This window comes from Pseudomonas sp. ICMP22404 (genome assembly GCF_006227205.1).
Taxonomy (GTDB): Bacteria; Pseudomonadota; Gammaproteobacteria; order Pseudomonadales; family Pseudomonadaceae; genus Aquipseudomonas.
Genome location: NZ_VCNG01000014.1, coordinates 1 through 57,149 on the forward strand (window position 1 = coordinate 1; position 57,149 = coordinate 57,149).

Annotated in this window: 51 protein-coding genes (1 of these 51 running past the window's edge); 26 read left to right on the forward strand and 25 right to left on the reverse strand. The window is 62.2% G+C overall.

Annotated features, from left to right (window positions below; translation table 11 throughout):
* The coding region (locus tag FGE05_RS22160) for an OprD family outer membrane porin (RefSeq protein ID WP_139648472.1) at positions 1-282 on the reverse strand (282 nt) is incomplete at its 3' end.
* Between the two features lie 524 nt (positions 283-806).
* Between FGE05_RS22160 and FGE05_RS22165 the strand changes: the two genes are divergently transcribed.
* Entirely contained in the window at positions 807-1,427 is a 621-nt protein-coding gene (locus FGE05_RS22165) for a TetR/AcrR family transcriptional regulator (RefSeq protein WP_139648275.1), read from the forward strand.
* Positions 1,428-1,541: 114 nt separating this feature from the next.
* Here FGE05_RS22165 and preA read toward each other — a convergent pair whose 3' ends face one another.
* The 3 genes from preA to hydA form a co-directional block, all read right to left on the reverse strand.
* Positions 1,542-2,816, reverse strand: a complete 1,275-nt coding sequence (preA, locus tag FGE05_RS22170) for an NAD-dependent dihydropyrimidine dehydrogenase subunit PreA (RefSeq protein ID WP_139648277.1) — start codon at positions 2,814-2,816, stop codon at positions 1,542-1,544.
* Positions 2,817-4,184, reverse strand: a complete 1,368-nt coding sequence (locus FGE05_RS22175; protein WP_139648280.1) for an NAD(P)-dependent oxidoreductase — start codon at positions 4,182-4,184, stop codon at positions 2,817-2,819.
* A 153-nt stretch (positions 4,185-4,337) separates the two neighbouring features.
* A complete protein-coding gene (gene hydA / locus FGE05_RS22180; protein WP_139648282.1) occupies positions 4,338-5,777 on the reverse strand; it encodes a dihydropyrimidinase in 1,440 nt (479 codons plus the stop codon).
* Between the two features lie 623 nt (positions 5,778-6,400).
* Between hydA and FGE05_RS22185 the strand changes: the two genes are divergently transcribed.
* From FGE05_RS22185 to FGE05_RS22205, 4 genes are all read left to right on the forward strand, one after another.
* Entirely contained in the window at positions 6,401-7,879 is a 1,479-nt protein-coding gene (locus FGE05_RS22185; RefSeq protein ID WP_139648285.1) for an NCS1 family nucleobase:cation symporter-1, read from the forward strand.
* A 121-nt stretch (positions 7,880-8,000) separates the two neighbouring features.
* Entirely contained in the window at positions 8,001-9,284 is a 1,284-nt protein-coding gene (locus FGE05_RS22195) for a Zn-dependent hydrolase (RefSeq protein WP_139648289.1), read from the forward strand.
* A gap of 96 nt (positions 9,285-9,380) precedes the next feature.
* Positions 9,381-10,865, forward strand: a complete 1,485-nt coding sequence (locus FGE05_RS22200; RefSeq protein ID WP_139648291.1) for a helix-turn-helix transcriptional regulator — start codon at positions 9,381-9,383, stop codon at positions 10,863-10,865.
* Positions 10,866-11,107: 242 nt separating this feature from the next.
* A complete protein-coding gene (locus FGE05_RS22205; protein ID WP_139648293.1) occupies positions 11,108-11,356 on the forward strand; it encodes a DUF1652 domain-containing protein in 249 nt (82 codons plus the stop codon).
* Between the two features lie 172 nt (positions 11,357-11,528).
* On the opposite strand, the gene FGE05_RS22210 is transcribed toward FGE05_RS22205, so the two are convergent.
* Both FGE05_RS22210 and FGE05_RS22215 read right to left on the reverse strand, forming a co-directional pair.
* A complete protein-coding gene (locus FGE05_RS22210) occupies positions 11,529-12,914 on the reverse strand; it encodes a HAMP domain-containing sensor histidine kinase (RefSeq protein WP_139648295.1) in 1,386 nt (461 codons plus the stop codon).
* The gene (locus FGE05_RS22215; RefSeq protein ID WP_139648297.1) at positions 12,892-13,575 is read right to left on the reverse strand and encodes a response regulator transcription factor; all 684 of its coding nucleotides are present in this window, start codon (positions 13,573-13,575) and stop codon (positions 12,892-12,894) included. The genes FGE05_RS22210 and FGE05_RS22215 overlap by 23 nt, the downstream gene beginning before the upstream one ends.
* Positions 13,576-13,865: 290 nt before the next feature.
* On the opposite strand from FGE05_RS22215, the gene hcnA reads away from it, so the two are divergent.
* From hcnA to hcnC, 3 genes are read left to right on the forward strand one after another with little or no spacing between them, the layout of a single operon-like run.
* A complete protein-coding gene (hcnA, locus tag FGE05_RS22220; protein ID WP_041022151.1) occupies positions 13,866-14,189 on the forward strand; it encodes a cyanide-forming glycine dehydrogenase subunit HcnA in 324 nt (107 codons plus the stop codon).
* The gene (gene hcnB / locus FGE05_RS22225; RefSeq protein ID WP_139648299.1) at positions 14,186-15,595 is read left to right on the forward strand and encodes a cyanide-forming glycine dehydrogenase subunit HcnB; all 1,410 of its coding nucleotides are present in this window, start codon (positions 14,186-14,188) and stop codon (positions 15,593-15,595) included. The genes hcnA and hcnB overlap by 4 nt, the downstream gene beginning before the upstream one ends.
* Positions 15,588-16,865: a cyanide-forming glycine dehydrogenase subunit HcnC gene (gene hcnC / locus FGE05_RS22230; protein WP_139648301.1), complete on the forward strand. Its 1,278-nt coding sequence runs from the start codon at positions 15,588-15,590 to the stop codon at positions 16,863-16,865. The genes hcnB and hcnC overlap by 8 nt, the downstream gene beginning before the upstream one ends.
* A gap of 159 nt (positions 16,866-17,024) precedes the next feature.
* Here the strand turns inward: hcnC and FGE05_RS22240 are convergent, their stop codons facing one another.
* Complete coding sequence (locus FGE05_RS22240; protein WP_139648305.1) at positions 17,025-17,945, reverse strand: MurR/RpiR family transcriptional regulator; 921 nt, start codon at positions 17,943-17,945, stop codon at positions 17,025-17,027.
* Positions 17,946-18,256: 311 nt separating this feature from the next.
* Here FGE05_RS22240 and iolC point away from each other — a divergent pair, with 311 nt between their 5' ends.
* The 13 genes from iolC (at position 18,257) to FGE05_RS22300 (ending at position 33,852) form a co-directional block, all read left to right on the forward strand.
* The gene (iolC, locus tag FGE05_RS22245; protein WP_139648306.1) at positions 18,257-20,194 is read left to right on the forward strand and encodes a 5-dehydro-2-deoxygluconokinase; all 1,938 of its coding nucleotides are present in this window, start codon (positions 18,257-18,259) and stop codon (positions 20,192-20,194) included.
* 162 nt (positions 20,195-20,356) lie between these two features.
* Positions 20,357-21,250 carry a myo-inosose-2 dehydratase gene (iolE, locus tag FGE05_RS22250; protein ID WP_139648308.1) on the forward strand — a complete coding sequence of 298 codons (894 nt, stop codon included), beginning with the start codon at positions 20,357-20,359 and terminating at the stop codon, positions 21,248-21,250.
* Positions 21,247-22,056, forward strand: a complete 810-nt coding sequence (gene iolB, locus FGE05_RS22255; RefSeq protein WP_139648310.1) for a 5-deoxy-glucuronate isomerase — start codon at positions 21,247-21,249, stop codon at positions 22,054-22,056. The genes iolE and iolB overlap by 4 nt, the downstream gene beginning before the upstream one ends.
* Positions 22,057-22,115: 59 nt before the next feature.
* Entirely contained in the window at positions 22,116-22,937 is an 822-nt protein-coding gene (locus FGE05_RS22260; RefSeq protein ID WP_139648312.1) for a TIM barrel protein, read from the forward strand.
* A 145-nt stretch (positions 22,938-23,082) separates the two neighbouring features.
* Positions 23,083-25,014, forward strand: coding sequence for a 3D-(3,5/4)-trihydroxycyclohexane-1,2-dione acylhydrolase (decyclizing) (iolD, locus tag FGE05_RS22265; RefSeq protein ID WP_139648314.1), 1,932 nt, complete (start codon positions 23,083-23,085; stop codon positions 25,012-25,014).
* Positions 25,015-25,044: 30 nt separating this feature from the next.
* Positions 25,045-26,055 (forward strand): Gfo/Idh/MocA family protein, encoded by a 1,011-nt coding sequence (locus FGE05_RS22270; RefSeq protein ID WP_139648316.1) that lies wholly within the window; start codon positions 25,045-25,047, stop codon positions 26,053-26,055.
* Positions 26,056-26,191: 136 nt separating this feature from the next.
* Positions 26,192-27,244, forward strand: a complete 1,053-nt coding sequence (locus tag FGE05_RS22275; RefSeq protein ID WP_139648318.1) for a Gfo/Idh/MocA family oxidoreductase — start codon at positions 26,192-26,194, stop codon at positions 27,242-27,244.
* 141 nt (positions 27,245-27,385) lie between these two features.
* Positions 27,386-27,538: a hypothetical protein gene (locus FGE05_RS29920; protein WP_162843601.1), complete on the forward strand. Its 153-nt coding sequence runs from the start codon at positions 27,386-27,388 to the stop codon at positions 27,536-27,538.
* A gap of 53 nt (positions 27,539-27,591) precedes the next feature.
* Complete coding sequence (locus tag FGE05_RS22280; RefSeq protein WP_139648320.1) at positions 27,592-28,518, forward strand: sugar ABC transporter substrate-binding protein; 927 nt, start codon at positions 27,592-27,594, stop codon at positions 28,516-28,518.
* 80 nt (positions 28,519-28,598) lie between these two features.
* On the forward strand, positions 28,599-30,152 hold the full coding sequence (locus FGE05_RS22285; protein ID WP_139648322.1) for a sugar ABC transporter ATP-binding protein: 1,554 nt from the start codon (positions 28,599-28,601) through the stop codon (positions 30,150-30,152).
* Positions 30,153-30,290: 138 nt separating this feature from the next.
* Positions 30,291-31,313, forward strand: coding sequence for an ABC transporter permease (locus FGE05_RS22290; protein ID WP_139648324.1), 1,023 nt, complete (start codon positions 30,291-30,293; stop codon positions 31,311-31,313).
* Between the two features lie 326 nt (positions 31,314-31,639).
* Positions 31,640-32,044, forward strand: a complete 405-nt coding sequence (locus tag FGE05_RS22295; protein ID WP_024780047.1) for a TraR/DksA family transcriptional regulator — start codon at positions 31,640-31,642, stop codon at positions 32,042-32,044.
* 200 nt (positions 32,045-32,244) lie between these two features.
* Positions 32,245-33,852: a methyl-accepting chemotaxis protein gene (locus tag FGE05_RS22300; protein WP_139648326.1), complete on the forward strand. Its 1,608-nt coding sequence runs from the start codon at positions 32,245-32,247 to the stop codon at positions 33,850-33,852.
* 198 nt (positions 33,853-34,050) lie between these two features.
* Here the strand turns inward: FGE05_RS22300 and FGE05_RS22305 are convergent, their stop codons facing one another.
* Both FGE05_RS22305 and FGE05_RS22310 read right to left on the reverse strand, forming a co-directional pair.
* On the reverse strand, positions 34,051-34,287 hold the full coding sequence (locus FGE05_RS22305; protein ID WP_139648328.1) for a DUF2789 family protein: 237 nt from the start codon (positions 34,285-34,287) through the stop codon (positions 34,051-34,053).
* 81 nt (positions 34,288-34,368) lie between these two features.
* Positions 34,369-34,617 carry a hypothetical protein gene (locus FGE05_RS22310; RefSeq protein WP_139648330.1) on the reverse strand — a complete coding sequence of 83 codons (249 nt, stop codon included), beginning with the start codon at positions 34,615-34,617 and terminating at the stop codon, positions 34,369-34,371.
* A gap of 407 nt (positions 34,618-35,024) precedes the next feature.
* Between FGE05_RS22310 and FGE05_RS22315 the strand changes: the two genes are divergently transcribed.
* The 3 genes from FGE05_RS22315 (at position 35,025) to FGE05_RS22325 (ending at position 37,191) form a co-directional block, all read left to right on the forward strand.
* Positions 35,025-35,495, forward strand: a complete 471-nt coding sequence (locus FGE05_RS22315) for a hypothetical protein (protein ID WP_041022135.1) — start codon at positions 35,025-35,027, stop codon at positions 35,493-35,495.
* Positions 35,496-35,619: 124 nt separating this feature from the next.
* The gene (locus FGE05_RS22320) at positions 35,620-36,630 is read left to right on the forward strand and encodes an ABC transporter substrate-binding protein (RefSeq protein WP_139648332.1); all 1,011 of its coding nucleotides are present in this window, start codon (positions 35,620-35,622) and stop codon (positions 36,628-36,630) included.
* 123 nt (positions 36,631-36,753) lie between these two features.
* On the forward strand, positions 36,754-37,191 hold the full coding sequence (locus FGE05_RS22325; RefSeq protein WP_139648334.1) for a DUF3995 domain-containing protein: 438 nt from the start codon (positions 36,754-36,756) through the stop codon (positions 37,189-37,191).
* Positions 37,192-37,268: 77 nt separating this feature from the next.
* Here the strand turns inward: FGE05_RS22325 and FGE05_RS22330 are convergent, their stop codons facing one another.
* The 7 genes from FGE05_RS22330 to FGE05_RS22360 all read right to left on the reverse strand — a co-directional run bounded on the left by FGE05_RS22330 (position 37,269) and on the right by FGE05_RS22360 (position 44,479).
* Positions 37,269-37,619 (reverse strand): Na+/H+ antiporter subunit G, encoded by a 351-nt coding sequence (locus FGE05_RS22330; RefSeq protein ID WP_139648336.1) that lies wholly within the window; start codon positions 37,617-37,619, stop codon positions 37,269-37,271.
* Positions 37,616-37,894, reverse strand: coding sequence for a K+/H+ antiporter subunit F (locus tag FGE05_RS22335; protein WP_139648338.1), 279 nt, complete (start codon positions 37,892-37,894; stop codon positions 37,616-37,618). The genes FGE05_RS22330 and FGE05_RS22335 overlap by 4 nt, the downstream gene beginning before the upstream one ends.
* Positions 37,891-38,379 (reverse strand): Na+/H+ antiporter subunit E, encoded by a 489-nt coding sequence (locus tag FGE05_RS22340; RefSeq protein ID WP_139648340.1) that lies wholly within the window; start codon positions 38,377-38,379, stop codon positions 37,891-37,893. The genes FGE05_RS22335 and FGE05_RS22340 overlap by 4 nt, the downstream gene beginning before the upstream one ends.
* Positions 38,376-40,061 carry a monovalent cation/H+ antiporter subunit D gene (locus tag FGE05_RS22345; protein ID WP_139648342.1) on the reverse strand — a complete coding sequence of 562 codons (1,686 nt, stop codon included), beginning with the start codon at positions 40,059-40,061 and terminating at the stop codon, positions 38,376-38,378. Before FGE05_RS22345 ends, FGE05_RS22340 begins: the two co-directional genes overlap by 4 nt.
* Entirely contained in the window at positions 40,058-40,402 is a 345-nt protein-coding gene (locus FGE05_RS22350) for a Na+/H+ antiporter subunit C (RefSeq protein ID WP_003180540.1), read from the reverse strand. The genes FGE05_RS22345 and FGE05_RS22350 overlap by 4 nt, the downstream gene beginning before the upstream one ends.
* On the reverse strand, positions 40,402-43,326 hold the full coding sequence (locus tag FGE05_RS22355) for a monovalent cation/H+ antiporter subunit A (protein ID WP_139648344.1): 2,925 nt from the start codon (positions 43,324-43,326) through the stop codon (positions 40,402-40,404). Before FGE05_RS22355 ends, FGE05_RS22350 begins: the two co-directional genes overlap by 1 nt.
* Positions 43,327-43,456: 130 nt before the next feature.
* Positions 43,457-44,479 (reverse strand): DMT family transporter, encoded by a 1,023-nt coding sequence (locus FGE05_RS22360; protein WP_139648346.1) that lies wholly within the window; start codon positions 44,477-44,479, stop codon positions 43,457-43,459.
* Between FGE05_RS22360 and FGE05_RS22365 the strand changes: the two genes are divergently transcribed.
* Positions 44,474-45,037, forward strand: a complete 564-nt coding sequence (locus FGE05_RS22365) for a helix-turn-helix domain-containing protein (protein WP_139648348.1) — start codon at positions 44,474-44,476, stop codon at positions 45,035-45,037. The genes FGE05_RS22360 and FGE05_RS22365 overlap by 6 nt on opposite strands.
* Before the next feature lie 42 nt (positions 45,038-45,079).
* Here FGE05_RS22365 and FGE05_RS22370 read toward each other — a convergent pair whose 3' ends face one another.
* The 3 genes from FGE05_RS22370 to FGE05_RS22380 all read right to left on the reverse strand — a co-directional run bounded on the left by FGE05_RS22370 (position 45,080) and on the right by FGE05_RS22380 (position 48,264).
* Entirely contained in the window at positions 45,080-46,195 is a 1,116-nt protein-coding gene (locus FGE05_RS22370; protein ID WP_139648350.1) for a Gfo/Idh/MocA family protein, read from the reverse strand.
* A 210-nt stretch (positions 46,196-46,405) separates the two neighbouring features.
* On the reverse strand, positions 46,406-47,173 hold the full coding sequence (locus tag FGE05_RS22375) for an SDR family oxidoreductase (protein WP_139648352.1): 768 nt from the start codon (positions 47,171-47,173) through the stop codon (positions 46,406-46,408).
* A gap of 23 nt (positions 47,174-47,196) precedes the next feature.
* Positions 47,197-48,264: a phosphotransferase family protein gene (locus FGE05_RS22380; RefSeq protein ID WP_139648353.1), complete on the reverse strand. Its 1,068-nt coding sequence runs from the start codon at positions 48,262-48,264 to the stop codon at positions 47,197-47,199.
* Positions 48,265-48,581: 317 nt separating this feature from the next.
* Between FGE05_RS22380 and FGE05_RS22390 the strand changes: the two genes are divergently transcribed.
* Positions 48,582-48,977, forward strand: coding sequence for a DUF4280 domain-containing protein (locus FGE05_RS22390; protein ID WP_024780030.1), 396 nt, complete (start codon positions 48,582-48,584; stop codon positions 48,975-48,977).
* 638 nt (positions 48,978-49,615) lie between these two features.
* Here the strand turns inward: FGE05_RS22390 and FGE05_RS22395 are convergent.
* The 6 genes in view from FGE05_RS22395 to tssF are tightly spaced (at most 55 nt apart) and all read right to left on the reverse strand, a layout consistent with a single transcriptional unit that may run on beyond the window.
* The gene (locus FGE05_RS22395; protein WP_139648355.1) at positions 49,616-50,158 is read right to left on the reverse strand and encodes a toxin-antitoxin system YwqK family antitoxin; all 543 of its coding nucleotides are present in this window, start codon (positions 50,156-50,158) and stop codon (positions 49,616-49,618) included.
* 13 nt (positions 50,159-50,171) lie between these two features.
* Entirely contained in the window at positions 50,172-52,181 is a 2,010-nt protein-coding gene (gene tssI / locus FGE05_RS22400) for a type VI secretion system tip protein VgrG (protein WP_139648357.1), read from the reverse strand.
* A gap of 12 nt (positions 52,182-52,193) precedes the next feature.
* Entirely contained in the window at positions 52,194-52,688 is a 495-nt protein-coding gene (locus FGE05_RS22405) for a hypothetical protein (protein WP_024776588.1), read from the reverse strand.
* Positions 52,689-52,743: 55 nt separating this feature from the next.
* Positions 52,744-55,287, reverse strand: a complete 2,544-nt coding sequence (gene tssH, locus FGE05_RS22410) for a type VI secretion system ATPase TssH (RefSeq protein WP_139648359.1) — start codon at positions 55,285-55,287, stop codon at positions 52,744-52,746.
* 1 nt (position 55,288) lies between these two features.
* Positions 55,289-56,314, reverse strand: coding sequence for a type VI secretion system baseplate subunit TssG (gene tssG / locus FGE05_RS22415; protein WP_139648361.1), 1,026 nt, complete (start codon positions 56,312-56,314; stop codon positions 55,289-55,291).
* Positions 56,278-57,149 carry the 3' portion of a type VI secretion system baseplate subunit TssF gene (tssF, locus tag FGE05_RS22420; RefSeq protein WP_139648363.1) on the reverse strand. 919 nt of this gene lie beyond the right edge of the window, so 872 of the gene's 1,791 nt are visible here — the last part of the coding sequence; its start codon lies beyond the right edge, outside the window; its stop codon occupies positions 56,278-56,280. The genes tssG and tssF overlap by 37 nt, the downstream gene beginning before the upstream one ends.

The window sequence follows — 57,149 nt, forward strand, 5'->3', positions numbered from 1 at the left end:
GGTGCCGGCGGTGCCTTTGCCGCCATCGAGCTTGATCGAGTACAGGCCCAGCACGTCCATGCCGAACCCCACCGGGCCCTGGGTGAAACCGGACTTGGCGTCGAGGATGAAGTTCTGGGTCCATTCCTCGGCCTTGCCCTGGGCGTTGTTCGAGTTGATGAAGTTGCGGTTGAAGTAGGCATTGCGCAGGGTCAACGTGGCCTTGGCGTCGTCGACGAAACCTTCGGCGTGGACGGCGGTTGGCAGGAACGCGGCCAGACCACTGCAACCGAGCAGGAGCATCGCGGGGCTGGAATGGAGAAGGGTACGGCGGGTTGGACGGCTGTCGGGCGAAAAACGGACACGTGTGCTCACGATGATGGCTTCCTACTTTTGTTGTTTTTATTTTTGTCATACGTCGTCGTACAACATGGCGTCGATTATTTGTGGGCCGTTGCGCATTGTCAACTGGCCATGATCGGAATTATCCAATTGAGCGATGCTTGAAAGTCGCCTGGATCGACGGTTTCAGCAGAGGGGAGTGCAGAACGCGGCCTTGGCAGTGGTTTGATGCAGGTAGCCGCCTTGCCTGAAAGTTATGCGATGACTGGTCTAAGACATTGGTCGAATGGTACCAGCGCACGTTCGCCGAATAGGAACACGATCAAATGTGGGAGCGAGCCTGCTCGCGATAGCGGTACACCCGCCAACCTTCATCCTGGCTGACCCGCCGCTATCGCGAGCAGGCTCGCTCCCACAGGCAATCCCGGTATTTTCGACAGTGGGGGAATGCTAGTCTTGGGCATCGCTGTTGCCAGGGAGCCCTCATGGGCAATCACAAGATCGAGATTCGTCGCAGTAACGTCGAGAAAATCCTTCTGGCCGCCGAGAAGGTCTTTGCCGAGAAAGGCTTCGGCAGCACCGCCATGGCCGACATCGCGGCTGAAGTGCAGTTGCCCCGTTCCAACCTGCACTACTACTTCAGCACCAAGACCGAGCTCTACAGCGCCGTGCTGTTCGATCTGCTGGAAGTCTGGAAGCAGGACGCCTTGTGCTTCGAAATGTTCGACGATCCGCGGGTGGTGCTCAGCAGTTATATCCGCGCCAAGATGAACCATTCCCGCAGCCGGCCCTATGGTTCGAAGGTCTGGGCCAACGAAGTGATCCATGGCGCGCCCACGCTGGGGCAGGCGCTGGACGTCAGTCTTTATGAATGGGCCAAGATGAAGGAAGCGAAAATTCGCCAGTGGGTGGAGGACAAACGCATCCTGCCGGTGGAGCCGTCGAGCCTGCTTTACATGATCTGGGCTTCGACCCAGCACTACGCCGACTTCGACCACCAGATCAACATCCTCAACGATCACCAGCCGTTGTCGGACATGCAGTTCGAGCGGGCGGTGCAGACGGTGACCGGGGTGATTTTGCGAGGGATCGGGTTGGAGCCTTAGTGTTGTGTCGGGGCTGACGGCGCTATCGCGAGCAGGCTCGCTCCCACATTGGAAATGCGATCCTCTGTGGGAGCGAGCCCGCTCGCGATGGCGCCACTCCAGGCACCGCAGCTCTCAAACGGCTACATGATAGGGATTACGCGGATCATGGTCCCAGTCCAGAAACGGCTTGCCCGTTTCCACCGGGACCATCTCGATGCAATCCTGCACCGGGCAGGTAATCTGACACAGGTTGCAGCCTACGCACTCTTCATCGATCACTTCATATTTGCGCGTTCCATCAGTTTGCTTGTGGCTGGCGATGGCCTGGTGTGAGGTGTCTTCACAGGCGATGTGGCAGCGACCACAACCGATGCAGGCCTCCTGGTCGATTTTCGCGATGACCTGGTAGTTGATGTCCAGGTACTTCCAATCGGTGGTGTTGCCCACTGCGCGACCGGAGAACGCCTGAAGGTTGGCGTGCCCCTGGCTGTCCATCCAACGTGACAGGCCGTCCTTCATCTCCTCGACGATGCGAAAACCGTGCAGCATCGCCGCCGTGCACACTTGTACCGCGCCGCTGCCCAGGGCGATGAATTCCGCGGCGTCGCGCCAACTGCCGATGCCGCCGATGCCGCAGATGGGTAAGCCGTGGGTCTGCGGATCACGGGCGATTTCCGCCACCATGTTCAGTGCGATCGGCTTGACCGCCGAGCCGCAGTAACCGCCATGGGTGCTCTGGCTGCCGACGGTGGGCAGCGCGACCATCCGCTCCAGGTCGACGCTGGTGATGGAGTTGATGGTATTGATCAGCGACACCGCGTCCGCGCCACCGCGATGGGCCGCCCGGGCGGCGACGCGGATGTCGGTGATGTTTGGCGTGAGCTTGACGATCACCGGCAGGGAGCAATAGGTCTTGCACCAGCGGGTCACCTGCTCGACGTACTCCGGCACCTGGCCGACCGCCGCCCCCATGCCCCGTTCCGGCATGCCGTGGGGGCAACCGAAGTTCAGCTCGATACCGTCGGCGCCGGTGGCTTCCACCAGCGGCAGAATGTGTTTCCAGGACTCTTCGACACAGGGCACCATCAGCGACACGATCAAGGCCCGGTCTGGCCAGTCCTTCTTCACCTGGGTGATTTCCCGCAGGTTGATCTCCAGGGAGCGGTCGGTGATCAGCTCGATGTTATTGATGCCCAACACCTCGCGATTCGCGCCGAAGTGGGCCGAGTAGCGCGACGACACGTTCACTGCCGCCGGGTCTTCTCCCAGGGTTTTCCAGACCACGCCACCCCAGCCGGCCTTGAAGGCGCGCACCACGTTGTAGGCCTTGTCAGTGGGCGGCGCGGAGGCCAGCCAGAACGGGTTGGGGGCTTTGATGCCGGCGAAGACAATCGACAGATCGGCCATTTACGCAGCCTCCACGTTGAGCATGAGTTGGGCATTGATCGCCTCGGCGGCGAGCTTGCCGTGCTGCACCGCCTGTACGGTGAGGTCCTGGTCCAGGCTTGTGCAGTCGCCGCCGGCATACACGCCGGGGATACTGGTGCGCAGGTGTTCGTCCACCAGGATCCGCCCGTCCTGGCGCTTGAGTTCCCGGGCCAGCGGGTCTACCAGTGCGTCCTCGTCGAAAGCCTGGCCGATGGCTTTGAAAATGCCGTCGGCGGGCAGGTCGAACGTGTCGGCATCGATGACCAGTCGGCCATTCTCCAGGTGGGTGCGGGAGAAGCGCATGCCCCGCACGTGCCCAGCGTCGTCGAGCAGCACCTGTTGCGGTTGGGCCCAGGTCAGCAGGCGGACCTGATTGGCCTTGGCGATGTCCTGTTCGTGCCCGGTTGCGCCCATGTCCTCAAGCCCGCGACGGTAAACCAGGCTGACGTCCCGGGCACCGAGGCGGGCCATCTGCACGGCCATGTCGATAGCGGTGTTGCCGGCTCCGAGCACGATGCAACGGTCGGCCAGCGGCAATTGACTGAGGTCGTCGGTCTGGCGCAGCTCGCGGATGTAGTCAGTGGCGGCCAGCAGCCCCGGCGCTTGTTCGTCGCTCAGGCCCAGTTGTTTGCTGGCGGCCAGGCCGAGGCCGAGGAACACCGCGTCGAACTGTTGGTGCAGTTCGCTCAGGCTGAGGTTCTCGCCCAGTTTCTGACCGTGGCGGATTTCGATGCCGCCGATCTCCAGCAGGAAGTTCAATTCGCGCTGGGCGTAGTCGTCCACCAGTTTGTACTTGGCGATCCCGTACTCATTGAGACCGCCGGCCTTGTCCCTGGCTTCGAAAATCACCACGTCATGACCGTGCATCGCACTGCGGTGAGCGCAGGACAAGCCTGCCGGACCGGCACCGACCACGGCGATGCGCTTGCCCGTGGTGGCGGCCCGTTTGAACGGGTGTTCGCTGAAGTGGGCATTGTCCACGGCGTAGCGCTGCAACAGGCCGATCAACACCGGGGCGCATTCGTGGCTGTTGTTGCGCACGCAGGCTTGCTCGCAAAGGATCTCCGTAGGGCAGACCCGGGCGCAACTGCCGCCGAGGATGTTGGCCGAGAGAATCTTCTGGGCCGCGCCCTGGACATTGTCCTGGTGGATGTTGCGAATGAACGAAGGAATATCGATCTCGCTCGGGCAAGCGTTCACGCACGGTGCGTCGTAGCAGTACAGGCACCGCGACGCTTCCAGGTGGGCTTGCCTGACGTTGAGCGGTGGCGCCAGATCGCTGAAGCGGGCGGCGAGGGTGGTCGGGTCTTCCTGGGAATGGGGAAGGTGGCTCAAGGGCTGGATCATGGAATGGGCCTCACGGTGTTGGAGGTGCTGCCTCTGGTGGGCAGTGTTTTTCTGGGTGCTGCGCTGGCCTCATCGCGAGCAGGCTCGCTCCCACATTGGAAATGCGGCCCCTGTGGTAGCGAGCCCGCTCGCGATCGGCCGAAGGCCTCGATTTCAGCGTTTAACGGCAGTGGGCCTTTGCAACTCAGCCCGCTTGCTCAGCAAGTCGAACACCGCCGGATACGCCGGTCGTTCGATATAGCGCCCGGCACCGCGCTCGGCCCGCAGGTCACCGTTGGCCCATACCAGCCGACCCTGGCTGATGGTGTGGCTGGGCACGCCGCGCACGGTCTTGCCTTCGAAGATGTTGAAATCCACTTGCTGATGGTGGGTCTTGGCCGAAATCGTGCGGCTGCCTTGGGGATCCCAGAGCACCAGGTCGGCGTCGGCGCCGACGCGGATTGCCCCTTTGCGCGGGTAGAGATTGAAGATCTTCGCGGTGTTGGTGGAGGTCAGTGCGACGAAATCCTGCATCGACAATTTGCCGCTGTTGACCCCTTCGTCCCAGAGCACGGCCATGCGGTCTTCGATGCCGGCGGTGCCGTTGGGGATCTTGCTGAAGTCGTCGCGGCCGGCGGCTTTCTGTTCGGCGCAGAAACAGCAATGGTCGGTGGCGGTGGTGTGCAGATTGCCCGATTGCAAGCCGTGCCACAGCGCTTCCTGATGTCCGCGGGGACGGAAGGGCGGACTCATCACGTAACCGGCTGCGGTCTGCCAGTCGGGGTGGCGATAGACACTGTCGTCCAGCAACAGGTGCCCGGCCAGCACTTCACCATAGACCGGTTGGCCTTTGCTGCGGGCATAGGTGATTTCGTCCAACGCTTCCCGGGTGGAAACGTGTACCAGGTACAGCGGCGTGCCCAGCGTCTCGGCAATGCGGATGGCCCGGCTCGCGGCTTCGCCTTCCACCTGCGAAGGCCGTGACAGCGGGTGCGCTTCGGGCCCGGTGATGCCCTGGGCCAACAGCTTGCGCTGCAGGTGGTAGACCAACTCGCCGTTCTCGGCGTGCACCGTGGGCACCGCGCCCAGTTCCAGGCACCGTTCGAAACTCGCCACCAGGGTGTCGTCGGCGGCCATGATCGCGTTCTTGTAGGCCATGAAATGCTTGAAACTGTTCACGCCGTGGTGATTGACCAGCTCGGCCATTTCTTCACGGACCTGCTCGCTCCACCAGGTGATTGCGACGTGAAAACCGTAGTCGCTGGCGCTTTTCTCGGCCCAGCCGCGCCATTGATGAAAGGCTTCCATCAGCGACTGCTGGGGATTGGGGATCACGAAGTCGATGATCGAGGTGGTCCCGCCGGCCAAGCCTGCTGCGGTGCCGCTGAAGAAGTCTTCGCTGGCGACCGTGCCCATGAATGGCAACTGCATATGGGTATGGGGATCGATGCCGCCGGGCATCAGGTATTGACCGCTGCCATCGAGCACTTCGACCGCGGCCGGAATCTCCAGGTTTTCGCCGATGGCCTTGATCATGCCGTCGGCACAGAACACATCGGCGCGGTAACTTTCATCATGGGTAATAACGGTGGCGCCACGGATCAACAGAGACATTCCGAGTTCCTCGCAGGCAATGACCGACTGATGTCGGTTCTTTATGTTTTATAGATCACGATTGGACAGTGACGCAGTCATGCAGGTTGTTGATCCTGTCATTGCTGTCAGGATTAGACGCTAGCTGGAGTTATTGAAATGATCAAGATTATTTTTAACAAGTTACTTGTGAATTCAACTTGTTGATATTTAAGAAGTAATTATTCAGATCACCAAAATGATGAGGGGGCTCACCATTTTGACGCACTTGACAGGATTCTTATTTGAGCGAGATTTGTCATGGTAAATCAGCGGCTTGAAAGCAGTGGACGTGCGGCCTAGACACGTCGCATTCATTCGGGATGCACCACTTTGAATCCCGGGCTCGACAGAATGCGCACGTCATCTAGCCTGAAGACGGTAACAGCGCAAGCAGCAGGGCCTTGAATGGCTGTTTTATTTCCAGGAATCAGAGGGTTGTAACGCTTATATCGATCGACCGGTCAACTCGGCGCGTTATTCGGCACGGTAATTGAGTGTCTGCGTTGCCAAGCAGGGTCGTCGGTCGCCAGCGTGCTTTACATGCAAGTACTCCGGCCATCGCCCTGTCGATGAGCAAAAATAATGAAAACAGTGGAGCGGACATGACCAGATCAACTGTGACCGAGCGCGATGGGTTGTTCGAGCTTGAAGCCGGCAGCGACGTACTCGAGAGCCCCCGTTACAACCACGACATCGCACCGACGAAAGTGCATGAGAGAACCTGGAACAAATGGCACATCACTGCGCTGTGGGTCGGCATGGCGATCTGCGTGCCGACCTACACCCTTGGCGGCGTACTCACCGCCTATTTCGGCCTGACGGTGGGCGAGGCGCTGCTGGCGATTCTGTTCGCCAACATCATCGTATTGATTCCCCTGACCCTGAACGCCTTTGCCGGAACCAAGTACGGCATTCCGTTTCCGGTATTGCTGCGCTCGTCCTTCGGGGTCATCGGTTCCAACGTTCCTTGTCTGATCCGCGCCCTGGTGGCATGCGGCTGGTTCGGGATCCAGACCATGTTCGGCGGGCTGGCGATCCACCTGTTTCTCGGTTCGGTGTTCGAAGGCTGGAAAAGCCTCGGGGGCACGGGCGAGGTACTGGGCTTCATGATGTTCTGGGTCATGAACCTGTGGGTGGTGCTGCGGGGCGCCGAATCGATCAAGTGGCTGGAAACCCTGTCCGCGCCGCTGTTGGTGCTGGTGGGGGCCGGCCTGCTGATGTGGGCCTTGCCGAATGTCTCCCTGACCGAGCTGATGGCGGTGCCGGCCAAGCGACCCGAGGGTGTCGGCGTGACCAGCTACTTCCTTGCCGGACTGACGGCCATGGTTGGTTTCTGGGCGACCCTGTCATTGAACATTCCGGATTTCAGCCGGTATGCCAAGAGCCAGAAGGACCAGATTGTGGGACAGATCATAGGCCTGCCCCTGACCATGTTCCTGTTCGCCTCCCTCGGCGTGGTCATGACCGCCGCTTCGGAAAAACTGGTGGGTGTGACCGTCTCCGATCCGGTGACCTTGATCGGGCATATCCAGAGCCCGTTGTGGGTCGCGCTGGCCATGGTGCTGATCATCGTCGCCACGCTCTCGACCAACACCGCCGCCAACATTGTCTCGCCCACCAATGACTTCCAGAACCTGGCGCCCAAGGTGATCGGCCGCTCCAAGGCCGTGATGCTGACCGGGCTGGTGGGGCTGGCACTGATGGCCCACGAACTGCTGAAAAAACTCGGCTGGATTGTCTCCGACGTCAGCCTTGAATCGGTGTATTCCAATTGGCTGCTGGGGTATTCGAGTCTGCTGGGGCCGATTGCCGGGATCATGGTGGTGGATTACTTCCTGATCAAGAAACAACAGCTGGACTTGGCCGGGTTGTACCGCGACGACGTTTACCCTGCGTGGAACTGGAACGGTTTCATCGCCTTCGGCGTGCCGGTGGCATTGACGCTGCTGTCCCTGGGCAGTGATGCGTTCAACTGGTTCTACAGCTACGGCTGGTTCACCGGCTCGGCGCTGGGCGGGGTGATTTATTACGGGTTGTGCAGTTTGCGTGCGAGCCCATCCGTCGCCAAGTCCGCCGTGTAGAGGAGGGCCCTATCGCGAGCAGGCTCGCTCCCACATGTGCAATGCACTCCCCTGTGGGGGCGAGCCTGCTCGCGATGGCGGCTTCGAATACAGCGAAAAATGCCTGGAAAAGGAGATCTCCATGAACGCCGCCATCGACGTCCTGCAATCCACCCATCAACACATCAACCGCGATCGCCTCTGGCGGTCGCTCATGGATCTGGCCCAATTGGGCGCCACGGTCAAGGGCGGCGTATGCCGGCTGGCCCTGACCGACCTGGACCGCCAGGCCCGGGACCTGTTCGTGCAGTGGGCCGAGGCGGCTGGCTGCACCGTCAGCATCGATGCGGTGGGCAATATTTTCGCCCGTCGTCCGGGGCGCAATCCGATCCTGCCACCGGTAATGACCGGCAGTCACATCGACACCCAGCCCACCGGCGGCAAGTTCGATGGTTGCTTCGGCGTATTGTCCGGTCTGGAAGTGTTGCGCACCCTCAATGACCTGAACATCGAAACCGAAGCGCCGCTGGAAGTGGTGGTGTGGACCAACGAAGAAGGCTCGCGCTTCGCCCCGTGCATGATGGGGTCCGGGGTGTTCGCGGAGAAATTCACCCTCGAAGAAACCCTGGCCAAGGTCGACGCCGAAGGCATCACCGTGGGGCAAGCGCTGAATGCCATCGGCTATGCCGGTCCTCGCCAGGTCACCGGTCATCCGGTGGGCGCCTATTTCGAGGCGCACATCGAACAGGGCCCGATCCTGGAAGACGAACACAAGACCATCGGCATCGTCATGGGCGCACTGGGGCAGAAGTGGTTCGACCTCTCGCTGCGAGGTGTCGAGGCCCATGCCGGTCCGACCCCGATGCACCTGCGCAAGGACGCCCTGGTTGGCGCCTCGATCATTGTCGGTGCCGTCAACCGTGCCGCCCTTGGCCATCAGCCCCATGCTTGCGGCACCGTCGGTTGCCTGCAAGCCTATCCGGGCTCGCGCAACGTCATTCCGGGCGAAGTGCGCATGACCCTGGATTTCCGTCATCTGGAACCGGCGCGGCTGGATTCGATGATCGCCGAGGTCAAGCAAGTGATCGACGACACCTGCCGGCAACACGGCCTGACGTATGAGTTGACCCCCACCGCCGACTTCCCGCCGTTGTATTTCGACCCGGGTTGTGTCGACGCCGTACGCGGGGCAGCCCAGGGGCTGGGCCTGTCCCATATGGACATCGTCAGCGGCGCTGGCCATGACGCGATTTTCCTGGCCGAGCTGGGCCCGGCCGGGATGATCTTCGTGCCCTGCGAAGGCGGGATCAGCCACAACGAAATCGAGAACGCCGCCCCCGACGACCTCGCTGCCGGCTGTGCGGTGTTGCTGCGAGCGATGCTCGCCGCCTCCCAGGCCATCGCCGAAGGGCGCATGGCGGCTTGAACGGGGGAATCGGCGGCTTCACCAGTACTCGCAAGGGAACGCACGACGACCACGGACGGTCGTAACCTCCATGCGCTTCTGACCTATGGAGACCCAATGAGCCAGGACGTCCCCACCACGGAGACCAATCGTCGTCAATTGCTGCAAATCATCGCCGGGCTCTCGGACGGGGTGATGTTGATCGAAGTCGACCAGACCATCGCCTGGGCCAACGAGGCCGTGCTGAACATGCACGGGGTAAAGAACCTCGGGGAACTGGGTGCCAATGCCCGGGAGTATGCCCAGCGCTTCAATTTGCGTTATCGCAACAACCATCCCTTGACCGCGGACAACTACCCCATCGCCCGGGTCGCCCGTGGCGAGGAGTTCAGCGATGTGTTGGTGGAAGTCACACCGGTGGACGATCCGGACCGCACCTGGGTCCATCGCATCCGCAGCATGGTACTGACCGATCGCAACGACGCACCGGAGTTACTGGTGCTGATTCTCAGCGACGCCACGGAGTGGGCCAGCGCCGAACAGCGGTTCGAGAAAACCTTCGGCGCCAATCCGGCGCCGGCGGTGATCTGTCGCCTCAGCGACCTGCGCTACATCAAGGTCAACCAGGGTTTTCTGGAGATGACCGGCTACAGCCGCGAGCAGGTGATCGGCCGTTCGGTCTACGAGCTGGACGTGCTGGAGGCCGCCGAGCGACGTGAGCTGGCCATCGAGCGCCTGGGGCAGGGCGCAACCATTCCGCAGATGCAGGCCGAGCTGAAGTTGCCGGAAGGCACGAGCAAGCAAGTCATCGTCGCCGGCCAGCCACTGGACCTGCACGACGAAGATTGCATGCTGTTTTCCTTCATGGACATGGAGCCGCGACGCAAGGCCGAAACGGCCCTGCGCCAGAGCGAGGAGCGCTTCGCCAAGTCGTTTCGCCTGTCCCCGGTGCCCACCTTGGTGTGCAGCGCCGAACAGCTGTTGCTGGAAATCAACGACGCCTTTCTCGAGACCACCGGCTACGCCAGTGAAGAACTCTTTGGCAAGACCGTGGCGGAAATCGGCTTTCTCGACAAGGACGCCAGTGCCACGCTGTTTGCCCGTCTGGAGAAGACCACGACGGTGTCCAATGTCGACGTCAAGGTACGCAAGAAGGGCGGCGAGCTGATCGACTGCGAGGTGGCGGCCGACACCGTGGTCATTCAGGACCAGCCTTGTTATCTGCTGGTCCTGGTGAACATCACCGAACGCAAGCGCTCGCAACTGGAGCTGGTGGCGGCGATCGAGGAGGTGATGAAGGACGCTTCCTGGTTCAGCCGTACATTGATCGAGAAGCTGGCCAACGTAAAGAGCATCAACACGCAATTGCCCAGCACTTCCTATACCGAGTTGACTGCCCGGGAACGGGATGTGCTGGGGCTCATTTGCCAGGGCCTGGCAGACAAGGAAATCGCCGCACGTTTGAAACTGGCGCCCAACACCGTGCGAAATCACGTCGCCACCCTGTACTCGAAACTGGATGTTCACAGCCGTAGCGAGGCCATTGTCTGGGCTCGGGAGCGAGGTCTGTTCGGGAATGACTGGAACATGAAGGCACCATGATAGCCAGTGCAAATGCACCGGATGGGTTAGTGCAAATTCGGGTTTCTGACGGGCAGGTGGCTGCTTAGGATGTGAGGGTGCGGCAGTGTCAGAGCAGTGCCGCGTCCCCACGAAACAGTCAAGGAATACGCCACAATGTGTAGTGATCAAAGCCAACGAGTCATTGACAGGACGTTTGCTGAAACCCGGGGCTCGGCGTTGTTTGCCGCTCCTTTGTGTGTCTTGTTTTGAGGGGGCAGACCATGACCCAATTGGCCCCCCTGCGCGCCCGACTCGAAGAAAGTTTCTCGCCGCTGTCCTGCGACTGCAACCTCAACGGTGATGGTACTTTGACTGTCCGTCTTTATCACCGCGGAAGCGGAGAGGTGGACCTGGTGGTGAGCGGCTTGAACCTCGACAGCGTTCGCTCGGAAGAAAGCCTGGCGAAGCTGATCGACGAATTGCGGTATGAACTGCAGAACACCCCAGGGCATCGCAACGATCCCGTGTAGATAATCAACTGAATGCAGTCTTCTGTGGCGAGGGGATTTATCCCCGCTGGGTCGCGGAGCGGCCCCCCTAGGTTCGTCGATCACGTGACTATTTTGGGGCTGCTTCGCACCCCAGCGGGGCGGTGCGACGTTTCGCTAAATCCCCTCGCCACAAATAGACTGGGCTCGATCTTTACAACAGCGTCGCCCGGCAATCGAGCGCCAGCCGCGCGCCGCCGTGTTCGCTGTTGCCCACCTCCAGTGTGAAGCCGTGCAAATTGACAATCGCCGCGACGATCGACAGCCCCAGGCCAAACCCGCCATGGTGGCTGCTGCCTTCGGCACGATAGAAGCGGCGGAACACGGCCTTGCGCTCTGGCTCCGGAATGCCGGGGCCGGAGTCGAGCACCTCGATGCGGGTGCTGTCGCCCTGGTCGATACCGCGCAGAGTCACTTTGCCTCCCGCCGGGGTGAACTTGATGGAGTTGCTCAACAGGTTCGACACTGCTTCGAACAGCAACGCCCGGTCGCCGTTGAGCAAAGGCAAGGTCTCGGGTACTTCGAGGCTGAAGGTCAACTCGCCTTCCTCGGCCAGGGGCAGATAGAAGTCGTGCAGCTCCTGTAGCAACTGCAGCGGGTCGACGCGCACGAAACCCGAGCGGCGCTGCTGGTCTTCCAGCTCGGAGATCCTCAGCAAGCCTCGGAACCGTGCCATCAGGGTATCGGTCTCGGCGATCACCTGATCCATCTGCAAGGCCTCGGGTGATCCATCCGCGGCTTGCTGCTGGATACGATAAAGCTGGGCGCGCAAACGGGTCAGCGGCGTGCGCAGATCGTGGGCGATGTTGTCGCATACGCCCTTGACCTCGTTCATCAGGCGTTCGATGCGATCGAGCATGGCATTGACGATTGCCGCCAGCATGTCCAGTTCATCCCGCCGACTCGAAAGCGGCAGGCGATGGGTCAGGTCGCCGGCGACGATGGCCTCGGCACTGGCCTGCAGTTTGCGGATGCGCTGCAGCGGTCGGCGGCGCAAAAGATGCCAACCGGCGATCCCCGGCAGAATGGTCAGCGACACACCCCATAACAACGCATGGAGGATGATGCGGGTCACCGCGAAGAGCGAGCCGTTGTCCCGCGCCAGCACCAGCCAGCGCCCATCCTGGGTCCGGCTCGCCACGGCATCGCAACTGTCGGAGGGTACGCTCGGGTCGTCGTAGTCGACACAATCGCTGAGTATGTGGATCTTGCCGTCCAGCGGCAGGTCGGCGGGGACCCGCAGGATCGGCCCGCTCAGGTGTCGCAGTTGGGCGTCGAACAGGCCGTAGGCGTCGACACCGCGGTCGTCCAGGGTCAGGCTGGCCATGAGCGCGTCTTCCAGTTGATCGCCGTGGATGCGGGCGAACAGATGCTGGCGCTGCATCAGGGAATGTTTGGCCAGGCTGTCGAGGTAGCCGAAAACCTCGTAGTACATCACCCCCATCAGGATGGCGCTCCAGAGCACGAACAGCGCGCTGTACAGCGCCAGCAGGCGGCTGCTGGAAGAGCGCCAGCCCTTAGCAGGGTTCAGCAATGACATAGCCCGAACCCCGCACGGTGCGAATCAGCGGTTCCAGGCCCGGCGGATCGATTTTCTTGCGCAGGCGACCGATATGGACGTCGATCAGGTTGGTGCCCGGGTCGAAGTGATAGCCCCAGACTTCCTCGAAAATCATCATGCGCGAAAGAATCTGCCCGCTGTTGCGCATCAGGAACTCAAGCAGTTTGTATTCGGTGGGCAGCAGGCTGAGCAGTTGCCCGTTGCGGCTGGCCTCACGGCTGATCAGATCCAGTTCCAGATCGGCCACGCGCAGGATGGTTTCCGGCTCCCGGGTGCCATTGTTGCGTCGTAGCAACACTTCGACGCGGGCGGCCATTTCATCGGTGGCGAACGGTTTGGTCAGGTAATCGTCGCCGCCGGCCCGCAGGCCACGGACACGCTCGTCCACATCGGAAAGGGCGCTGATCATCAGGATCGGTGTCGCCACGCCCATGGTGCGCAGGGTCGTGACAATCACCAGGCCGTCGAGCTCGGGCAGCATGCGGTCGAGGGTAATCAGGTCGTAGTCCCCGCTCACCGCTCGCTCCAGGCCTTCGCGACCGTTGTCGACCCAGTCGACGTTCAGGCCGTTACGGGTCAGCTCGGCGACGATTTCACGGGCGGTCACGGCGTCGTCTTCGATGGTCAGAATGCGGTTCATGGGCGGTACCGAGTTGAGAAATTGATGCCATTGCGCGGCATTCTGCCAAAGAAAACCTGTCGGCTTTCTGAAAAAAAGTTCATGGACGGCCAAGCGGTTTCACTGGCCTGGATCAACACTTGGTCACAAATAATCCCTAACATGAATTGAGTGCGCACCATTATGTTGCGTCCGTTACCCTGCCTTGGCGCGCTGTCGCCGTCGGGTAACGACGCTAACCGGTGATGGTGTGCTGCAAGGAGCCGAGACCTCACCGGTCTTCAATAAAAGCATCAAGGAAGAGCCGCATCATGCAGCCTCAAGACCTTCTACGCCAAAAATTCGATATCCAGCCATTGACCCGGCCTGACATGACGGTGCACCTGGACGGGCGGATCGTCAATGCCGCCCGGGGTGAAACCGTCCTGACCGTCATCCAGTCCCAGGGCCAGCGCCAGGTGGCCCGCAACGATCATGGCCAGATCAGCGGCGCCTACTGCGGCATGGGCGTCTGCCAATGCTGTCTGGTCAGGATCGACGGCCGGCACAAGCGCCGGGCCTGCCAGACCCAGGTGCGCCCCGGTATGCAGATCGAAACCCGGACCAACCGTATCGTCGAAACGGAGGCGCCATGAACCTCGATCCGGTGATTGTCGGCGGTGGGCCGGCGGGCATGGCGGCCGCCATCGAACTGGCGGCCCATGGGCTGCGCTGCACATTGCTTGAAGAGGCGCCGCGCCTGGGCGGCGTGGTGTATCGGGGGCCATTGCGCGACGGCGTCAGCCTCGACTACCTGGGACCGCGCTACAGCGAAGCCCTGGAAAAACTCCATGGTGAGTTTGACCAGCACGCCGGGCTGATTGACGTCCGTCTCAACCACCGCGTCATCGGGGCCGAAGGGGTGCGGGCGCTGATGCTGCTCGATGCCGATGAACGCGTGCGCGAGGTTGCCTATTCCCATCTGGTCCTGGCGGCCGGTTGCCATGAGCGCAGCGTGCCGTTCCCCGGCTGGACCCTGCCGGGGGTGATGCTGTTGGGTGGCCTGCAACTGCAGATCAAGAGCGGGGTGGTCAAGCCTCCGAGCCCGGTGGTGATCGCCGGTACCGGTCCGTTGCTGCCGCTGGTGGCGTGTCAGCTGCATGCCGCAGGCGTGGCCGTGGCTGGTGTCTATGAAGCCTGCGCATTCGGCCGGATCGCCAAGGAAAGCCTGGCGTTACTGAACAAGCCGCAGCTTTTTCTCGACGGCCTGAGCATGCTGGCCTATCTCAAGCGTTATCGCATACCCGTGCGCTATGGTTGGGGCGTGGTGCAGGCCCACGGGGAGGATGAATTGAACATGGTCACCGTCGCGCCGTATTCCAGCGATTGGGAGCCCGACCTCGCACGCGCCGAACAAGTGCCGGCCCAGACGTTGGCGGTCGGCTACGGCTTCATACCGCGCACCCAGTTGAGCCAGCAGATGGGCCTTGAGCATGGTTTCAGCGACGATGGCTACCTGCGGGCGGTGGCCGATGCCTGGCAGCAAAGCAGCGAGGCGCACATCCACCTCGCCGGTGACATGGGCGGGATTCGCGGCGGTGAAGCGGCCATGCTCAGCGGGCGTATTGCCGCGCTGTCGGTGCTGATGCAATGCAATGTGCTGGACTCCCATGCCGCCCTCGAACGCCGCAAGCAGTATCAGACACAGTTGGATCGGATCATCCGTTTCCGTGCCGCCGTGGATCGCTACACCCGACGCGGTGCCGGACAAACCGCCCTGCCGGCGGCCGATACGGTGATCTGCCGCTGTGAACACGCCACCCGCGCCGACATCGACCGGGCCCTGGAGCAGGGTGTGCAGGACATGGCCAGCCTGAAGATGCGCACCCGCGTGAGCATGGGCGATTGCCAGGGACGGATGTGCGTCGGCTACTGCAGCGACCGCCTGCGCGAAGCCACCGGGCGTGCCGATGTCGGCTGGCTGCGACCACGCTTTCCGATCGATCCGATACCGTTTTCAGCGTTCCGTAATGTTGGCATGGAGGTCGCTCGGCATGACTAAGCATTTAGAGACCCGGGACTACGATGTGGTCATCGCCGGTGGCGGCGTGATCGGCGCTTCCTGTGCCTACCAACTGTCCAAGCGCAAGCACCTGAGGGTCGCCCTGATCGACGCCAAGCGCCCCGGCAACGCGACCCGCGCTTCGGCCGGCGGGCTGTGGGCCATTGGCGAGTCGGTGGGGCTGGGGTGCGGGGTGATCTTCTTTCGCATGATGTCGGCCAACCGCAAGCGCCAGACCCAGGGAGCGGCTGTGGCGGTGGATGCCAGCACGCCGCATATCCTGCCGCAGTCGTTCTTCGACTTTGCCTTGCAGTCCAATGCGATGTACCCCCAACTGCACCGGGAGCTGCTGGACAACCATGGCATGGATATCAAATTCGAGGAAACCGGGCTCAAGTTCGTGATCTACGACGATGAGGATCGCTTGTATGCCGAGCACATCGTCGCCTGCATTCCCCACCTGGCCGATCAGGTGCGCTGGCTTGACCAGGCCGCCCTGCGCGAGGCCGAGCCCAGCGTCAGCCATGAAGCCCGGGGCGCCCTGGAATTCCTGTGCGACCACCAGGTCAGCCCGTTCCGGCTGGCCGACGCCTACACCGAAGGTGCCCGGCAGAATGGTGTCGACCTGTACTTCAATACCCACGTTACCGAGGTGTTGCGCAGCGGGACGCGGGTGACGGGGGTAAACACCGCCGAGGCCGGCACCTTCAACTGCCGGACCCTGATCAATGCCACCGGTGCCTGGGCGGCGGACCTGAGCGAGCAGGCCACCGGCGTGCGGATTCCGGTCAAGCCGGTCAAGGGGCAGATCCTGCTGACCGAGCGTATGCCGAAGCTTCTCAATGGGTGCCTGACCACCAGCGACTGCTACGTGGCGCAGAAAGACAACGGCGAAATCCTTATCGGTAGCACCACGGAAGACAAGGGCTTCGATGTGACCACCACCTACCCAGAGATCGAGGGGCTGGTGCAGGGGGCGATGCGGTGCATCCCGCAACTGGCCGACATCAACCTCAAGCGGACTTGGGCTGGCCTGCGCCCGGGCTCTCCCGATGAATTGCCGATCCTGGGGCCGATGCGAGGCGTGGAAGGCTACCTCAATGCCTGCGGACATTTCCGCACGGGCATCCTGACCTCGGCCATCACCGGCGTCTTGCTGGACAGGCTGGTCAACAACGAGCCGCTGCCGTTGGATATCACGCCGTTCCTGGCGGACCGCTTCGAGGTGATGCCGAGGGTGGCTGAGCCGAAGGATATGGAGTTGGCCTGAGGCATCGAGCCTATGCTCGAATGCAAGTCAGTGAAGCCTCCACCCTGTGGGAGCAAAGCTTGCTCGCGATTGCGGTAAGTCAGTCGGCAACAATATTGACTGGTCTGCCACTATCGCGAGCGAGCTTTGCTCCCACAGGGATGGGTTGTAGGTCGAGCGTCAATCCTCGAACCCCACCTGTTCATGAATCTCATCAACCTTGAGTTCCAGCCGATAGGCCACGGCAATGAACAACGCCTGGCACAGGCACAAGGTGGCACTCAGCGAGCGGAAGGCGAAGGAGCTGCCTTCGTTCACCAGCAGCACGGTGTTGGCCCGTTTCGCCAGGGGCGACAGGTTGCTGTCGGTGATGATCAGCGTCTTGGCCTGGTGATGCTGGGCGATGCGCAGACAGTGCTGGGTTTCCTTGCCATAGGGCGTGAAGCTGATGGCGATCACCAGGTCATTGGCCCGCACACTGCGCATCTGCTCGCGATAACTGCCCCCCAGGCCGGAAACCAGATGGATACGCTTGTTGGTGTGCTGAAGGTTATAGACCAGGTAATCGGCCACCGCGAAGGAGCGCCGCACGCCCACCACATAGATGTTGTCGGCATTGACCACCAGGTCGACAGCCTTGTCGAACGCCTGGTCGTCCAGCTCCTGCCCCAGTCGCTCGATGCCCGACAGCGTGGCGTTGATGCATTCGCGTGCCAGGTCGCCGCCGCTGGCTTTCTGCGACTTGTTGGCGATCATGCTGCGAATACGCTGCTGGTAGTTCTGTACCGGTGTGGTCTTGTGGGTGTAGGCCTCGCGAAACAATGCCTGCATTTCGCTGAACCCGCTGAAGCCGAACCGTTGGGAGAAGCGCACGATGGCCGACGGGTGCACTTCGCACTCGCGGGCGATGTCGCTGATGCGATCCACCATGATCCGGTCGCTTTGCTGGCTCATGTAGCTGGCAATGCGTTTGAGCTGGCGCGGCAAGCTTTCATATTCATCGGTGATCAGTTGCAACAGACGCTCGGCATTGATCGGTGGGCTGGCGAGGGCGGCCTCGGACGCGCTCTCGGATGGCGCCGGCAGATCGGGGCGGGTCATAGATAATCCTTCTGGCTTGTTCTTATAGGGCCGTTCGCTGAAAGACCGGCCCTCGACAATAAGTTGGCTGTTCGCAGTCTACAGCGTAGGCGCAGGGAAAATCATGATGGGTAACGTCGCAATCCATGACTGAAACGATGCACTGCGTCTGATACAGCTGATTGGAAGTTTATTGGAAAAAATATTCCACATAAAATTTTTATAGAAAAATTATTGATTATTGGCCCTTGCTCGTTTTAGTCTGCATCCACCAAGAGCGTTGGCGCCGGTCCGGCAGCGAACGCAGGCTGATAAAAATAACAGGAGCCAGCATGGGCCAGACTCGTTTTGCCAGTGGGCGTCAATTGGATGTGATCTGCCTGGGACGCCTGGGCGTTGACCTGTACGCGCAGCAAGTCGGGGCGCGGCTGGAAGATGTGTCGAGCTTCGCCAAATACCTGGGTGGCTCGTCCGCCAACATCGCTTTCGGCACCGCTCGACTTGGGCTCAGGTCGGCGATGTTGAGCCGGGTGGGGGATGACCACATGGGCCGTTTCCTGGTGGAATCCCTGGCCCGCGAGGGCTGCGATGTCAGCGGCATCAAGGTTGACCCTGAGCGCCTGACCGCCCTGGTGCTGCTGGGTATCAAGGATCGGGAAACCTTTCCCCTGGTGTTCTACCGGGAAAACTGCGCCGACATGGCGCTGCGCGCCGAAGACATTGACGAGGCCTTCATCGCTTCGAGCAAGGCCCTCCTGATCACCGGCACTCATTTCTCCACCGAAAGCGTCTACAACGCCAGCCTCCAGGCGCTGGATCATGCCGCCAAACACAACGTCAAACGCATACTGGACATCGACTATCGACCGGTGCTCTGGGGCCTGACGGGCAAGGCCGATGGGGAAACCCGTTTCGTCGCCGACCAGAAAGTCAGCCAGCATGTGCAAGGCATCCTGCCGCGCTTCGACCTGATCGTCGGCACCGAAGAAGAGTTCCTGATTGCCGGCGGCAGCGAAGATCTGCTGACGGCGCTGCGTACTGTCCGTTCGCTGACGGCGGCCACCCTGGTGGTCAAGCTCGGCCCGCAGGGTTGCACGGTGATTCACGGCGCCATCCCGGCTCGGCTCGAGGACGGTGCGATTTATCCGGGAGTCCGGGTCGAAGTCCTGAATGTACTGGGCGCCGGCGATGCCTTTATGTCGGGCTTCCTCGCCGGCTGGCTGGAGGACGCCAGCGATGAGCGCTGCTGCCAATTGGCCAACGCCTGCGGTGGTCTGGTGGTGTCGCGCCACGGCTGTGCGCCAGCGATGCCGACCCGGGCTGAACTCGACTATCTGTTCGACAGCCCGGTACCGATCACCCGGCCGGACCAGGACGTCGTGCTGCAACGGTTGCATCAGGTCAGCGTGCCGCGCAAGAACTGGAAACAACTGTTCATCTTTGCCTTTGACCATCGTTGGCAACTGGTGGAACTGGCGCAAAAGGGTGATCGAGACCTGAGTTGCATTGGGAAGCTCAAGCAACTGTTCGTCCAGGCGGTGGAGCGGGTCGAAGCCGACCTGAAGCGCCAGGGCATCGAGGCCGATGTCGGCTTGCTGGCCGATCAACGCTTTGGCCAGGATTCATTGAACGCCGCCACCGGGCGCGGTTGGTGGGTCGCGCGGCCGGTGGAAGTGCAAGGCTCGCGGCCGCTGGCGTTCGAACACGGGCGTTCCATCGGCAGCAACCTGATCGCCTGGCCCAGCGAGCAAATCATCAAGTGCCTGGTGCAGTTCCACCCCGATGACGAACCGCTGCTGCGTTTGGAGCAGGAGGCGCAACTGATGGGGCTCTACAAGGCTTCCCAGGTCAGCGGCCATGAATTGCTGTTGGAGGTCATTCCACCGAAGGATCATCCCTCGCAGCATCCCGATGTGCTGTACCGCGCGCTCAAGCGCCTCTACAACCTGGGCATCTACCCGGCGTGGTGGAAGATCGAAGCGCAGACTGCGGACGAGTGGAAGCAGCTCGACGCACTGATCCAACAGCGCGATCCCTATTGCCGCGGGGTCGTGCTCCTGGGGCTCAACGCCCCGGCCGCGGCCTTGGCCGAGGGGTTTCGCCAGGCCAGCCAGAGCACCAGCTGCCGAGGATTCGCCGTGGGCCGCACGATTTTCCAAGAGCCGAGCCGGGCCTGGCTGGCGGGGGACATCGATGACGAAACCCTGATCCAGCAGGTGCAGGGCACGTTTGTGGAGTTGATCGAGGCGTGGCGTGCTGCCCGGAGCTGAATAATGTGAACACTGAACCTGATGTGGGAGCGAGCCTGCTCGCGATAGCGGACTAACTGTTGACCATCAGTCGTCTGAAAGACCGCTATCGCGAGCAGGCTCGCTCCCACAAGGTTCTGCGCAGCTTTCAATTGCTATGTAAAAACAATAAAAGGTGCAGCCATGCCCGCTATTCGAATTGGCATCAACCCGATTTCCTGGAGCAACGACGACTTGCCGTCCCTGGGCGGTGAGACGCCGTTGAGCACCGCGCTGAGCGAAGGCAAGGCCATCGGCTACGAGGGGTTCGAGCTCAACGGCAAGTTTCCCAAGGACGCCAAGGGCGTTGGCGATGTGCTGCGTCCCTACGACCTGGCACTGGTGTCCGGTTGGTACTCCAGTCGCCTGGCCCGGCGCTCGGCGGCCGAGGAAATCGACGCGATTGCCGCCCACGTCCAGTTGCTGGCGCAAAACGGCGCAACGGTGCTGGTTTATGGTGAAGTCGCCGACTCGATCCAGGGCCAGCGCATTCCCCTGATCGAGCGGCCGCGTTTCCACACCGACGCCGCCTGGCAGGCCTATGCCGACAAGCTGACCGAACTGGCCCGCTTCACCTTGTCCCAGGGCGTGCGCCTGGCGTATCACCACCACATGGGGGCCTACGTCGAATCGCCCTCGGACATCGACAAACTGATGGCCCTGACCGGCAGTGAGGTCGGCCTGCTGTTCGACTCGGGTCACTGCTATATGGGCGGTGGCGAGCCGCTACAGGTCTTGCGCAAGCACATCGAGCGGATCTGTCATGTGCACTTCAAGGATGTGCGCAAGCCGGTGGTGCAACTGGCGCGCAACCATCTCTGGAGCTTCCCGGATTGCATCGTCAACGGCACCTTCACCGTGCCGGGGGACGGCGACATTGATTTCGCCGCGTTGCTGGACGTCCTGCTGGCCGCCGATTATCAGGGCTGGTTGGTGGTGGAAGCCGAGCAGGATCCGGCCGTGGCGCCGAGTTATGCCTACGCCAAAAAGGGTTACGACACCTTGCGCGCCTTGCTGCAGGAAAGGAGTTCGTCATGAGTCTGTTGATCAAGAACCAGCCCGGTGGCCGGACCATGGTCCAACTGCCCCAGGGTGAGCTGGAATACGTAGGGTTTGCGGCCTACCGCCTGAGCCTCGGCGAAACCCTGCCGGTGGCCGCCGGCGACAAGGAGTTGTGCCTGGTGCTACTCAGCGGTCGCATCAGCCTCAAGGGCGAAGCGCCGGGGCAGGGCAGCTTCGCCTGGGACAACCTCGGCGATCGTCAGTCAGTGTTCGAGGATAAATCGCCCTATGCCGCCTACCTGCCACCCGGCAGCCAGGCCCAGGTGATCGCCCTGAGCGATGTTCAGGTCGCCGTCTGTGCCGCGCCGGGCTCTAGCCACAACGACTACGGCCCACGGCTGATCCGTCCCGATAGCATGAAGCGCAGCGTGCGCGGCAAGGGGGCGAACACCCGGTATGTCTGCGACATCCTACCGGACAGCGAACCGGCCCATTCGTTACTGGTAGTGGAAGTGCGCACGCCGTCGGGTCACTCGTCGAGCTATCCACCCCACAAGCACGACACCGACGATCTGCCGCACCAGAGTTTCCTGGAGGAAACCTACTATCACCAGGTCAGCCCGTCCCAAGGCTTCGTGTTCCAACGGGTCTACACCGACGACCGCAGCATCGACCAGGCCATGGCCGTGGAGAACGGCGACCTGGTGGTGGTGCCCAAGGGCTACCACCCGGTCAGCGTGCCCTACGGGTACGAGTCGTATTACCTGAATGTCATGGCCGGTCCGAAGCGGGTCTGGCAGTTCCATAACGACCCACAGCACAGTTGGTTGCTGGATCTCTGAACACCGTTTGCTGCCCGATCACCCAAACCGTTTCGTATGGACACTGGAGGGATAACAAGATGAATAAGCCCCTGCGTTTTGCCTTGAACCGAATGGTCGCTCCGCGCCTGGCGTTGCCCGAATTCATCGATCTGGCCCTGGCCCTGAAAACCGATGCCATCGAGATCCGCAACGATCTCAAAGGCGTCGAGATCGAGAACGGCATGGCACCTGCTCGCGTGCGTGAATTGTGCGAGGAGCGGGGCATCAAGGTGTTGTCGATCAACGCCCTCTATCCCTTCGATGTATGGAACGAAGAGCGTCGCGCCCAGGCCGTGAGGTTGGCCGACTATGCACGCGAATGTGGCGCCGAGGGCCTGGTCATGTGCCCGCTCAATGAGCGTGCCGACCCACGCAGCGAGGCCGAGCGCGCGACGGGGCTGCGTACGGCGCTCAGCGAACTGGCGCCGATCCTGCGGGCCTTCGGCATCTACGGCTTCATCGAGCCCCTGGGGTTCGAGGAGTGCTCGTTGCGCCGCAAGGGGACGGCGGTGGAAGCGATCAAGGCCATCGGCGGGCTGGATGTGTTTCGCCTGGTTCACGACACTTTTCACCACCATCTGGCGGGTGAACAGGCGTTCTTCCCCGAGCTGACCGGGCTGGTGCACATCTCCGGCGTGGAGGATGCCCAGGCGCCGTTGGCGACGATCCGCGACGGCCACCGGGTGTTGGTAGGCAAGGCCGACATCCTCGGCAACGCCGCACAGATCGAGGCGCTGCGGGCCGGTGGCTATGAAGGTTACCTGTCCTTCGAACCGTTCGCCGAGAGCGTCCATGAACTGGCCGATATCCGCCAGGCGTTGGGGGCGAGCATGAGCCATCTGCAGAATTCCCAGGCCTGACACGCCTCTCAAAAATGATGAGCCCCCTTGTGGGTGCGAGCCTGCTCGCGAAAGCGATCTCACATTCGACAGTGATGTTGTCTGATATACCGCTTCGCGAGCAGGCTCGCTCCCACAGGGATCGCATTCCAGACAAGGTGCAAGCATGTCCACAACACGACTGACCATGGCCCAGGCCCTGGTGAAATTCCTCGATAACCAGTACGTCGAGGTCGACGGCGTCCAGAGCAAGTTCGTCGCCGGAGTCTTTACCATTTTCGGCCACGGCAATGTGCTGGGCCTGGGCCAGGCGCTGGAACAGGACAGCGGCGACCTGGTGGTCCATCAGGGCCGCAATGAACAGGGCATGGCCCATGCCGCCATCGGTTTCGCCAAGCAGCACCTGCGCCGCAAGATCTATGCCTGTACCTCATCGGTCGGTCCCGGCGCGGCGAACATGTTGACGGCGGCGGCCACCGCGACGGCCAATCGCATTCCGCTACTGCTGTTGCCCGGCGATGTCTACGCCAGCCGTCAACCGGACCCGGTGCTGCAACAGATCGAGCAGTTCCACGACCTGAGCATCAGCACCAACGATGCGTTCAAGGCGGTGAGCAAATACTGGGACCGGATCAACCGTCCCGAGCAATTGATGAGCGCCGCGATCCACGCCATGCGCGTGCTCACCGATCCGGCTGAAACCGGCGCGGTGACCCTGGCGCTGCCTCAGGATGTGCAAGCCGAAGCCTATGACTACCCGGATTACTTCCTGGCCAAGCGTGTGCATCGCATCGACCGCCGTCCGGCCACCGCGGCGATGCTCGGCGATGCCTTGGCCCTGCTCAAGGGCAAGCGTCGGCCGCTGATCATCTGTGGCGGTGGGGTGAAGTACGCCGGCGCCAACGCCGCATTGCAAGCCTTTGCCGAACGCTTCGGCATTCCTTTTGCCGAGACCCAGGCCGGCAAGAGCGCAGTGATATCCAGTCATCCGCTGAACGTCGGCGGTGTTGGCGAAACCGGCTGCCTGGCGGCGAACCTGTTGGCCAAGGAAGCGGACCTGATCATCGGCATCGGTACCCGCTACAGCGATTTCACCACCGGCTCCAAATGGCTGTTCCAGCATCCGGATGTGCAATTCCTCAACCTCAATGTCAGCCCATGCGACGCGCTGAAACTCGACGGCGTGCAATTGCTGGCCGATGCTCGTGCGGGGCTGGAGGCGCTGTCCAGTGCCGTGGGGGATTACCGTGCCGAATGGGGCGGGCGGATCGCTGACGCCAAGGGGCAACTGGAGGCTGAGGTGGACCGGGTCTACCAGGCCGATTATCAGGCCGAGGGTTTCGTCCCGGAAATCGATGACGGCATGGATCCGGCGGTGTTTCGCGAGTTCATCGAACTCACCGGCTCCTGCCTGACCCAGAGTCGGGTGCTGGGCACGCTCAACGAAACCTTGGCCGATGACGCGATCATTGTCGCCGCCGCCGGCAGCCTGCCCGGGGACTTGCAGCGCAGTTGGCGCAGCAAGGGCGTGAATACCTATCACCTCGAATACGGCTATTCCTGCATGGGGTACGAGGTGAATGCGGCGCTGGGGGTGAAACTCGCCGAGCCTGATAAAGAGGTGTACGCCCTGGTGGGTGACGGTTCCTACATGATGCTGCATTCGGAGCTGGCGACCTCGATTCAGGAGCGGCGCAAGATCAATGTGGTGCTGCTGGACAACATGACGTTCGGCTGCATCAACAATTTACAGATGGGGAACGGGATGGACAGCTTCGGCACCGAGTTCCGCTTCCGCAACCCCGACACCGGCAAGCTCGACGGCGGTTTCGTGCCGGTGGATTTCGCTATGAGTGCGGCGGCCTACGGCTGCAAGACCTACAAGGTGAAGACCCTCGACGAACTGCACGCGGCCCTGGCGGACGCACGGCTGCAAACGGTCTCGACCCTGATCGACATCAAGGTCCTGCCCAAGACCATGATCCACGGCTACCTGTCCTGGTGGCGGGTCGGTGTGGCGCAAGTCTCCACCAGCGCCCGGACCAACGCCGTCGCCAAGACCCTCAATGAACGACTGGCCCAGGCCCGTCAGTACTGATTTGCCCCAACCCTACATAAGGAGTTCTACATGTCTTTGAAGCTGGGCGTCATCGGCACCGGGGCCATCGGCCAGGACCATATCCGTCGTTGCAGCCAGACCTTGCTCAACAGCCAGGTGGTGGCGGTGACCGACATCAACCTGGCCCAGGCGGCGAAAGTGGTGGCCGACCTGAACCTGACCGCCGAGGTCTATCCCGATGGACACGGGTTGATCAAGGCGCCGGAAGTCGAGGCGATCCTCGTCACGTCCTGGGGGCCGAGTCATGAGGAGTTCGTGCTGGCGGCGATCGCCGCCGGAAAGCCGGTGTTCTGTGAAAAGCCCCTGGCTGTCACGGCAGAAGGCTGCCGCCGGATCGTCGAGGCCGAGGTGGCCCATGGCAAGCGATTGGTGCAGGTCGGTTTCATGCGCCCGTACGATGAGGGCTATCGGGCGCTCAAGGCGGTGATCGACAGCGGCCAGATCGGCGAACCCCTGATGCTGCATTGCGCCCACCGCAACCCCAGCGTGGGTGAAAACTACAAGACCGACATGGCGATCACCGACACCTTGATCCATGAGTTGGACGTGTTGCGTTGGCTGCTGGCCGACGACTACGTGTCGGTGCAAGTGGTCTTCCCCCGCAAGACCAGCAAGGCCCTGGCCCACCTGCGCGATCCCCAGATCGTCCTGCTGGAAACCGCCAGGGGCACGCGCATCGACGTGGAAGTGTTCGTCAACTGTCAGTACGGCTATGACATCCAATGCGAGGTGGTGGGGGAGACCGGCATCGCCAAGTTGCCGGAACCGTCGCAGGTACAGCTGCGCAGTGGCGCCAAGCTGTCCAATGCCATCCTGATGGACTGGAAGGATCGCTTCATCGCCGCCTATGACGTCGAGTTGCAGGCCTTTATCGACGGCGTCCGCGCCGGGCAGGTGGGCGGCCCTTCGGCGTGGGATGGTTTCGCGGCGGCGGTGGCGGCGGATGCCTGCATCGAGGCGCAGGGCAGTGGGCAGATCGTCAAGGTGGAGTTGCCCGAGCGTCCGCGTTTCTACGGTTGATCACTGTTTTAAATGTGGGAGCGAGCCTGCTCGCGATGGCGGTGTGTCAGGCGACATCAATGTGATTGACAGGCTGCCATCGCGAGCAGGCTCGCTCCCACAGGGCCGCATTTAAATTGTGGGACAAGGAGCTTTCATGCGAATCGGACTGGTGGGCTACGGCAAGGGTGGACGATTCTTTCATGCGCCGCTGATCAGCAGTTTGCCGGGGGCGACGTTCGTGGGCGTGGTGACCCGGTCTCCCGAGCGCCGCCAGCAACTGGCGACCGAACATCCTGATGTCCAGGCTTTCGACACGCTGGAGCAACTGGTGGCGGCCGGTGTCGACGCGGTGGTGGTTTCCACGCCTCTGGACGGTCGTCCGGCGGTGGTGATGGAGGCCATCGAGCGGGGCGTGGCGGTGGTCAGCGACAAACCTTTCGCCCCTGATGCCGCGCAGGCCGAGGCGATGGTGCTGGCCGCCGAGCGACGCAACGTGCCGCTGTGCGTGTACCAGAACCGGCGCTGGGACTCGGACTTCCTGACCGTGCGCAAATTGTTGGCGTCCGGTGTCCTGGGACAGGTCCTGCGGTTCGAGTCCAGTGTCGAGCGTTATTCGCCGACGTCGGTGGGCAAGGGCAGCGGTGGCGGATTCCTGCGTGACCTGGGCAGTCATCTGGTGGACCAGGCGTTGCAGCTGTTCGGGCCAGTGGTGCGAATCTACGCCGAACTGGACTACCGGCGGCCAGGCCAGGTTTTCGACAATGGCTTCTTCATGTCCCTGACCCATGCCGACGGCGTGGTGTCGCACTTGAGTGGCAGTTGCCTGCAGAACGCGCCGCGTCCACGGTTCCGGGTCAGTGGTTCCGAGGGTTGTTATACCGTCGAGGGCCTGGACGGACAGGAGGCCCAGGCCCTGGCCGGTTTGAGCCCGGCCACAGAGGGCGAACGCTGGGGGACCGAAGAACATCGACGCTGGGGCTGGTTCGAGCACGGCACCGAGCGTGAGCGGGTGACGTCGGAGCGGGGGTGCTGGATCGAGTTCTACCAGCGCCTGCAAACCGCATTGCAGGGAACTGGCCCGCTGCCAGTCCAGCCCTGTGATGCACTGGCGACCACCCGAATCCTGGACGCTGCCCGGCAGAGCGCGGAGCGCCATGAAGTGGTGGTGTTAGCCACGCCCATTGGTCATGGAATAAAAAACGAATAAAATTCTAAAATCTGTTGATATGGAAAATATTTTCTAATAAAGTCTTTTCCAGGTTACCGACATCCTGTTCCCGCTTGTGCAATGGCTTCTTAAACAAGCGGCGAACTCAACAAAAACAAGAAACACAGCCAGGTACCGTCGATGAAAACCTTCAGCCGCTCTGCGTTTCATCTGTCACATCTGCTGCGCTTGTCCGCAGTCCTTCCCCTGTTCGAATCCCTGTGCATCCAGCGCAACGGCGCCGTGGTGTGTTGCATGCCCGGTGCGCCCATCGTGCGTTTGCCCCGTTCCTGAGCGCCGACACGCCTTATCCATAAAACCAACAAGAATGTGGAGAAAGACCGTTCATGAAGACCAAGACCCGTATCGCCTCGTTGGCCCTGTCGTTGATGCTTGCCAGCGGCGCTGCCCTGGCGGACCTGAAGATTGGGGTCAGCATGTCGCAGTTCGACGACACCTGGCTGACTTACCTGCGTGAGTCCATGGACAAGAAAGCCAAGTCCATGCCGGACGGCGTCAGCCTGCAGTTCGAAGACGCACGCAGTGATGTGGTCAAGCAATTGAGCCAGGTGGAAAGTTTCATCAGCCAGAAAGTCGACGCCATCATCGTCAACCCGGTGGACACCGCTGCGACCCAGCGCATCACCAAGTCCGCCGTGGCCGCCGGTATTCCGCTGGTCTACGTCAACCGTCGTCCCGATGACCTGAAACTGCCGGCGGGCGTGGTGACTGTTGCCTCGGACGACCTGGAAGCCGGCCGGATGCAGATGCAATACCTGGCGGACAAAATGGGGGGCAAGGGCGATATCGTGATCCTGCTGGGCGACCTGGCCAACAACTCCACCACCAACCGCACCAAGGGCGTCAAGGAAGTGCTCGCCAAGTACCCGAACATCAAGATCGAACAGGAACAGACCGGCACCTGGTCCAGGGACAAGGGCATGACCCTGGTCAACGACTGGCTGACCCAGGGGCGTGAGTTCAACGCCGTGGTGGCGAACAACGACGAGATGGCCATCGGCGCGTCCATGGCGCTCAAGGGCGCCGGCAAGGAGAAGGGCAGCGTTCTGATAGCCGGGGTCGACGGCACGCCGGATGGCTTGAACGCCGTGAAGAAGGGCGACATGGCGGTCTCGGTGTTCCAGGATGCCAAGGGCCAGGCCGACGGTTCGATCGACACGGCGGTGAAAATGATCAAGAAACAGCCGGTGGAGCAGGCCGTGTGGGTGCCGTATCGCCTGATCACGCCGGAAAACGTCGACCAGTTCAAGTAACGTTCCACGCACCACTGGTTCGACCACAACAATAAGCAGGCAAGGACGCCACGCCGACCTTGCCGAGGGAGTACCTGACCATGTTTGCCTCAGCGATAGCTTCGAGCGCCCCGGCAATGACTGTCCAGCCGGGCGTATTACCTGACGAACCGTATCTGCTGGAAGTCGTCAATGTCAGCAAGGGATTTCCCGGCGTGGTGGCCTTGTCCGACGTGCAGTTGCGGGTACGTCCCGGCTCCGTCCTGGCCCTGATGGGCGAAAACGGCGCGGGTAAATCCACCCTGATGAAGATCATTGCCGGCATCTACCAGCCGGACGCCGGTGAACTGCGCCTGCGGGGCAGACCGGTCACCTTCGACACGCCCCTGGCGGCGCTGCAGGCCGGCATTGCGATGATCCACCAGGAACTGAACCTGATGCCCCACATGAGCATCGCCGAAAACATCTGGATCGGCCGCGAGCAGCTCAATGGCTTGCACATGATCGACCACGGGGAGATGCACCGTTGCACCGCCAGGTTGCTGGAACGCCTGCGGATCAACCTCGACCCCGAGGATCTGGTGGGCAACCTGAGTATTGCCGAGCGGCAAATGGTGGAAATCGCCAAGGCGGTGTCCTATGACTCCGACATCCTGATCATGGACGAACCGACCTCGGCCATCACCGAAACGGAAGTCGCCCACCTGTTCTCGATCATTGCCGACCTCAAGGCCCAAGGTAAGGGCATCATTTACATCACCCATAAAATGAACGAAGTGTTTGCTATCGCCGATGAAGTGGCGGTGTTTCGCGACGGCCGCTACATCGGCCTGCAACGGGCCGACAGCATGGACGGCGACAGTCTGATCTCGATGATGGTCGGACGGGAATTGAGCCAGCTGTTTCCGGAGCGGGACAAACCCATCGGCGAGTTGGTGCTGTCGGTGCGCGACCTGAGCCTGGACGGCGTTTTCAAGGGGGTCTCCTTCGACCTCCACGCCGGGGAGGTCCTCGGCATCGCCGGGCTGATGGGCTCGGGACGGACCAACGTGGCCGAGGCGATCTTCGGTGTCACGCCCAGTACCGGCGGCGAGATCTTGCTGGACGGCCAACCGGTGCGTATCACCGACCCGCACATGGCCATCGAGAAGGGCTTCGCCTTGTTGACCGAGGATCGCAAGCTCAGTGGGCTGTTCCCGTGCCTGTCGGTGCTGGAAAACATGGAAATGGCCGTGCTGCCCCATTACGTCGGCAACGGGTTCATCCAGCAGAAAGCCTTGCGCGCCTTGTGCGAAGACATGTGCAAGAAGCTGCGGGTCAAGACCCCGTCCCTGGAGCAGTGCATCGATACCCTGTCCGGCGGTAATCAACAGAAGGCGCTACTGGCCCGCTGGCTGATGACCAACCCGCGGATCCTGATCCTCGACGAACCGACCCGTGGCATCGACGTTGGCGCGAAGGCCGAGATCTACCGGCTCATTGCCTACCTCGCCGGCGAGGGCATGGCAGTCATCATGATTTCCTCCGAACTGCCGGAAGTGCTGGGCATGAGCGACCGGGTCCTGGTGATGCACGAAGGTGACCTGATGGGCACCCTCGACCGGAGCGAAGCGACCCAGGAGCGGGTCATGCAACTGGCCTCCGGCCTGGCCTGACGCGCCCGTTCAAAAAATAAAGTCGAGCAACATTGTGGCGAGGGGATTTATCGAAACGTCGCACCGCCCCGTTTTCGGGCCGCTACATCTCCCGGCAGAGAGCACTCCTCGCCAAAGAACAAAAAAAGGTGGATGGCTATGAACGCAATACTGGAAAACAAACCCACGGCCGCTTCGGCCAGGACGCGCCGGCGGTTGCCGACGGAACTGAGTATCTTCCTGGTACTGATCGGCATTGGCCTGGTGTTCGAGCTGTTCGGCTGGATCATGCGCGACCAGAGCTTCCTGATGAACTCCCAGCGCCTGGTCCTGATGATCCTGCAGGTGTCGATCATCGGCCTGCTGGCCATCGGCGTGACCCAGGTCATCATCACCACCGGTATCGATCTGTCGTCCGGTTCCGTGCTGGCGCTGTCGGCGATGATTGCCGCCAGCCTGGCCCAGACCTCGGACTTCGCCCGAGCGGTGTTCCCGTCGCTGACTGACTTGCCGGTCTGGATCCCGGTGGTGGCCGGGCTGGGCGTGGGACTGCTGGCCGGGGCGATCAATGGCAGCATCATCGCCATCACCGGCATCCCGCCCTTTATCGCGACGCTCGGCATGATGGTGTCGGCCCGGGGCCTGGCGCGTTACTACACCGAAGGTCAGCCGGTGAGCATGTTGTCGGATTCCTACACCGCCATCGGGCATGGCGCCATGCCGGTGATCATCTTCCTGGTGGTGGCGGTGATTTTCCATATCGCCCTGCGCTACACCAAGTACGGCAAATACACCTATGCCATCGGCGGCAACATGCAGGCGGCGCGTACCTCGGGGATCAACGTCAAGCGGCATCTGGTCATTGTCTACAGCATCGCCGGGCTGCTGGCCGGCCTCGCCGGAGTGGTGGCCTCGGCGCGGGCCGCGACCGGACAGGCCGGCATGGGCATGTCCTATGAGCTGGATGCGATTGCCGCAGCCGTGATCGGCGGCACCAGCCTGGCCGGTGGTGTAGGGCGCATCACCGGGACGGTGATCGGGGCGCTGATTCTTGGCGTCATGGCCAGCGGCTTCACCTTCGTGGGTGTCGATGCCTACATCCAGGACATCATCAAGGGGCTGATCATTGTGGTCGCGGTGGTCATCGACCAGTACCGCAACAAGCGCAAACTCAAGCGTTAACGATTGCCCTGTTGCGACAAAGCGCCACGCCTGACCCGCGTGGCGTTGCCATTTGTCTTCTTAATACAGCCATTACACCGAATTTCTTGTTATAAACGCACTCCGATGACCGCCAGAAGCCTGTCAGAGAACATTTGAAGGGGTTGTCGGACATTTTCCCATGTTTTCGGTTGCTGAGGCCTCGACTCGGCCTTAGACTGCCGCCCCTCGTAAATTGAGTGCCGGGTGGCGCTTGGAATAGACGGCGCCTTCCTGACGAGCGTGGCAGCTGCGCTGCGGGACGCTCCATAATTCGCCTTAATGCACGTTTTTTTATAGAGATATCAATGACAAAGGAAAAGTTGCTGGCCATGCCGGCGGATGACTACATGAACGCCGAGCAGCTGGCTTTCTTCACCAAGCTGTTGCAGAACATGAAAGTCGAAACCCACGAGCGCATCGAACAGAACCGAATCGCCATTGAAAGCCTGGATTCCCCGGCTGACCCGGCCGACGCTGCTTCCGTAGAAGAAGAGCGTACCTGGCTGGTCAACGCCATCGATCGTGACCAGCGCATGCTGCCCCAGCTGGAGCAGGCCCTGGACCGTATCAACGACGAAAGCTTCGGCTGGTGCGACGACAGCGGCGAGCCGATCGGCCTCAAGCGCCTGCTGATCAGCCCGACCACCAAGTACTGCATCGAAGCTCAGGAACGTCACGAGCAGATCGACAAGCACCAGCGCCAGGCCTGATCCTCGACCTGCCATTCGCGATACCGAAGGCTGCATAGACCTTGGGCGAGGGAGCTTGCTCCCGCCAAGTTGCGTAGCGGCCTTCGAAAAATCTCTACACCTGCGTTGATCTGCTGCAAGAACGCGACTAATGGACCATGGATAATGGCTCGGTAGTGGCGTTTAATGCTGACATAACAACGAGAAGTGTGGTGACGAAGATGGCGACAGACGGATCTCTGGCGGCGGTGCCTGCCTCGGTATCTGCTACAGAAAGCACGGCGCGCTGGCTGACGCCGACCTTGCAGAGTCTTGCCCTGACCTTGCTGCTGTGCGGCATTGTGCTGGGAGGCTGGTCGCTGTACCTGGGCCTGCCCCTGGCGATGCTGATCGTCTGGTTGCCGCGCCTGCGCTCGCGTCTGGTTACAGCACCGCAATCCTCGCCTGGCTCTGGCTCATTGGCCGAGCTGACCCGTGACCTGTCCTACACCACCAGTCATAACGCGTTGTCGGCCGCCGGTGTCGCCTATTCGGTCAGGCAACTGGCCGGCAAGGTCCAGTCGCAACTCGATGCGGCGGCGCAGATTGTCAGCAATGCCGAAGCGATGATCGTCACCGAACAGGCCACCTCTCAACTCAGCCAGCAAGCCCTGGGGGCTGCCAGCGAAGCCCATCGCAGCAGCGTTGCCGGGCGCAGCGAACTGGTGGAGTCCATCAGCCGCATGCACCAGCTCAGCCAGCGGGCAAACGACAGCCGCGAGCTGATCGAAGCGTTGAGCGTGCGCAGCGACGAGATCCAGCGGGTCAGCCTGGTGATTCAGTCGATTGCCAGCCAGACCAACCTGCTGGCGTTGAACGCGGCCATCGAAGCGGCGCGGGCCGGCGAGCATGGCCGTGGGTTCGCGGTGGTGGCCGATGAAGTCCGTGGTCTGGCGGGGCGCACGGCGGCGGCGACCGGCGAGGTCGGGGTCATGGTGGCGGACATCCAGCAGCGCACCGCCCAGGTGGTCGAGCAGATCCGCCAGTTGGCCGCCGATCTGGACAGCGGTGTGCAGCAGGTCGAGCACACGGGCCAGCATCTGGAGAACATTGCCCGGCTCGCGGCCGGGGTCGAAACCCAGGTCAGCGCCATCGCCCAGGGCACCGACACCAACCGCGAGCAACTCGACAGCCTGTTCCACGCCATCGAGCAGATGCGCAGCGACCTGTCCATCAGCGACCAGCAGACTCAACGTCTGGCCGAGGCGGCCGTGCAGATGGAAGGCCAGGCTGAAACCATCAGCGAGCGCCTGGCCGAGGTGGGTCTCGACGATTATCACCAACGGGTCTATGACCTGGCGCGTGAAGGCGCGAGTCAGATCGCCGCGCAATTCGAGGCGGATATCGATCAGGGGCGTATCAGTCTGGAGGATCTGTTCGATCGTAACTACCAGGCCATTCCCAATACCCATCCCGCCAAGTTCCAGACCCGTTTCGACCGTTATACCGATCAGGTCCTGCCGGCCATCCAGGAACCTTTGCTCGCCCGGCACGAAGGCCTGGTGTTTGCGATTGCCTGCACCCAGCAGGGGTATGTGCCTACCCACAACAAAGTCTTCAGCCAGCCGTTGACCGGCGATCCCGCCGTTGACACGCTGAACAACCGTACCAAGCGCAAGTTCTCCGATCGGACCGGGATTCGATGCGGCAGTCACCAGCAGCCGGTGCTGTTGCAGACCTACACCCGCGACACGGGCGAGCTGATGCATGACCTGTCCGTGCCCATCATGCTCAAGGGCCGCCACTGGGGTGGGTTGCGGTTGGGTTATAAGCCCGAGAAGCCGCGCTAGGTTTCCATTTGGATAGAGCAGGCTCACCGCTGATCGCGAGCAGGCTCGCTCCCACAGGGGATTTGTGGTGTTCGCGGATCTTGCGGCCACCGAAGGCCACTGTGGGAGCGAGCCTGCTCGCGATAGCGGTGGACCAGCTTGCATCGATACCGGGAAGTGCCACCGCCATCGCGAGCAAGCCCGGATGCTGTCGAGCCGCTATTTACCGTCGTGCAGGCGCACGTTCAGTTGATCCACCAACACCGCTTCTTCGCCATCGGCGAGCAGCCATTCCCGTAGCAGGTCCTTCTGCTGATCCGACCAGAAGTCGGCCTCCACCAGTTTTGTTTCCGGGTCCAGGGGGTGTGCCACGATGAAGTTGTCGATGGCTTTGTCATCCGAGGGCAGGCCCAGTTGGTCGAACAGGGTCTTGAGTTCGTGGGAGGGTTGTTCCATGGGGTTCTCCTTTGGGCATGCGCCGTCATGGCGCTTCGGTTGCGTCCCTTTATCTGAGGCAGGCGCGCGTCAGGAGTTCGATTATTGCTGTGTTCCGGCACTTCGCTCGAGATACCTGGCCAGGTAGCAGGCTTCGTTATGATCAGTGCGGAAACCTCTTACACGTCCAGTGGATGTTTCTTCAATATGGAAAAAACACTTACCGGCCAGGACGACCCGATAACGCGGTTGAATCAGCGAGAGCGGCAGGTAGTCGACGCCGTCAAAGGCGTCATGGGTGTTGACGATGCGAGGGGTGATGGGGTGGATCAAGGTTGTGAAAGTGCCCATGTGAATTCCTTTTCTATGGTTTACCGACGAATTGCCAAGTATTTCAAGTAGTCTCCGCACCTCCGGCTGCTCTAGAATCGATAGCGCTGTATGGACGGTTGCGCCTATCTAAAGCAATTTTTTTTAGGCTCGATGTCAGAAAAATGCTTTTTTAAGTGAGAATTTTCCCTAAAGTTAGTAGTCCCACCTTTTCCGATGCTCAGAGTGGCTATTTCCTTCAGCTTCTGACGACCTCCCGGGAAAGACGGCGAGAGTGGCAATCCTTTAGTCTTCTCTCGCCCCGGGACAGGGTGCGCCGTTCACTTCGAATTTCAGTTACAGGTCCATTGCGACAATACAGTCGGCACGGGTTCTCGTGGTCCGTCCTTTCTGCGGAACGGGCCGTTTTCAAAGATGGGGATGTTTCCTTGGCAGTAAGTAATCTCGACACGCATGCGTTATTTGTACTGGGTGACCTTCGGGCAAAACTGGTCAAACTGTTTCAGTCACGTTTCGTCTACATCACCGAGCAGACCGCCGAAGGTATCTACGTCGCCGAAATCGACACCGAATCGGCTCTCGTGGTCGATGACAAGCCCAGGCTCGAACTCAAGGTGGGTGATCATTTTCGCGCGGCGGTGTTGCCAAGTCGCGAGGGGGGCAAGTTTGAGATCAGGTTTCGCGAAATCAAACTGACGGTCTATGGCCTTGGGGAGTACGCGTTCGTAACGACCCCGGGCGGCCAGGCCATCCTGTTCAAGGAAGGCCACAGCGTGGTGACCGTGTATGCGGCGAACGAACAGCTGCAAGAAGGTTTGACCAAGACCTTGAAGGCGGTCACCGCCAAAGCCGCGAAGTGGCGCAAGGGCGAACTGGTGACGTTCAAGGCCAGCGAGTGATACCCAGGGGCGGCGACCGTTTTGCTGGAACCTCGGCTACAGTCAGTTGACTGAGTTATTCGGGGGCTTGCGTTCGATTACGCAGGACCGTTCAGCTCTTGCTGCCTGGTATGAGGGACATTGCATGAAACGAGTTCGACAGTGGCTGGCTGCCTGGGCCACCTGCGCTGTGTTGGCTTCGTCATTTCCGGCATCGGCTGCTTCGGCACCGATCCACTTCGCTGATCTGAACTGGGAAAGCGGCAGCCTGATTACCGATATCCTGCGGATCATCGTCGAAAAAGGCTACGGCTTGAAAACCGACACCTTGCCGGGCACCACCATCACCCTGGAAACCGCGCTGGCCAATAACGACATTCAGGTCATCGGCGAAGAGTGGGCCGGTCGCAGTCCGGTATGGGTCAAGGCTGAAGCCGAGGGCAAGGTGATCGCCCTGGGCGATACGGTCAAGGGTGCGACGGAAGGCTGGTGGGTGCCGGAATACGTGATCAAGGGCGATCCCGCCAAGGGGATCAAGCCCCTGGCGCCGGACCTGCGCAGCGTCAGCGACCTGGCGCGCTACAAGCAGGTGTTCAAGGATCCGGAAAGTCCCGACAAGGGGCGCTTCCTCAACAGCCCCATCGGCTGGACGTCCGAGGTGGTCAACAAGCAGAAGCTCAAGGCGTATGGCCTGACCGACAGCTACGTGAATTTCCGCAGTGGTTCCGGGGCGGCGCTGGACGCGGAAATCACCTCGTCGATTCGCCGGGGCAAACCGATCTTGTTCTACTACTGGTCGCCCACGCCGTTGCTCGGGCGATTCAAGCTGGTGCAACTGCAAGAGCCGCCCTTCGATGCCGAGGCCTGGAAAACCCTGACCGACGCCGACAATCCCAACCCCCGGCCGACCCGTTCCCTGGCGTCGAAACTGTCGATAGGCGTTTCGGCGCCGTTCCAGAAACAGTATCCGGAGATTGCCGAATTCTTCAGCAAGGTCGACCTGCCCATCGAGCCCCTGAACAAGGCCCTGGCCGAGATGAGCGAAAAGCGCACGCCGCCCCGCGAAGCTGCCGAGGCCTTTCTCAAGGCCCATCCCCAGGTGTGGCAGGCCTGGCTGCCCAGTGAAGTGGCGGACAAGGTGTCTGCTGGCCTCTAGGCGGCTTGAACAATTGATCCCGAGCAATGTGTCATCCGCTGGAAACGGGCAATCTGCGCCCGTCCTGCGAAATGCCAAATTCGAGCTAGGATGAGTGTTCAACCTTTTCCAGGAGGCTGGCGAATGACGCTTTTATTGGCACGGACGCTGGTCGCGGTGTTGGCGGCCATCAGTTTGATTCACGTGTACTGGGCCCTGGGTGGACGCTGGGCAGCCGAGGCGGTAGTGCCGCAGGTTCCGGTCGAGCAGGGGCAGGTGCTGCGCCCGGCATTTGACCCTTCGGGCTGGCTGACCCTGTTGGTGGCCCTGGCGCTGCTGTTCATCGCCTTGCTGGTGTGCCTGCGGGGCGGCCTGTTGGCGCCGCCGGTCACCCATCGGGCGCTGCAGTGGTTGATCAGTGCGATTGCCTTGCTGATGTTTGCCCGGGCCATTGGCGAGTCGAACCTGGTGGGCTTCTTCAAGGAGTTCAAGGAGTCGACCTTCGCCCGGCTCGACACCTGGGTCTATTCGCCATTGTGCGTCGTACTGGGCGCCGGCTTGCTGGCGGTGGCCTGGGCCTGAAACACAACATCACCGTTGTGCCCAGGAGATTTTGTGGGAGCAAGCTTTGCTCCCACAGGTTTGCACCGTCTGATCCTTCACTGACGTCGGCTGCTCACCTCCGCCGGCACATCATCCCCGGCCATGCGCTTGCGGAATAACGCCGCCCGGGCCAGCAACAGGGTGGTCACCGGTACGGTGATGGACAGCAGGATCGGTATCAGCCAGGCATGCAGCACCGGCCCGGACTTGAGCGCCGAGAAATAAATGATCGAGGCCAGCGCCACGCACCAGGCTCCCAGCGTCGAGGCCAGGGCCGGCGGGTGCATGCGCTGGAAATAATCCTTCAACCGTACCAGGCCTATGGCCCCGGCCAGGGCGAACAGGCTGCTGAGTACCAGCAGGACCGCCACCGGGATCTCCACCCACATCGACAAATGCCCGGTCATTCGATCACCTCGCCACGCAGCAGGAACTTGGCCAGGGCAAACGAACCGACAAAGCCGAACAGGGCGATCAACAGCGCTGCCTCGAAGTAGGTGTCACTGGCGTAGCGAATGCCCAGCACCAGCATCATCAGCATCGCAACGATGTACAGGTAATCCAGCGCCAGGACCCGGTCTTGCGCCGACGGCCCCTTGAACAGGCGCAACAGGGTCAGCACCATTGCCAGGGCGAACAGGAACAGACTGAGCAGAATGGCATTGGACAGCAACGGACTCATTCGAAAATCTCCATCAGCGGCCGCTCGTAGGTGGCCTTGAAATGCGCGATGAACGACGCTTCATCCTTCAGATCGAACACATGCATCAGCAGGATACGGCGATCCAGCGCCAGTTCCGACCAGACCGTTCCGGGGATCACCGTGGTGATCATCGACAACGCCGCGAGGCCATTGGCGTCGTGCAGGTCCAGGGGCACCTTGACGAAGCGCGAGCGCGGCGGGCGTCGCCCGGCATTCAGCACGCCCCAGGCCACTGCCAGATTGGACACCAGCACATCGCGTCCCACCAACAGGAACAGCCGCAGCACCACCCAGGGGCGGCGGATGCGAATGGGGCGTGGCCGCAGCGGGCGCATCATCAGCGGTGCCAGGAAGCCCAGCGCCGCCCCCAGCAGCAGGTGCCCGGCGCTGAGGGACAGGTTCAACAGCAACCACAGCGCCCAGAGTGCCAGGGACAACCATGGCGCGGGAAACAGGCGTTTCATGGCTGCACCTCCGGCACTGCGCCAAGGGCGTCGGGGCTGGGGATGCTACGTGTGGCGAGCACCGACATCACATAGTGTTCTGGCGTGTTCAGGGCGTTAGCGGCGTCCTGGGTGTAGCGCAGCAGCGGTTCGGCCTTGAACGTCAAGGCGATACCCAGGCCGAGCAGCGCAATGATCGGCAGGCATTCGAAAGGTCGCAGCAGGGGCGAGGGGCGCTCCTGCGGCGTCCAGAAGCGCTGGATGCCCAGGCGCGAGAACGCGATCAACGAGGCCAGCCCGGACAGGATCAACAGCGCCAGCAGACCCCACGCCTGATACGACACCGGCGCTCCGGCGTCGGCCCCGAGCCCCAGCGGGTTGAGCAGGGCGTTCAGCAGCCCCAGCTTGCCGATGAACCCCGATAACGGCGGCATGCCGACAATCAGCAGCGCACAGGCAATGAAACTCAGGCCGAGGAAGGCCATGGTCCAGGGAATCACTTGCCCGACCACGGCTTTTTGCTCGTCATCGAGGTTGGTGCCCTTGGGCGGTTGCAGGGACTCCAGCGGTCGCGGCAAAGCATCGAGGTCGTCCTCCAGCGACAGCTCATTGGCCGAACGCGAGCGTTCGATCAACTCGGCCAGCAGGAAGAGCGCGCACAGCGCCAGGGTCGAACTCACCAGATAGAACAGCGCAGCGCCCACCAGGTTCGGCTGGGCGAAGCCGATGGCGGACAACAGGATGCCGGCCGATACCAGGATGCTCAGGCTGGCCATGCGCTCCAGGCGCTGGGCCGCCAGGATGGCGATGGCCGCGCAGACAATGGTCGCCATGCCGCCGTAGATCAGCCAGTCGCCGCCGAAATACGCCGAAGCGCCGGCCTGGCCGGAGAACAGCAAGGTCCACAAGCGCAAGATCGTGTAGATGCCCACCTTGGTCATGATCGCGAACAGCGCTGCCACAGGCGCACTGGCGGCGCTATAGGCGGGCACCAGCCAGAAGTTCAGTGGCCACATGCCGGCCTTGGCCAGGAACGCCACCGCGAGGATCGCCGCACCCGCATGCAGCAGGCCCCGGTCGGCTTCCGGCACCAGAGGCACTTTCAGCGCCAGGTCGGCCATGTTCAGGGTACCGGTGACACCATAGATCAGCGCCGCGCCGATCAGGAACAGCGAGGAGGCCAGCAGGTTGATCGAGATGTAGTGCAAGCCCGACGACACCCGTGCCCGCCCCGAGCCATGCAGCAGCAAGCCGTAGGAGGCGGCCAGCAAGACTTCGAAAAACACGAACAGGTTGAACAGGTCCCCGGTGAGGAAGGCGCCATAGAGGCCCATCAGCTGAATCTGGAACAAGGCATGGAAGCTGGCCCCGGCGCCGTGCCAGCGGGCCATGGCGAACAGCAGGGCGCTGACGCCGATGATGCCGGTCAACACCAGCATCAGCGCCGACAGGCGGTCCACCACCAGGACGATGCCGAACGGCGCCTGCCAGTTGCCCGGCAGGTACACGCCAATGGACGCGGGCAGGGCCTGGTCCTGGGTCCAGTACAGCAACAGCACCGCGATGCCCAGGCCCAGCAGGCTGGAGAACAGGTTGATCCGTGCCTTGAGCGCGCGGTGCTTTTCCCCCAGCATCAGCATCAACGCGGCGGTGAGCAATGGCAGGAGAATAGGTGCGGCGATCAGGTGAGGCGTCAGCATCATTCCCTGGGCTCCCGTCCGTCCACATGGTCGGTGCCGGTCAGGCCCCGGGAGGCCAGCAATACCACCAGGAACAACGCGGTCATGGCGAAGCTGATGACAATGGCGGTGAGTACCAGGGCCTGGGGCAGCGGGTCGGTGTAGTGCAGCAGGTCCTGGGGCACGCCGTCCTTGATGATCGGCTCCTTGCCGATGAACAGGCTGCCCATGCTGAAGATGAACAGGTTGACGCCATAGGACAGCAGGCACAGGCCCATGACCACCTGGAAGGTTCGCGGCCGCAGCACCAGCCAGACGCCGGAGGCGGCCAGGACGCCGATTGCAATAGCGATGACTTCTTCCATCAGGGGGTGGCTCCTTTGAGGGGGGCGGCAGGCTTGGACTGCTGGGCCGGCTTGTGGGCGCGCACCGACTGGTGCGCCAGCGCGGTGAGGATCAGCAGCGTCGAACCAACCACCACGGCATACACGCCGATGTCGAAGAACAGGGCGCTGGCCAGGTGAATGTCCCCCAGCAGCGGCCACTTCACATGCCAGGTGTGCGTGGTGAGGAACGGATAGCCCACGAGCATCGCTCCCAGGCCCGTCGCCGTTGCGAACAGCAACCCGGTGCCCATCCAGCGTAGCGGCCGCAGGCTCATTTGCGCCTCGACCCACTGGGTGCCGGCCACCATGTACTGCAGGATGAACGCCACCGACATCACCAGCCCGGCGACGAAACCGCCACCCGGTTGGTTGTGGCCGCGCATGAACAAATAGAACGACACCACCAGGGCAATCGGCAGCAACAGGCGCACCAGCACCGATGGCACCATCATGAAGCCCAGCGCGGTATCGCTGGCGTGCCGTGGGTTGACCAGGTCGGTGACCACGTCCGGCGCCAACAGGCGCTGCTGCGCTGGCAGTTGCATGCTTTCCTTCGGTGGGCGGAAACGTCGGAGCAGGGCAAACACGGCCAGGGCCACCGCCACCAGCACGGTGATTTCCCCCAGGGTGTCGAAGCCGCGGAAATCCACCAGCATCACGTTCACCACGTTGCTGCCGCCGCCTTCGGGCAGGGCCCGGCTGAGGTAGAACGAAGAAATGTCGTTGGGTGTCTGGCGCGTCAGCATCGCGTAGGACAGCAGCGCCATGCCGCCACCTACCGCGCCGGACAGCAGCAGGTCTCGCAGACGACGGATACGCGCGCGCCGTTCGCTGTTGGGCCGGGGCAATGCGTCCTCGATCCGCCGTGGCAGCCAGCGCAGGCCCAGCAGGATCAGCACCGTGGTCACCACTTCCACCACCAGTTGTGTCAAGGCCAGGTCGGGGGCGGAGAACCAGACGAAGGTCACGCAGGTCATCAGGCCGCAGACGCTGACCATGGTCAGGGCCGCGAGACGGTGATACTTGGCCTGCCACGCCGCGCCCAGGGCACAGGCGATGGCCAGCAGCCAAAGGATGACGAAGACGATGGAGCCGGGAATCTTCGGCCGGTCGCCCCAGGCCAGCGAGCTGTGCAGCATCGGAATCAGCCCGGCCAGCACCGCAACCAACACCAGCAGGAATAACTGGGCCTGGAGGCGCCGGGTACTGATGAGTCGTTCCAATCGCCGGCCGAGGCGCATCGTCAGCACCAGGCTGCGCTCGAACAGACGCTTGCCGCTGAACCGACCAATGAGCGGCGTATGGGTGATCTGCCCACGCTTGAATTGCTTGCGCAGCAGCAGGTACAGCACGACGCCGCCGGACATGGCCACCAGGCTCATGATCATCGGTGCATTGAGGCCATGCCAGATCGCCAGGCTATATTCGGGCAGGCTGCCGCCCACGACCGGCAGCGCGGCCGCCGCCAGCAAGGAGCCGACCACCTGGGCCGGGAAGATCCCCACCAGCAGGCAGGTGAACACCAGCAACTCTACCGGCGCGCGCATCCAGCGCGGTGGTTCGTGGGGGGTATGGGGCAGGTCGGTGGCCGCGGGGCCGAAGAACACGTCCACCGTGAAGCGCAAGGAGTAGGCGACGCTGAAGGTCCCGGCGATGGTGGCGATGATCGGCAGCGCCAGCTCGACCCAGGCGGTGGCGGAAATGAACACCGTTTCGGCGAAGAACATTTCCTTGGAAAGGAAGCCGTTGAGCAGCGGCACCCCGGCCATCGCCGCGCTGGCGACCATTGCCAGCGTCGCCGTGAAGGGAATCAGCCGCACCAGGCCGCTGAGCTTGCGAATGTCCCGGGTGCCGCTTTCATGGTCGATGATCCCGGCGGCCATGAACAGCGAGGCCTTGAAGGTGGCGTGGTTGAGAATGTGGAACACCGCGGCCACGGCCGCCAACGGGCTGTTCAGGCCCAGCAGCAGGGTGATCAATCCCAGGTGGCTGATGGTGGAATAGGCCAACAATCCCTTGAGATCATTCTGGAACATCGCGCAGTAGGCACCCAGCAACAGCGTACAGGCTCCCGCACCGCCGACGATGTAGAACCATTGTTCACTGCCCGACAGCGACGGCCACAACCGTGCCAGCAGAAACACCCCGGCCTTGACCATGGTCGCCGAGTGCAGGTAGGCCGAGACCGGCGTGGGCGCGGCCATGGCATGGGGCAGCCAGAAATGGAACGGGAACTGGGCACTTTTGCTCAGGGCGCCAATCAGGATCAGTGGCAGCAGGATGGGGTAGAGGGCATGGGCCCGGATCAGGTCGCCCGCGGCCAGGACCTTGTCCAGTTCATAGCTGCCCACCACATGGCCGAGCAGCAACACCCCGGCCAACAGGCACAGCCCGCCGGTCCCGGTCACCATCAGGGCCATGTAGGCGCCGCGCCGGGCATCGGCGCGGTGATGCCAGTAGCCGATCAGCAGGAATGAGAACAGGCTGGTCAGTTCCCAGAAAAACACCATCTGGATCAGGTTGCCGGAGATCACCAGCCCGAGCATGGCCCCCATGAATGCCAGGAAGAACGCGAAGAAACGCGGCACCGGATCTTCCGGTGACATGTAATAGCGGGCGTACAACGACACCAACGTACCGATGCCCAGCACCAGCAACGAAAACAACCAGGCAAACCCGTCCAGGCGCAGCACGAAGTTCAAGCCCAGGCTCGGCAGCCAGAAATATTCTTCACGGATCACGCCGCCGTCGACGATCTGCGGGTAGAGCAAGGCCACCTGAACGGTGCCGACCAGGGCGACGAGGCCTGCCAGCAGCGATTCGGCGTTACGGGCGTTATGCGGCAGCAGCGCCGCGACGCCGCTGCCGATGAAGGGCAAAAGCAATAGAACTATCAGTGACATAGGATTCTATTCGGCGGGAGATAGTGAGGGATCATACGTGGCGTGTCCCCGATCACCAACCGCGAGGGTGTCGCAGAATCCTACAAGATAGGCAGATTTTTCCTGCTTTGCGTTGTTTCAGTGGCGGACCTCAACCTTCACCCTCCAGCACGTTATCCGCCTCGACGGCAGTTTTATTCCGGGTCTTCAGTTCACTGACAATCACCGCCGCCACGATCAATGCCGCGCCGAGCAAGGCAATCCCCGGCAAGCGCTCGCCCGCCAGGCGTCCGGCGATGCCGGCCCACACCGGTTCACCGGCGTAGATCAGTGTGGCGCGGGTCGGCGAGACACTTTTCTGCGCCCAGTTCATTGCCACCTGGATCGCCGCACTGGCGGCCCCCAAGCCTACGGCGCTGAACAGCAGCAGCCAGGAGAATCCCGGGATCGTTTCCTGGGTGGGCACCACCATCAGGAACGCCAGCACCGCAGTGCTGGCCAGCTGAACCACGGTGACCCGGCGCACGTCGACCTGGCCGGCATAGGTGCTGATCAGGATGATTTCGGCGGCAATCGCGATGGCGCTGATCAGCGTGGCGATTTCGCCGGAGCTGAAGTTCAGCGACGCGCCGGCCGGTCCCGATAGCAACATCAGCCCGGTGAACGCCAGCATGATGCCAATGCTTGGCATCAAGCCCGGCCGACGGCCCAGCACCAGCCACTGCAACAGCGGCACGAAGGGCACATAGAGCGCGGTGATGAACGCCGACTGGCTGCTGGGGATGGTTTGCAGGCCGACCGTCTGCAGACCGTAGCCAAGCATGATCGCCACGCCGATGAAGCAGCCGGCCTTGAGTTCGAACAGGGTCAGGTCCCGTAGATGGCGCCAGGAGAATAGCGCGACAAACGCCGCTGCGGCGGCAAAGCGCAAGCCGACGAAAAACATCGGCCCGCTGACGGTCATGGCGTGCTGCACCAGCAGGAAAGTCCCGCCCCAGATCATGGTGATCAGCACCAGCACGCACTCGGCCTTGCTGAGCCGCAGAAAGCGGGAGGAAGTTTGAGGAGAGTTCACCGATGCCATGACCTTGCGCGCCACTGGAGAGGGACGCACAATGCGTCCGAAGTTGGGCAGTATAATGCGCAACCCTAGTATGTGAGCAATATAGTGCACAAAGAATCCGGCCAGCGGGCGTCCGTCCTGCAACACGTCAGCCAGAACGTCCGCCGTCTGCGCCATGCCGCGCAGCTCAGCCAGACCGTATTGGCGGAGCGGTCCGGGGTCAGCCGGCGGATGCTGGTCGCCATCGAGGCCGGAGAGAAGAACGTCAGTCTGACCACCCTGGACCGCGTCGCCGAAGCCCTCGACGTGGCGTTCAGCGACCTGATCCAGGCGCCCGATGCCCGCGACCCGAGCCGCATCAACGAGCTGGCCTGGGCCGGCGCGATCCCCGGCAGCAAAGCCGTGCTCCTGGCCAAGGCCAATGCCAGCCGCGAAGTCGAACTGTGGGAATGGCGCCTGGAGCCTGGCGAACACTACGCTTCCGAGCCCGATAACGATGGCTGGAGTGAGCAACTCTATGTATTCGAGGGATGCCTGACCTTGCTGCTGGGCAATGAAGAGCGTCGGATCGGCGCGGGGGAGTTTTTCATGTTCGCCAGCAACCAACCCCATGGTTATCGCAACGATGGGGTGGTGGCGACGCGGTTCGTGCGCAACGTGGTGATTTGACTCCTGGAGATGAGACAGCCAGTGGCGAGGTGCAACGCGGGGTCACAAACCGCTGACTTGCACCCATCGCTGTTCCCGTGCTGACAGGCGAATCGCCGCCGCCAGCCGCTCCACTTCCCAGGCCTCTTCGAAGTCCGTCCCACTGCCACCTTGATCGGCGAGGGTCATGATCAGTTCCTGTACCTCCAGGGTCTTCAATTCGTTGTAGCCCAACTGGTGCCCGGCGGCCGGGCTGAACGCGGCGTAGCCCGGCAGGTCCGGGCCGGCCAGCAACCGCTGGAAACCCGTCTGGCCGACACGGCTCACCTGCAGTTCATTCAGTCGTTCCTGATCGAATATCAGCGTGCCAAGGGTGCCGCTGATCTCGAAGCCCAGGTGATTCTTGCGGCCGTGTTTCAGCCAACTGCTGCTCACCGTGCCGCGGGCGCCGCTGCTGAAGCGCAGCAGGGCGTGGACCTGATCGTCTACCGCGATGGTGCGCTGCTCGGGATTGCCCGTGCTGGCCGGGCGTTGGTTGTGCACGGTCTGGCTGTCGGCGCAGACCGCTTCGACATCGCCCAGCAGGTAACGGGCCATGGCCAGCAGATGGCTGCCCAGGTCCGCCAATGCGCCACCGGCATGGGCCGCTTCGCAGCGCCATGACCATGGCGAAGTCGGGTCGGCCATGAAGTCCTCGCTGAATTCACCCTGGAAACTGATGATCCGGCCCAGCTCCCCGCGCTGGATCATCTCCCGTGCCAGATGAATGATCGGGTTGTGCTGGTAGTTGTAGCCGACCCGCGTGACCACTCCGGCGGCCTTGGCGGCCTGGCGCATCTGCTCGGCCTGTTCCAGGGACACCGCCAGGGGTTTTTCGCAGTAGACCGCCTTGCCCGCCGCCAGCGCCGCCATGGCCATCGGATAATGCAGGTGGTTGGGGGTGGTGATGGCGACCAGATGGACCTTCGGGTCGTCGATCAGTTGTTGCCAGTCGCTATGAACCGTCTCGAACCCCCAGCTGCTGGCGCATTGCCGGGCACGCTGCGGATCGGCATCGGCCAGGGCCGCCAGGGTCAGGTTCAGGGGGAGGTCGAATACCGCCTTGGCATTGTTGAATGCCAAGGCATGGGCTCGGCCCATGAAACCGGTGCCAATCAAGCCAATGCCAAGTTCGCGCATGAGAAAGAGCCCTTTGAATGGTGATATTCAGAAGGGCTCTTTATGGAATAAATATTCGCAAATTGCAAATGTTGGAATAAATATTCTTGTTGGGGTGAAGGCCCCTGTGGGAGCGAGCCTGCTCGCGATGGCGGTGTATCAGTCAACATCAATGTTACTGAGCCACCATCATCGCGAGCAGGCTCGCTCCCACAGGGGGAAAGTGCGGTGTCAGGAAAGGAACCCACCATCCACATTCAGCGCCACACCGGTGGTGTAGCTCGACGCGTCACTGGCCAGGTACAACACGGCGCCAGCCATTTCGCTTGGGTCGGCCACGCGTTTGAGCGGAATCTGCGCCAGGGCGGTTTTCAGGATCGCGTCGTTCTTGACCAGCGCCGAGGCGAACTTGGTGTCGGTCAGGCCCGGCAGCAGGGCGTTGCAGCGGATGCCGAACTGCGCGCATTCCTTGGCGAACACCTTGGTCATGTTGATTACCGCGGCCTTGGTCACCGAGTAGATGCCCTGGAAGATCCCCGGCGAGATGCCGTTGATCGATGCCACGTTGATGATGCTGCCGCCGCCGTGCTCGCGCATCAGCTTGCCGGCTTCCACCGACATGAAGAAATAACCGCGAATGTTCACATCGACGGTTTTCTGGAAGGCGCCCAGGTCGGTGTCCAGCACGTTGCAGAACTGCGGGTTGGTGGCCGCGTTGTTCACCAGGATGTCCAGGCGTCCGAACTGTTCGCGAATGCCGGCGAAGACCTGGCTGATCTGCTCCATTTCACCAATGTGGCAGGCGATGGCAGTGGCTTTGCCGCCCGCGGCGATGATGGCGTCGGCCACGTGCTGGCAACCGTCGAGCTTGCGGCTGGAAACGATCACATGGGCACCTTGCTGGGCCAGCAACTTGGCGATGGCCTCGCCGATGCCACGGCTGGCGCCGGAAACGAAGGCGATTTTACCGTCGAGGTCGAACAACTGGATCTTGGACATGCTGTTTCCTTGTCATGGGGCGCTCAGAGCGTGGATTGACCGATGACCTGCAAGCTCATCTGCTCCAGCAGTTTGTTCATCTGAACGAACTGGGCGAAGCGTTGATCCTGGGTCTGGCCGTGGAAGAAGCGGTAGTAGATCTGCTGGACGATACCGGCCAGGCGGAACAGGCCGTAGGTGTAATAGAAGTCGAAATTGTCGATGTGGATCCCGGCGCGCTCGGCGTAGTAGTCCACGAATTCGCGACGGGTCAGCATGCCGGGCGCATGGCTGGGCTGACGGCGCATCAACTGGACCGGTGCCGGGTCCGTCGCTTCGATCCAGTAGGCGAGGCTGTTGCCCAGGTCCATCAGCGGGTCGCCGAGGGTGGTCAGTTCCCAGTCCAGCACGCCGATGATTTGCATCGGGTTGTCCGGGTCGAGAATCACGTTGTCGAAGCGGTAGTCGTTATGGACGATGCTGGAAACTGGATGGTCGGCCGGCATCTTGTCGTTGAGCCAGGCCTTGACCGTCTCCCATTTCGGCGCGTCGGGGGTCAGGGCTTTTTCGTAGCGTTCGCTCCAGCCACGGATCTGGCGGGCCACGTAGCCTTCGGGCTTGCCGAGGTCGGCCAGGCCACAGGCGTGGTAATCGACTCGGTGCAATTCGACGAGCCGGTCGATGAAGCTCTTGCACAGCGCCTCGGTGCGGGCGGCGTCGAAACCCAGCTCCGGCGGCAGGTCGGAGCGCAGGATGATGCCCTTGACCCGTTCCATCACGTAGAACTCGGCGCCCATGACGGACTCATCGGTGCAGTGCACATAGGCTTTCGGGCAATACGGGAACTCATCGCGCAACTGGTTGAGGATGCGGAACTCACGGCCCATGTCATGGGCGGATTTGGCCTTGTGGCCGAACGGCGGACGGCGCAGGACGAACTCCTGTTCGGGGTACTCCAGCAGGTAGGTCAGGTTCGACGCGCCACCGGGAAACTGGCTGATCCGTGGTACGCCGGTCAGGCCGGGGATGTGGGCCTTGAGGTACGGGTCGATCAGGTTGGCATCGAGTTCTTCACCGTCGCGTACGCGGGTGGACTGATCAGTAAACGCCATGCTTATCCCTTCTGCTTATTCTGGAGGCCATCGATCATTGGCTAATCAAGGGTTTGTACGAAAAGTCGCCGAGCGGCGATCAGGCAAGGCGAAAACAGGCGAGGAAGCGGAGTTTACGGGTTGTAAATGAGCATTCCGAGCCTGTTTTCAACGCAGCCTGATCGTCGCGCAGGCACTTTTCGTCCAAAGCCTAATGGCGTGTGGGAGGCGTAACAAGCACGCCCGGGTCTTATAGGTTAGCGTGTTGCCGGATAATCAGCGGGCCTGATGCGCGCAGGTGAGCTATGGTTTCGGGGTCGCTTCAAGGAGTCGCCGCGATGGGATGCCCACAGGTTTGCAGCACCGCCACCCTGCAATGCAGCTTCGGTGCAGCCCCGGCGGTGCTCAACGTCTTGCCGGTCAATCGAATGCTGACCGGTGGCATGCCGGCGGCGAATATCATGGATCACATTCCGCTGGTGAACATCACTACGTTCGGCATGTGCACGAGCCTGGCCAACCCCACCGTAGCCGCTGCGACTGCGGCGGCCCTGGGTGTGTTGACGCCCATGCCTTGTATTCCCGCTACTGCCGCGCCCTGGATACCGGGTGGGGCGCCGACCTTGCTGTTGGGCAACATGCCGGCGATCGATGCCAACAGCACCCTCATGTGTACCTGGGCGGGGGTGATCAAGATTGTTGTGCCGGGGCAGGTGCAGATGTTGATTCCCTGAGTGGGTCTGCCTGGATCTTGTTGACCGGGTGTATATCCATTGCTGCGGTAATGGCTGCTTATGGTTCCGCCCTGACGGCGGGTTACTTTTGAAAAGCGCAAAAGTAACCAAAACGCTCTTGCCCCACCACTCGGCACCTCGCCAAGGCGAGGTGTTCCCTCACTCCGGCATTGCTCCGTGGGCCCGCCGCGAAGGGCCATCCGTGGCCCAGCGCGGCTACCCCGGCATCCATGCCGGGGTACCCACTACGCAATGCCTGCGTTCGGCCAGCGTGGTTTAACGGGGCGCCCAGGATCAAAAGCACAGCAAAGCAAAAGCAAGGCGGCCTTACAGCCGGTCTGGTTCTTCCCGCATAAATCGATCCCTTGTGGGAGCGAGCCTGCTCGCGATAGCGGAGTGTCTGTCATGAAGATGTTGAGTGTGCCGACGCCATCGCGGGCAAGCCTGGCTCCCACAGGGGGCGGTGGTGTGTGAAATTGCTGCCTACATCTCAAATCCAGTGTGGGAGCAAAGCTTGCTCGCGATAGCGGAGTGTCTGTCATGAAGATCTTGAGTGTGCCGACGCCATCGCGAGCAGGCTCGCTCCCACAAGGTTTGCCGGTGGGTTCAGGTCTCAAAGTCCAGCAGAAGCTAGGCGTTCATGCCTGTGCCGGATCGTTCCAGCGCCGGAACCACCAGCGTACCCGGGAAATCGGCTTGCCGTCGTCGTCCAGCGGTCGTCCGTCCTCGGCGTAGGCATGGGCCGGTTCCAGCAGTTGGCCGTTGAGGTAACGGGCCTCGACCGCCGGGTTACCGTTGGGGTGCAGGCGGCGATAGCGGCCGTCGCGCACGCCGTCGCGATAGAACTCGGACTCGGCCAATTGCCCATCCGGGAAATAATTGTTGGCTTCGCCGTGCAGCAACCCGCCGCGATAGGTGGCTTGGCGCTGCAACCCACCTTCGGCCGCGTAAAAGCTCGCCACGCCCTGCAACTTGCCTTTGACGAACGGCAGTACCGCCGAGACCTTGCCATTGGGGTGGTACAAGGTACTGGTGCCTTGCAGTTCACCTTGGCTGTAGTTGAGTTTCGCTTGCGGGCGTCGGGCTTCTTCGATGTGCAACGGGCCGTCGAGCCGGCCGTCGATCAACTGACCGCTCAGTTGGCTGTCGCCACGTTCCACGTCCAGCTTCTTCGAGGCCATCGTCGCGCTCCTGTCAGTTGACCTTCACCATGCCGCCCTTGATGGTCAACATGCCGCCGCCGTCCACTGTCTGTTCGGCGGCGGCCTTGTTGACCAGGCTGATGCCGGCATCATTGGTCAGGGTGGTGCCGGCCTTGTTCTCCAGCGAGGTGCCGGCCTGGTTGCTCAGGGCCGTGCCGGCCTTCTGGCTGATGGACGTGCTGGCCTGGGCCGCCAGGTCCGCGCCGCTCTTGATGGCGAAACTGCCGCCGCTTTGCAGGGTCAGGGTGCCGCTGACCTTGATGGTCAGGTTGCCGTCCACGGTCAGCTCGTAGTTGCCGGTGACCTTGTGCGTGTAGTTGCCGCCGGTGCTGTGGGTCTGGTCCGAGCCCACGGTCACGGTGCGGGTGTCTTTCACATCGAGGCTGTCGCTGCCGGTCTGGATCGTCACGCTGCGCTTGCCTTTCTCCAGGGTCACGGTCTCGTCGCCATCCTTTACCGTGCGGGTGCGGGCGTTCTGCACCGTGAGGGTTTCGTCGTGGCCGACGGTGGCGGTGGTGTCGTTGAGTACGTTGATGTTGAAGTCTTTCTGAGCCTGGAGAAACACCTCCTCGGCATCCTTCTTGTCTTCGAAGCGCAGCTCGTTGAATCCGCCGCCACCCTTTGACGAGTTGGTCTTGATCCCGGATTGGGTCTGGTTCGCCGGCAGCGCGTAGGGCAGGGCGTTGTCGCCGTTGTAGACGCAGCCGGTCACCAGCGGTCGGTCGGGGTCGCCGTCGATGAATGTGACGATGACTTCCTGGCCGATCCGGGGCACGAACTGCATGCCAAAACCCTTGCCGCTCCAGGGCAGGACCACCCGCACCCAGCAAGACGAGGTTTCGTCATTCTTGCCGGTGCGGTCCCAGGGGAACTGCAACTTGATCCGCCCGTATTCATCGGTCCAGATTTCTTCGCCGGCCTTGCCCACCACCAGTGCGGTCTGGGTGTGCATGCGCGGTTTCGGCGTGAGGCGGGCCGGTCTATATGGCGTGGCCTTGGGAATCGCTTCGAAGCGATTGCGGTAGCTGTCGTGGCTGGCTTCATGACTGACCGAGGTCACCACCCAATCGATGTTCAACGACGGATCTTCGTGGCCGGCGAGGGTGAACCAATACCCCGGCACCAGCCAGCGGCAATCGCTTTCACCGACAAACCGCTGCGCCTGGCTGCGCAAGCCATCCACCCGTTGCTTGGTCAATGCATCGCCCTGGGCCTTGGCGTTGTAACCGCCCGGATGTTCGTATATCGAACTGGGGCCGGCCACGGCTTCGGCCTGGCTGTAGAGCGAGGTCGTCGGCGTGGTGAATTCATAGTCGGTCGCCTGATAGACCCCGGCCACCGCTTGCAGGGACACGTGCCCCGAGCGGATGCCATGCAGTTCCCGCCCGCCCATTCCCTGCCCGAGATAGTTCACCGTCGGCCCGTTGGGGATCGGTGCGAAGGCGTCGTTGCTGTCGGCCAGCACCAGGGTGTGCTTGCCGGCTTCATGGCTGAAGAACCAGAAAATCCCGTCTTCCTCCAACAGCCGGGAAACGAAGGCCAGATCGGTTTCTCCGTACTGCACGCAGTACTCCCTTGGCGTGTAGCTGCCGCTGAGCTTGAGCTGGAAATCGGTAAACGCGTGGGCCTTGAAGATCGTGGTGACGATGTCCGATGTGGCGAGGTTCTGGAACACCCGGTTGTTGCTGGCCAGGCTCAGCCACCAGAGCCAGGGCCTGAGCAACAGCTGATAGCGCTCGGCGGTAGCGTCGGCGGGCAACTGGCGGATTTCGGCGACCAGCCAATCCAGCGGACGTAGCAGGGCGTCCTTGTGCAGGGTGGTGGTGACATGGCTGGCGACCGCGCTGGCGAGCGTCAGCGGGGCGCCGTCGACGACGCCATTGAGGATATGCGAGCCCAGGGCATTGAGGCTTTCTTCGCCGGACAGCGATTCAGGGTACAGCGCCGACACCGTGGCGGCGGTGAGGGATAGGGTGGTGTTGCTGTCGGTGGAGCGGGCCATCGATTGATACCTCTATACCGCCTCACCCTTCACGAAATTACTGCCTAACAGCTTCTCCATCACTGTTTTCAGGTCTTTGAGTAAGTGTTCAGGTGGCGTGGTAATGGTATGAGTGGCTTTGGATATTTTTGCTTTTTTACCTTCTTCTTTCAGCAAGGTCTTCGTTGAAGACTTGACGTCAAGTTGATCGTCTTGGTCAGTTTCAAGTTGAAAGTAAATAGATCCGTTATTTTTTCCACCTACCATAGTTACATGAAAATAGGTCCACATGCCTGAATCGTTCGGAGTAATAGAAATATGCGCGCTATTGTCACCCACCTTCAGGCCATCAAGCAGAAGCATTCCCGAGCGGGTGCCGGTGACAAGATTTGTACCACCCACAGCACCGATTACATCAAGTTCCTCTCCGTAGACAGCCCCGGATTTAATGATGGAGTTCACCATCGGTGTCCAAGGATCGTGCGTGGCAATACTCGCTGCGGTAAGTGTTGATTGTGCATAGCCCATATTTGCAGCTCCTGTAGGTTTTGATCACATCTCCGATAGGCACTGGGGCAACATTTTATTCCAATGCCCATTCCGCCAGTTTTCCGGTCACCTGCGTCATCAACACATTCTCCACATCCCGCGCCCCAGCCGCGCTGCACTTGGCAAGCACCGCTTTGACGATCCCGGCATCGAACTCGAACTGCTTGCCCGTCGCCGCCTTGTAGCGCCCGCGCAGTTTCTCCAACTTCGCCAACACAATCCCTTCCAGCGTCGCCTCATCCAACGGTCGATACGCCACCACCGTCATGCGCGCCAGGAACGCCGGACGAAACGCTTGCAGCAGCACCTTGTGCAAGGCTTCGTTGAAGGCATCGCTGCCCAGTTGCGCGGCTGGTGTGTCCAGCAGCAATTCGGCGCCGACGTTGCTGGTGGCGAGCATCACGGTGTTCTTGAAATCCACCACCAGGCCCGTACCGTCCTCCATCAGGCCCTTGTCGAAGACGTTGTAGAACGCTTCGAGCACGTCCGGGTGGGCCTTTTCGATTTCGTCCAGCAACACCACCGAATAGGGTTTGCGCCGCACTGCTTCGGTGAGTACGCCACCGCTGCCATAGCCGACATAGCCGGGCGGGGCGCCTTTGAGTTGGCTGACGGTGTGGGCTTCCTGGTACTCCGAGAGGTTGATGCTGATCAGGTTGCGTTCGCCGCCATACAAGGCGTCAGCCAGGGCATAGGCGGTTTCGGTCTTGCCCACCCCGGTGGGGCCGACCAGCAGGAACACCCCCACCGGTTTCTGCGGATCGGTAAGGCCGGCGCGGTAGGCCTGCAGGCGTTGGGCGATGGTATTGAGGGCGGTGCCCTGGCCCATGACCCGCAGGCCCATGCGTTGGCCGAGGGTGCGCACGGCATGGGCTTCATCGGCGAGCATCTTGCCCACGGGAATGCCGGTCCAGCCGGCGATCACGGCGGCCACGGTCTTGCTGTCCACCTGCTCGGGCACCAGTGGATCGTCCTGGCGAATGGCATCGAGGCCGGCTTCCAGGCGCAGCAGTTCGGCGGCCAGGTGATCGATGCGGTTATCGACTTCGGTGTCGGCTTTTTCACTGTCGGCGCGTTCGCTCAGGGCCAGCAGTTCGCGCCGGGTATCGAGCAGTTCGCGCACGGCTTCGCGTTCTTCGCCCCAGCGGGTTTCCAGTTCGCGGATGGCCTGTACATTGTCGGTGGACTCGCCCTCCAGCAGGGTGATGCGTTCGCGATGGTCCAGGCCGGTGGCCTGTTCCCGGCGCAGGCGTTCGACTTCGTCCTTGAGGCTGTTCTGCCGGTGCCGCAGGCTTTCCAGAGGGGGCGGTACATCGTGCTGGCCAAGGGCGACCCGGGCGCAAGCGGTGTCGAGCACGCTGATGGCCTTGTCCGGCAGTTGCCGTCCGGAAATATAGCGGTGGGAGAGTTTCACCGCTTCGTGGATTGCCGCGTCCAGCACCTGAACACCGTGGTGCTGTTCCAGCTTGCTCGCCACGCCACGGAGCATTTCCACGGCAGTGAGTTCGTCCGGCTCTTCGACCTGTACCAACTGGAAGCGGCGGGCCAGGGCCGGGTCTTTCTCGAAGTATTTCTTGTATTCCAGCCAGGTGGTGGCGGCCAGGGTGCGCAGTTCGCCCCGGGCCAGGGCCGGTTTGAGCAGGTTGGCCGCGTCGCTGCCGCCCTCTGCGCCGCCGGCACCGATCAGGGTATGGGCTTCGTCGATGAACAGAATGATCGGTTTCTCGGCACTGCGTACCGCGTCGATCACGCCTTTGAGGCGTTGCTCGAATTCACCCTTGACCCCCGCGCCGGCCTGCAACAGGCCGAGATCGAGCACCCGCAGCGTGACCTCCTGCAGCGACGGCGGCACATCCCCGGCGGCGATGCGCAAGGCGAGGCCTTCTACCACGGCGGTCTTGCCGACACCCGGTGCGCCCACCAGGATCGGGTTGTTCTGCCGGCGCCTGAGCAGGATGTCGATGCATTGGCGGATCTCGCCGTCGCGTCCGACGATGGGATCGATGCGGCCATTGCGGGCATCGTCGGTCAGGTCCTGGGTGTACTGGTCGAGTACCGGATCCTGTTTTTGGGCTGCCTGCCCGGGTTTCGCCGGACGGGCAACGCCGGCATGTTCCCGGGAGCTTTCGGTCCATTCCAGCAGATGGGTGCGCAGGGCATCCCGGGGAATGCGCAGCAGCGACGAGGCGCTGTTGAGCAACAGGCTGCGACGCTCATCGCGCTCCAGCAGCGCCAGCAGCAACAGCCCCGAACGGATGCTGGTCAGGCCGAGCACACTGGCCTGGACCACGGCGTCTTCCAGCAGGCCGATGGTTTGCGCCGACAGTGCGGGTGTGCGGGTGCTACCGGACTTGAACAGGTCCAGGGCCTTGTTGGTCTCCGCCGCCACCGCGTCACGCTCAAGGCCGAAGCGCGGTAGCAGACAGGCGAAGTCACCGCCTTCGATGTCCAGCAACTCCAGCAACAGGTGTTCGATTTCCACGTAATGATGACTGCGTTGCAGGCAGCGCTGGGCGGCCCGTTCCAGGGCGCGGCGATTGTCCGGGTTGAGGCGTCCGATCAGGCTGGCCAGTTCCATTTCAGGCGATCTCCGGCTGACGAAGGCGGGTTTCGATCCGTTGCAGGGCCAGGCTCGACTGCCGTTGCAGGCCGCCGTTCCAGTTCAGTCGTGGCGGGGCCTGGTGGCCCAGTTGCAGTGGGCCGGCGCCACGGATCAGCAGCACCAGGGTGCAATCCAGGTCGGGGCCGAAATACAGGGCATACAGGCTGGCAAGCAACGGATGGGTTTCGCCGTTGGGCAGCAATCCGCTGGCCTGGGCTGCGCTCAATGGACCGAGGGTCAGGCGCACGCCGGCATGTTCGTCCCAGACCCGGGTACCGGCCACCGCGCTACGGCCCAGACGCAAGTTGCGGCCGCCCGGTTGCAAGCGGCTGCGGCTGGCCGGCGGGATTTCGCGCCAGCCGCCTTCATAGGCGGTCAGTTCCACTGGCAGACCGAACTGCTCGCGGACAATGGCCGCGAACCCGGCCAGGGAGCGGCGGCCGTCGGCGTACAGCGCGCTGCATGCCAGCGCGGCGGAATCGGGAGCGGCCTGGCGTTCCTGCAAGGCCTTGGGCAGCAGGCCGGTCAGGGCCCGCAGTTGTGCCTGCACGGCGGAGGCGCCCGGGTGGGTGAAGCCCAGGGCAATGCGGTGCTTGCGCATCACTTTGTAGAGCAGGCTGAGCAGCCGGTGCTGGAACAGGTCGAGAAATTCCGCCGGTGCATGATCCCGCGCTCGTGCCCGTTGTTGCAGCCATTCCTGATAGGCGTAGGGCAACGGGCCGTCGGGGCCGCCAAGGCCAAAGATCGGCGTGGTCAGCACGGGCGGCGAACCGGCTTCCTGGCTCAAGTCCTCGACTTCGCTGGCGGCGAACAGCGGCGTCAACGGTCCTCGCAGGCGCAACGCTTCGGCGTGGGGCGCGGTGCCGCTGCCCAGCGGTTCGGCCTGGGGATGTTCGCGCTCCAGCAGCAACAGAGCCTGGAGCCATTCGAAACGCTGTGGATCGCGGCGCAGGCGTTGACTCAGGTTCAGAGCGTCAGGGGTTTGCCGGCTTGGGGTTGCCATGTTTTCACCTCCCTGTCGGACTGGACCAGCACCGTGCGCACGAAGCGATTGGCGGTGGCATACAGTGAAAAGAACTGCGCCAGTACACCGGAGAACAGTACGGCGCTGCTGCCGACGAAGTGTTGCGGATCCAGTTGCAGGCGCACTTCAAGGCCGTTGCGCCAGCCGCGCCAGGCGTCTTCACCGACATGGGCGATGACCCGGTCGCAGCCCAGGCCCATGACCCCTTCGATCTGGCGGCGGGCACTGGCCTCGTCCCGCAGGTTGTGCAGCTCCAGGATCTCGCGCAGCGCATCGAGTGCCTGGGGGCCTTCCACCAGGGACAAATGGTTGAGGGTCAATTGCGACACCAGCCGCCAGCGCGATTCTCCGTCCAGCCGCGGCAGGCTCTGCGGGCTCGGCGAGTTGCGCAGCCTGGCCCAGGCCACCGGGCCCGGACGTTCGAAACCCAGCGGCGTACCCGCCGGCAGGCTCTGGGCCAGGTGCCGGCTGGTGCACAGCAATTCGGCGGTGAGGCTGTAGTCGCGGGTATCGGCGAGCGGGTCGAGCTGGGTGTCCACGAGGCTGACCATCAAGTCGGTGCCCAGCCGGTTCGGGCTCATGCCGCTGACCCGCCGCGCATGCCAATAGCAGGTCTGGTCGTTGCCGTGCTGGCTGCCGTAGTAGGCCGGCACCTTGCGCACGCCCTGGCTGGACGTGGCACGCACGGTGCGGATGCTGTGGATCTCGACACTGTTTTCCCGATGACTGTCGGCCACCAACCGGTATTCGCTGCGGGTGCCGTCCGGGCGCAGGGGTTCGCTGGTCCTGGGAAAGAGGTTGATCACCGGCGCAC

What these genes read in the sequence shown, in the direction of transcription:
- FGE05_RS22165 (WP_139648275.1), top strand. Translation starts at nt 807, where the DNA reads ATGGGCAATCACAAGATCGAGATTCGTCGCAGTAACGTCGAGAAAATC.
- preA (WP_139648277.1), bottom strand. Translation starts at nt 2,816, where the DNA reads ATGGCCGATCTGTCGATTGTCTTCGCCGGCATCAAAGCCCCCAACCCG.
- FGE05_RS22175 (WP_139648280.1), bottom strand. Translation starts at nt 4,184, where the DNA reads ATGATCCAGCCCTTGAGCCACCTTCCCCATTCCCAGGAAGACCCGACC.
- hydA (WP_139648282.1), bottom strand. Translation starts at nt 5,777, where the DNA reads ATGTCTCTGTTGATCCGTGGCGCCACCGTTATTACCCATGATGAAAGT.
- FGE05_RS22185 (WP_139648285.1), top strand. Translation starts at nt 6,401, where the DNA reads ATGACCAGATCAACTGTGACCGAGCGCGATGGGTTGTTCGAGCTTGAA.
- FGE05_RS22195 (WP_139648289.1), top strand. Translation starts at nt 8,001, where the DNA reads ATGAACGCCGCCATCGACGTCCTGCAATCCACCCATCAACACATCAAC.
- FGE05_RS22200 (WP_139648291.1), top strand. Translation starts at nt 9,381, where the DNA reads ATGAGCCAGGACGTCCCCACCACGGAGACCAATCGTCGTCAATTGCTG.
- FGE05_RS22205 (WP_139648293.1), top strand. Translation starts at nt 11,108, where the DNA reads ATGACCCAATTGGCCCCCCTGCGCGCCCGACTCGAAGAAAGTTTCTCG.
- FGE05_RS22210 (WP_139648295.1), bottom strand. Translation starts at nt 12,914, where the DNA reads ATGTCATTGCTGAACCCTGCTAAGGGCTGGCGCTCTTCCAGCAGCCGC.
- FGE05_RS22215 (WP_139648297.1), bottom strand. Translation starts at nt 13,575, where the DNA reads ATGAACCGCATTCTGACCATCGAAGACGACGCCGTGACCGCCCGTGAA.
- hcnA (WP_041022151.1), top strand. Translation starts at nt 13,866, where the DNA reads ATGCAGCCTCAAGACCTTCTACGCCAAAAATTCGATATCCAGCCATTG.
- hcnB (WP_139648299.1), top strand. Translation starts at nt 14,186, where the DNA reads ATGAACCTCGATCCGGTGATTGTCGGCGGTGGGCCGGCGGGCATGGCG.
- hcnC (WP_139648301.1), top strand. Translation starts at nt 15,588, where the DNA reads ATGACTAAGCATTTAGAGACCCGGGACTACGATGTGGTCATCGCCGGT.
- FGE05_RS22240 (WP_139648305.1), bottom strand. Translation starts at nt 17,945, where the DNA reads ATGACCCGCCCCGATCTGCCGGCGCCATCCGAGAGCGCGTCCGAGGCC.
- iolC (WP_139648306.1), top strand. Translation starts at nt 18,257, where the DNA reads ATGGGCCAGACTCGTTTTGCCAGTGGGCGTCAATTGGATGTGATCTGC.
- iolE (WP_139648308.1), top strand. Translation starts at nt 20,357, where the DNA reads ATGCCCGCTATTCGAATTGGCATCAACCCGATTTCCTGGAGCAACGAC.
- iolB (WP_139648310.1), top strand. Translation starts at nt 21,247, where the DNA reads ATGAGTCTGTTGATCAAGAACCAGCCCGGTGGCCGGACCATGGTCCAA.
- FGE05_RS22260 (WP_139648312.1), top strand. Translation starts at nt 22,116, where the DNA reads ATGAATAAGCCCCTGCGTTTTGCCTTGAACCGAATGGTCGCTCCGCGC.
- iolD (WP_139648314.1), top strand. Translation starts at nt 23,083, where the DNA reads ATGTCCACAACACGACTGACCATGGCCCAGGCCCTGGTGAAATTCCTC.
- FGE05_RS22270 (WP_139648316.1), top strand. Translation starts at nt 25,045, where the DNA reads ATGTCTTTGAAGCTGGGCGTCATCGGCACCGGGGCCATCGGCCAGGAC.
- FGE05_RS22275 (WP_139648318.1), top strand. Translation starts at nt 26,192, where the DNA reads ATGCGAATCGGACTGGTGGGCTACGGCAAGGGTGGACGATTCTTTCAT.
- FGE05_RS29920 (WP_162843601.1), top strand. Translation starts at nt 27,386, where the DNA reads ATGAAAACCTTCAGCCGCTCTGCGTTTCATCTGTCACATCTGCTGCGC.
- FGE05_RS22280 (WP_139648320.1), top strand. Translation starts at nt 27,592, where the DNA reads ATGAAGACCAAGACCCGTATCGCCTCGTTGGCCCTGTCGTTGATGCTT.
- FGE05_RS22285 (WP_139648322.1), top strand. Translation starts at nt 28,599, where the DNA reads ATGTTTGCCTCAGCGATAGCTTCGAGCGCCCCGGCAATGACTGTCCAG.
- FGE05_RS22290 (WP_139648324.1), top strand. Translation starts at nt 30,291, where the DNA reads ATGAACGCAATACTGGAAAACAAACCCACGGCCGCTTCGGCCAGGACG.
- FGE05_RS22295 (WP_024780047.1), top strand. Translation starts at nt 31,640, where the DNA reads ATGACAAAGGAAAAGTTGCTGGCCATGCCGGCGGATGACTACATGAAC.
- FGE05_RS22300 (WP_139648326.1), top strand. Translation starts at nt 32,245, where the DNA reads ATGGCGACAGACGGATCTCTGGCGGCGGTGCCTGCCTCGGTATCTGCT.
- FGE05_RS22305 (WP_139648328.1), bottom strand. Translation starts at nt 34,287, where the DNA reads ATGGAACAACCCTCCCACGAACTCAAGACCCTGTTCGACCAACTGGGC.
- FGE05_RS22310 (WP_139648330.1), bottom strand. Translation starts at nt 34,617, where the DNA reads ATGGGCACTTTCACAACCTTGATCCACCCCATCACCCCTCGCATCGTC.
- FGE05_RS22320 (WP_139648332.1), top strand. Translation starts at nt 35,620, where the DNA reads ATGAAACGAGTTCGACAGTGGCTGGCTGCCTGGGCCACCTGCGCTGTG.
- FGE05_RS22325 (WP_139648334.1), top strand. Translation starts at nt 36,754, where the DNA reads ATGACGCTTTTATTGGCACGGACGCTGGTCGCGGTGTTGGCGGCCATC.
- FGE05_RS22330 (WP_139648336.1), bottom strand. Translation starts at nt 37,619, where the DNA reads ATGACCGGGCATTTGTCGATGTGGGTGGAGATCCCGGTGGCGGTCCTG.
- FGE05_RS22335 (WP_139648338.1), bottom strand. Translation starts at nt 37,894, where the DNA reads ATGAGTCCGTTGCTGTCCAATGCCATTCTGCTCAGTCTGTTCCTGTTC.
- FGE05_RS22340 (WP_139648340.1), bottom strand. Translation starts at nt 38,379, where the DNA reads ATGAAACGCCTGTTTCCCGCGCCATGGTTGTCCCTGGCACTCTGGGCG.
- FGE05_RS22345 (WP_139648342.1), bottom strand. Translation starts at nt 40,061, where the DNA reads ATGATGCTGACGCCTCACCTGATCGCCGCACCTATTCTCCTGCCATTG.
- FGE05_RS22350 (WP_003180540.1), bottom strand. Translation starts at nt 40,402, where the DNA reads ATGGAAGAAGTCATCGCTATTGCAATCGGCGTCCTGGCCGCCTCCGGC.
- FGE05_RS22355 (WP_139648344.1), bottom strand. Translation starts at nt 43,326, where the DNA reads ATGTCACTGATAGTTCTATTGCTTTTGCCCTTCATCGGCAGCGGCGTC.
- FGE05_RS22370 (WP_139648350.1), bottom strand. Translation starts at nt 46,195, where the DNA reads ATGCGCGAACTTGGCATTGGCTTGATTGGCACCGGTTTCATGGGCCGA.
- FGE05_RS22375 (WP_139648352.1), bottom strand. Translation starts at nt 47,173, where the DNA reads ATGTCCAAGATCCAGTTGTTCGACCTCGACGGTAAAATCGCCTTCGTT.
- FGE05_RS22380 (WP_139648353.1), bottom strand. Translation starts at nt 48,264, where the DNA reads ATGGCGTTTACTGATCAGTCCACCCGCGTACGCGACGGTGAAGAACTC.
- FGE05_RS22390 (WP_024780030.1), top strand. Translation starts at nt 48,582, where the DNA reads ATGGGATGCCCACAGGTTTGCAGCACCGCCACCCTGCAATGCAGCTTC.
- FGE05_RS22395 (WP_139648355.1), bottom strand. Translation starts at nt 50,158, where the DNA reads ATGGCCTCGAAGAAGCTGGACGTGGAACGTGGCGACAGCCAACTGAGC.
- tssI (WP_139648357.1), bottom strand. Translation starts at nt 52,181, where the DNA reads ATGGCCCGCTCCACCGACAGCAACACCACCCTATCCCTCACCGCCGCC.
- FGE05_RS22405 (WP_024776588.1), bottom strand. Translation starts at nt 52,688, where the DNA reads ATGGGCTATGCACAATCAACACTTACCGCAGCGAGTATTGCCACGCAC.
- tssH (WP_139648359.1), bottom strand. Translation starts at nt 55,287, where the DNA reads ATGGAACTGGCCAGCCTGATCGGACGCCTCAACCCGGACAATCGCCGC.
- tssG (WP_139648361.1), bottom strand. Translation starts at nt 56,314, where the DNA reads ATGGCAACCCCAAGCCGGCAAACCCCTGACGCTCTGAACCTGAGTCAA.